We start from the raw sequence: 55,897 nt of genomic DNA, 5'->3' as shown, positions 1-55,897 counted from the left end.
GCGAGCATGGTTGCGCCAGCCAGCACGCCGACCGCCAAGGGACTCGTGAAGACCAGACCCAAGCCTGCCAGCGTTGCGCCGATACCGACGTTGACGCCGTCGAAGGCCAAGTCAATCTTTGCGTTAGCAAGTGCCGCCTCAGCCGCCTTGATGGAGGCCTGGAGCACCTTGCGTTCTGCCAGGACACGTTCCAACTGCTCCTGCCCGACGACTTTTGGGTCCGCCTTGGCTCGCTCAGCCTCACCAACAAAGCGCTTGATGATGGCTTCCAGCTCCGAGCACTTTGCAACCTGAGACACAGGTACGTTTTTTGTCGAGAGGGTCGCCACTAGGAATGATCCCGCCGGAAGTTGCGCTCGAGATGTGCTAGACAGCGAGAGACCGGCGGTGAGCAACCCGAGAAAGCGCCGGCGAGCAGCTATCGAAGCCGAGAGGGCGCTGGCAAAGTCGCAGCCGCTACGCACTTCACAAGCCCTGACGGATGACTTGTCGCAGACCACGAGCTTCCCTGGCGGACGCATGCCAGTTCCTTTAAGTTGTCCTCTGGATTAGAGCTGCACTTCGCAGCAACGTCAACGGATTGGCGCACTTCTGCCCCTGTCCCCGTTTCAGTACCGCCCAGGTGCGGCGCCGGGCTCGCAATGACCGGCATGCTGAACTGGTACAGCGCGCTGCGCCTGGCTCTCGACCTGGGCAAGCGGCCGATCCGCCCGCCAGTGCGGATGCTGTGGGGCGATCGCGACAGCGCGCTGAACCCGGGTTTGGCTGACCCCGCGCTGGCGCACTGCGCGCACGGCGAGCTGTTCAGGCTGCCCGAAGCGACGCATTGGCTGCACCACGAACAGCCGCAAGAAGTCAGCGCGCTGCTCATTGACTTCCTGCGCACGGGAGCTGCTGTTCCGCAGCCCCGTAGGCTGGGTGGAAGCTGGCTTGTACATGGCGCAAGCCGTGCGGCGTGTCGACGCCGATCCAGTAATGACCGCCGTTGTGGTGCGGGTCTATCGACAATATGCTGCAAATCTACTTTGAGCGAGGCACGGCCTTCCCGGGGAGTCCGAGCCTTGAACGGCGGCTTTAGGACGATGAACTTTGCTATGGGTATCTCCGCTTTGGGTCGGTGCCGCTACTACCGCGGACAAGGAAGCAGTCATCGGCTGCCGTCTCGGTCGTGCGCCGGCCTACGACCGATGTACCCCGCTTAGCTGACTTTCACCGGGCCCGCCGCCGCCAGGCTGGGCGTCTGCTTGGTGCCGGTCAGCGTGAGTTCGCTCGTCCGGGTCGACCTGCAGCAACCGCTGCACAGCCGTCATCACCAGCAGCGGAGCCGGATGGCAAAGCAGGGCGCCTGACTAGGCCGGTTGAACTGTCCTCGACGCCGTAGCAGACGCTGCCCGGCTTCGCCGGCCGCCCCATTTGCGAACCGTAGCGCCGCGTGCGCGGCCGCTAGGGCCTTTCGCGGCATAGCCCGGCCCCTTCCGCCTGCGGCGGGCCCCTTCCAGGTATTCCACGGTGCCCTTGCGGCCGCGCTTCTCCGCGGCGCTGTCGGCATCGCACGGCGACCGACGAATGCGGGGCAGCAGTCCGCTCTACCTCACGCCGAGGGATCAACAGCCGAATCCGGCTCCCTCGGAAAACAGGGCAGGCGGTTTTTGAGGTCTGGGATCGGGCGAGGTTCACATGCGAGATGACGGTGACTTGAGCGGTTGGCGAAGCGGCTTCGTTCCTTTGCCTAGCGTGCCGCCGTGAGGCCATGTTGATGGTCAGTCGCGAACCGCTTTCAACTTTTGGAGATCACGATCATGGAACACACGAAGGAGTTGCTGTCGGTGCCGCTGGCGAGCCTCGTGCCGTCGCGGTTCAACGTTCGGCGTCACAACGCCGATCAGGCCGCCGCGCATCGGACGATGGCGTTGCAGGCGATGCTGGCGCAGAACACGACGGTGGCCGTGGCTACAGTGGTGCATGTGTGCGCGTTGCGCACCTTCGGTGCCGACTACCTGAACCACGGCCGAAGGCACAGATCGTCGCGGCGCTGACGGAGGCCGGGCCTGAACTAGCCGGTGGTGGTGTCGAGGCCATGAAGAAGGATGCGCTGGTGGACGCAGCGGCATCGCGGCTGGCCGGTACCCGCTGGCTGCCCGAATCCCTGCAGCTATCGCCAGCTGGACCGAGCTGCGCGGGCGGTTGAACCCGCCCGCGCAATCGGGATCGGAGGAGTCATGTGGTTGTTCGTTGCTCGCGAACCCCGACCGGACGCGCCTGAATGGCCAGGCCGGCGGTTGCTCGCGGCCACCGACGCGGTCGCATGGCCACTGCTCTGGGTGCTGGTAATCCGGCAGGCACCCGAGCCGGTCGGCGTGGTGGGGCCGTTCATCACCGCACTGGCCGTGTTGCTCGGTCTGGGACGGTTGCGCCGAGCCTTGTGGGTGAACCACCGCTACTGGTTCACCACCTGGCGCTGGGGCAAGGTGGCAGCGGCCATGCTGCTGATCGGCCTGGTTCTGAAACTGTCGATCTCGCCGTAGCCGCACGGCTCCGACGGAGCGTTTGAATCTTCAATGCGAGGTGGAGGGACGGGCGGCGCTCCACTGTTCGAGGTCGATGCGACGCCACGCTACAGCGCGTTTGGCAAGGCGCACTGGCAAGGGAAACTTGTTCTCTGCCATCAAGCGGTAGATCGTGGACCGGCCGAGGCCGGTCATGCGCACCACGCCCGCCATGCGGACGAACATCGTGAGCGAGGCGTCAGGCGCGGGCGCTTTCAGCGCGGGCTGTGTCGAGTTCACTTGGCGGCTCCTGAGCTGCGTGTCAGCACAACTCTAGGCGCGGCGCCCGGAACTTGCGGCGATGACTTTTAGAGAAAAAGTGTCGCTCCGGCTCCTCCTATGGTCGCCGCCGTCAATTGCTGACTGACTTATGGTTTTGGTCGGCTGTGGTCTTCTTCGTGCGTTGACGGTGATCGATCCGGTGATGCGACGTGAGCGTGCAGCGACGATGAATCAGACTCATATCCGCGGATTGGTTACCAGCATTTCATCGATTCGTCGCGGGCCTGCCTCGCTCTAGGTTCAGGAGTCATCCTTGCGGTGTCCTTCAGGAGCCTCGAGGGTTGCCCCGTCGGTGCCCACCTCGCATCGCCGGATCGATCTCCGTCGGCTCGCCGTGCCGTGGTTCAGGCTCGCTCGGCCTGGGCCGTCCGGGCAATGGCCCAGATGAAGCCGGCCAGCTCGCGCGCCACGGCGATGCACACCTTGTTGATCTGCAGCCCTCGTTCCTTGAGCGCCGCAAACCGCTGCGTCAGCCTCAGCTGCGCCTTCCACGCCATGTCCCGGACGGCCTGTGACAGCCCCGCTTGCCGGGCGTTGATCTCTTGCCGATGCGCGGCTTGAAGCGGTAATTCCACGCCGCTTCGGTCAGCAGCCTGCGCGCATGCGCGTTGCCGGCCTTGGTGATGCTGCCGCGCCGGGTTCGGGCGCCGCTGGAGTGTTCACTGGGCACCAGCCCGAGGTAGCCCATGAGCTTGCGCGGGTGCTCGAAGCGGTCGAGGTCCCCGATCTCGCACACCAACCCAATGGCCGTGACCGCAGCCACGCCCCGAAGGGCCTGCAGCGCCTGCACCACCGGCTCGAACCGCCAGCCCTTGATCGATGCCGACAGCGCCTGGGTCAGCCGCTGCACTCGCTCGTCGGCCGACTTCACCGCCAAGCAGTATTCGGTGAAGGCAATCTGCGTGTTGGCATCGCCGAAGCTCAAGCGGGCCAGCCAGCGTTCATGCGCGCCGCACCAGGCGGTCTTGCCGGCATACCGCATGTCGTGCCGCAGCAAGAACGCCTTGAGCTGCAAGCGCGCCTGAGTGCGTGCGTTGACCGCGTCCTCGCGGGCGCGCGCCAGGTCGCGGATCGCTTCGTGGGCTGGATCGGGCACCCACACCGCACGCAGCAGGCCGGCCCGTGAGCACTCGGCCAACTGCACGCAGTCGCGTCCGTCGGTCTTGACCCGATCGCCCGGTCGTCGGGGCATCTGCGAAGGGGCGATCACTTCGCAGCTGTAGCCTCGAGCGGACAAGACGCGCTGCAGGCCGTAGCCGGTGGGCCCTGCCTCGTAGACCACATGCAGGTTTGCTGGCGAGCCCAGCCGCTGCAGCACCTTGGTCAGCTTGCTTACATCGTGGGCGATCTTGCTGACGAAACAGCCTGCCGCGCGCCCAGGCGTTGCAGCCGCAACGCTGATGCTGTCCTTGTGGACGTCCAGGCCGACGTGAACCTTGCTACGCTCTTCCATGGTCGGTCTCCTTGGAGTTGCTGACGACGCAAGTCGCAGCATGTAGCTCGGCACGCCTCGGCGTGCAACCTACGTAGCTGGAGACCGGCCGCCTGGGCTGGAGGCGGCGACCATGATGTCTAGGCAGTCACCCGCTGCGCACTCGATTCCTATCAAGAATGCGCGCGGTGTGCCATCCCCGCGGGACCGCAGCTCTGGCCGCCGGCTCAACTATCGGCGGGCATGCGCGAGCGGGACGCTTGCGCGGGTTGCCGGATCTGCCGAGCAGCTGGCGTGCCCTTCGGGATTTTTCCTTGTTCGATGTTCTCCAGCAGCTTCGCCCAGGCGCGAAGCGCGGCAGCACGCTCCTCGAAGTAGTCGTGCCGGTCGTAGATCCCTTCGACGTTGCCCAGCTTGTGGTTGAGCGAGCGCTCGGCGACGAATCGGTCGACGCCGAGGCCAGCGAGGTGCGTGCGCGCAGTCCGGCGCATGTCGTGGATGGTGAAGTGCTCGATGTCGGGGATGCTCAATCGCTTAAGCGCCACGTTCAGCGTATCGGGGCCGACATGGTCGAACCGGTTCTTGCAGTTCACGCCCAACCGGCACCGGACCAGCCGACGAGGCGGGAAGACATGGGGGTCGCCGAAGGAGAAGACCTTCGCTTCGTTGAGCCACGCCAGGACGGGTTCCGCCAAGGGGATGCGAATCGACGCCCGCGTCTTGGTGCTCTCCTTGGCGAGCGTCCAGATGCCGGCGTCGAGGTCGAACGCGTCCCACCGGGCCGACAACAGTTCCATCTTGCGGACGCACAGCGCCAGCAGCAGCCAGACCGCCAGCTCGTTCTGCCGCCCGAAGTTGGCTGTGGTCCGCATCGCCGATGCCAACCGCCGCAGTTCTTCGATGGTGAGCCAGCGGTCGCGGGATACTTCTTCGCCGCCCGCGTCGGCCAGCTCGAAATCGGCTGCCGGGTTGCGCTCGATCCAATGGTTCCGCACGGCCATCCTAAACATGCGGCTCATGTAGCGCAGCGCGTCGTTGGCCACGGTCGGCGCACCGCCTGCGACGATGCGGGTCAGCACCCGATCGATGTGCGCCGGCTTTACGTCGGGTGGCGCCATGGACCCGAGCACCGGATCGATGTGCCTGCGGAGCACCCGCGCGACCACTTCGGGGTACTTGTGGCGAGGGCGTATGTACTTCGCCAACCATGCCTCGCCGAGGCGCTGCACCGTGGGCACTTCCAGCAGGAGCGCCTTCTCCGCCTGCTTGGCCGCTGCCACGTCGACGCCCCGCTCGATCTGCGCCCGGTCTTGCCGAACCTGCTCACGTGCATCCTTCAGTGACAACTCGGGAAAGCGACCGAGCACCTTCTCTTTCGAGCGACCGTTCAGTCGGTAGCGAAGGATCCAGGATGCGTGCCCTTGTCTGGCCGCTGCGGCCGTGCCCACGAAGGTCAGTCCCTCGCCGACGCCACGGTCAACCGGGCCGGCGGCAAGCCACGCTCTGAGTTCCCGATCGGTGATCGGGCGTTGCTGTCTGTTCATGTCTCAGCTCCTAGGAAGCTGTGGGGTAAATCCGCCGGGTTGTTCACCTTGGACCGGCGCAAACCCGATTTACCCCACACCCCACAGGTTGCGCGCGCTACGCTGCAACGCCCTGGGACGGCCTGAGACAAAATATCCTTACGCGACAACAGGTTGCGTCGTTTCGCGGGATCCCTTGGGACCCCCCAAACCTCACTCGATGTTCTGCACCTGCTCCCGCATCTGCTCCACCGCCACCTTCATCTCCACCGAGATCCCGGTGAGCTCCAGCGCAGCGGACTTGGAGCCCATGGTGTTGGCTTCGCGGTGCAGCTCCTGGATCAGGAAGTCCAGCCGCTTGCCCAGCTCGCCGCCGGCCTTCAGCAGTCGCTCGATCTCGTCGAGGTGGGCCGTCAGGCGGGCCAGTTCCTCGGCCACGTCGATGCGGATGGCGAAGGAGGCTGCCTCGTTCAGCGCGCGGTCGCGCTGGGCGTCCTCGCTCACCGCCTGGCCGGCGCCGGCCACCTGAAGCGCCTCGTTCCAGCGCTCCAGGAAGCGCTGCTGCTGCCGCTGCACCACGGCGGGCACCAGCGGCTTGGCCTGCTCGGCCAGCTCGCGCAGCCGGCCGATGCGCTCCATCAGCACCTTCACCAGCCGGTCGCCTTCGCGGGCCCGGGCCTCCTGCAGCGCCTTGACCGCCTGGCGGGTGGCCTCCAGCGCCACCTCGTCCAGCCGCTCGGCCGGCGTGGCATTGCGGCACCAGTTCAGCGCCTCGTGCACCGACAGCGGCTGCGCCTTGGGCAGCCACGTCTGCACATTGCTTTCCAGCTGGGCCAGGCGCATCAGCTGCTCGGGCGCGGGATGCGGCCAGCCACTGTCGGCGTCGCGCTGGCCGGCCAGGCGCAGCTCGATCTTGCCGCGGCGGAAGGCGCTGCCCACGGCCTCGCGCAGCGCCGGCTCCAGGCCGCGCAACTCGTCGGGCAGGCGAAACGCCAGGTCGAGGAAACGGCTGTTCACCGAACGCAATTCCACCGTCACGCCAACGCCGGAATTGGCCGGGTTTTCGGGGTTTGCAGCAGCGCTCGCCGTGGCGCTGCCATAACCGGTCATGCTGTAGACTGCCATTGAACCCCTGTATCAAAAAATCGATTATGTCAAAGCCCAAACCTGCCCCGCTGCCTGCTGGCACCGTGGTGGGCGGCTACCAGATCGTCAAGAAGCTGGCAGCGGGCGGTTTCGGCGTGGTTTATCTCGCCGAAGACGACCAGGGCCATCTCGTCGCGCTGAAGGAATACCTGCCGTCATCGCTGGCCGAGCGTTCTCCCGGTGAACTCACCCCGCGGGTGAAGCCGGAAAAGCAGCCGCTGTACCGCCTGGGCCTGAAGAGTTTCTTCGAAGAAGGCCGCTCCCTCGCGCAGATCAGCCACCAGAGTGTGGTCTCGGTGCTGAATTTCTTTCGCGAGAACGAAACCGTCTACATGGTCATGAATTACCTGCAAGGAGATACCTTGCAGGATTTCATCGTGACCGCGCGCGAACTCAAGCGTGACAAGGTGTTTCGGGAATCGACGATACGTTCGCTGTTCGACGAGATCCTGCGAGGTTTGCGCATCGTGCACCAGCACAAGATGCTGCACCTGGACATCAAGCCGGCCAACATCTTCATCACCAACGACAACAAGGCGGTGTTGCTGGATTTCGGTGCCGCGCGCGAGGTGCTGAGCAAGGAAGGCAATTTCATCCGGCCGATGTACACGCCGGGTTTTGCCGCGCCCGAGATGTACCGCCGCGATGGCACGCTGGGCCCGTGGACCGACATCTACGCCATCGGCGCCTGCATCTACGCCTGCATGCAGGGCTATCCGCCGAACGACGCGCCGCAACGCATCGAGAAGGACCGGCTGGCGCTGAGCCTGTCGCGGCTGCGGAACGTGTACTCCGACAACCTGATCGAAGTCACCGAATGGTGCATGTCGCTCGATCCGCTGTCGCGCCCGCAGAGCGTGTTCGCGCTGCAGAAGGAACTGGCGCGTGAATCGGAGCGGCGCTACACCAAGCTCAGCTTCAGCGAGCGCCTGAAGCTGCAGCTCGAGAACCTGAAGAGCGGCGCCAAGTCATGAAGGGCCAGCGATGAGGTTCGGCGTGTACCAGGTCAGCCGCAAGGGCGGCCGCGAGAAGAACGAAGACCGCATGGGCTATTGCTACACGCGGGATTCGGGGCTGTTCGCGCTGGCCGACGGCATGGGCGGCCATCCGGAGGGCGAGGTGGCCGCGCAGCTGGCGTTGCAGACGCTGGCCGCGCGCTTCCAGCGCGATGCCAAGCCGCGGCTGGCTGATCCGCTGCGCTTCCTGCACGACGGGCTGATCGCCGGCCACCAGCAGCTGCTGCGCTATGCCACCGAGAAATCGCTGATCGACACGCCGCGCACCACGCTCGTGGCCTGCGTGCTGCAGGGCGACGCGGCCTACTGGGCGCACTGCGGCGATTCGCGGCTGTACCTGGTGCGCGGCGGCAAGCTGGTGGCGCGCACGCGCGACCACAGCTACTCCGAGCTGCAGGAGACGCTGAGCCAGGTGGTCCCCATGCGCGAGCGCTTCAACCGCAACGTGCTGTTCACCTGCCTGGGCAGCCCGGGCAAGCCGGTGGTCGACACCTCCGGCCCGCTGCTCTTGCAGCCGGGCGACCGGGTGCTGCTGTGCTCCGACGGCCTCTGGGGCCCGGTGAGCGATACCGAGATCACCGACCGGCTGGGCCAGCAACCCATCCACGAAGCCGTGCCCGAACTGGTGGAGACCGCGCTGCGCAACGGCGGCCCCAAGTGCGACAACGTGACCGCATTGGCCATGGAATGGGAGTCGTCGGAAGACCGGCGGCAGCAGGGGGCGGTGAGCACCCGCGCCCTGGGCGACGAGGTGTTTGCCTCTACCATCCAGGCCAGCGTGATCGGCGAGGCCCGCGACGATCTCGACGAAGCCGAGATCGAACGTTCGATCAAAGAGATCAACGAAGCGATCCGCCGCTCCTCCCAGAAAAAGACCTGAAGGTTCCCCGATGACCGATTACCTGCGCGCGGGTGCCCGCGCCGCGGACGCCATGCGCGGCGTCTCCATCACCCGTGGCTATACCAAGCATGCCGAAGGCTCGGTGCTGGTGGCCTTCGGCGACACCAAGGTGCTGTGCACCGCCTCGGTCGAGGAGCGCGTGCCGCCGCACAAGCGTGGCAGCGGCGAAGGCTGGGTCACCGCCGAATACGGCATGCTGCCCCGCGCCACCCACACCCGCGGCGACCGCGAGGCCGCCCGCGGCAAGCAGAGCGGCCGCACGCAGGAGATCCAGCGGCTGATCGGCCGCTCGCTGCGCTGTGTGTTCGACCTGCCCAAGCTGGGCGAGCGCACCATCAGCCTCGATTGCGACGTGTTGCAGGCCGACGGCGGCACCCGCACCGCGGCCATCACCGGCGCCTTCGTGGCGGCACACGATGCCGTCAGCTGGCTGATCGCGCGTGGCCTGCTGGTGGAAAGCCCGATCCGCGACTTCGTGGCCGCGGTGTCGGTGGGCATCGTCGACGGCACGCCGCTGCTCGACCTGGAATACACCGAGGACTCGGCCTGCGACACCGACATGAACGTGGTGATGACCGGCGCCGGCGGCTTCGTGGAAGTGCAGGGCACGGCCGAAGGCGCCAGCTTCTCGCGCGCCGAGATGGACGCGCTGCTGGCCCTGGCCGGCAAGGGCATCGGCGAGCTGGTGGCCGCGCAGAAGGCCGCCTTGGCGGCGCCGCTGGGCGGGGCGTGATGCTGCGGCTGGTGCTGGCCTCCAACAACGCCAAGAAGCTCAAGGAGCTGCAGGCGCTGTTCGCTGCGCTGCCCATCGAGCTGGTGACGCAGGGCTCGCTGGGTGTGACGGAGGCCGAGGAACCCTTCCACACCTTCGTGGAGAACGGCCTGGCCAAGGCGCGGCATGCCTCGGCGGCCACCGGCCTGCCGGCCATCGCCGACGATTCCGGCCTGTGCGTGGACGCGCTGGGCGGGCAGCCGGGCGTGGCCTCGGCGCACTTCGCGCCGCTGCCCGGAGGCGGCCGCCGGCCACTCGGACCGCGAAGCGCTGCGCCGGCTCCAGGACGAGGCCAACAACAGCTTGCTGCTGCAGCGCCTGGCTGGCGCGGCCGACCGGCGCGCGCGCTTCGTCAGTACGCTGGTGGCGGTGCGATCGGCCGCCGACCCCGAGCCGCTGATCGCCTTTGGCCGCTGGGAGGGCACGGTGCTGGCGCAGCCCGTGGGCAGTGGCGGCTTCGGCTACGACCCGCTGCTGCACATCCCGGCGTTGGGCCGGGCGGTGGCCGAGCTGCCGGCCGAGCTGAAGAACCAGCACAGCCACCGCGCGCTGGCCGCCCGCCAGATGGCGGCGCTGATGCGCGACGCCTGGCGGCTGGGCTGAACGGGCGCAAGCGGCATGGCTGAATCGGTGATCCGCCTGCATCGCCCGGGCAGCGTGAGCCTGGCGGCGCTGCCGCCGTTGTCGCTGTACGTGCACCTGCCGTGGTGCCTGAAGAAGTGCCCGTACTGCGACTTCAATTCTCATCAAGCCACGCTGTCCGCCGCTGGCAAAAGCGAGTTGCCCGAAGCCGCCTACCTCGACGCCGTCATCGCCGACCTGGAGCAATCGCTGCCGCTGGTGTGGGGCCGGCGGGTGCACAGCATCTTCATCGGCGGCGGCACGCCCAGCTTGTTTTCTCCCGCAGCCATCGACCGGCTGCTGGGCGACATCCGTGCGCGGTTGCCGCTGGAGCCGGGCTGCGAGATCACGCTGGAGGCCAACCCCGGCACCTTCGAGCGCGACCGCTTCCGTGCCTTCCATGCGGCTGGCGTCACCCGTTTGTCCATCGGCGTGCAGAGCTTCGATGACGAGGCGCTGAAGGCCATCGGCCGCGTGCACGACAGCGCCCAGGCGCGCGCCGCGGTGGAAGAGGCGCGCGAGGTGTTCGACACCTTCAACATCGACCTGATGTACGCGCTGCCCGGCCAGACGCTGGACGCGCTGCAGGCCGACCTGGATGCCGCGCTGGCCTACCAGCCGCCGCACCTGTCGATCTACCACCTGACGCTGGAGCCGAACACCTTCTTCGCCACGCATCCGCCGCCGCTGCCCGACGACGACCTGGCGTCCGACATGCTGGACCTGATCGTCGAACGCACCGCGGCCACCGGCCTGCAGCGGTACGAGGTGTCGGCATTCGCCCGCGGCGACCACCGCTGCTGGCACAACCTGAACTACTGGCAGTTCGGCGACTACCTGGGCATCGGCGCCGGCGCGCACGGCAAGCTGTCGTTCCCCCACCGCATCCTGCGGCAGGTGAAGTGGCGCGAGCCCGCGGCCTACATGGCCAAGGCGATGGGCGGCCAGGCGGTGTCCAACGAACACGAGGTGGCGCGCGACCAGCTGCCCTTCGAGTTCATGCTGAACGCACTGCGGCTGAAGGAAGGCTTCACGCTGCAGCAGTTCTCCGACCGCACCGGCCTGCCCGCCTCGGCCATCGCCGGGTCGCTGCAGCAGGCGCAGGCCCGGGGCCTGGTCACCGCCGATGCGGCCCGGGTGCAGCCCACCGCCCGCGGCTTCGATTTCCTCAGCGACCTGCAGGCCCTGTTCCTGCCCTGAGCTCCTCGCGCAGCCACTGCAGCAGCGCCTGGATAGGCGGCCATTCGGCCAGCGCGGGCGGGTAGGCCAGGTAGTAGCTGTCGCTGCCGTCGTGCTCGATGCCCAGCGGATGCAGCCGCATCAGGCGGCCATCGGCCAGCGCATCGACGGCCAGCACCTCGCGCACGATGGCCAGCCCCAGGTTCTGCTCCGCGGCCTGCAACATCAGCCCGGCATCGTTGAAGGTGGCCACCGGGTTGATGCGCTGGCGCGCCAGGCCGGCCTGCTCGAACCAGTGCTCCCACACGCCGGGATTGCCCAGCAGCGCCTCGTGGGCGATGGCCGCCGCGCCCTGGCCCAGCAGCCGCCGCGCCGCCGCCGGGCTGCCCACCACCACCAGCGGGCTGTCCACCAGCCGCTGCGCCACCAGCGGCGGCCAGTGGCCCGAGCCCTGCCGCAGCGCGGCGTGGTAGCCCTCGCGCTGCACATCCACCAGCTGCTGCGAAGCATCGATCTCCAGCGCGATGCGCGGATGCGCCGCGTGCCAGCGGCCCATGCGTGGCAGCAGCCAGCGCTGCGCGAAGGAGGGCAGCACCGTCAGCCGCACCCGCTGCTCGCTGCCGGCGGCGGCCGCAGCGGCGGCCTGCATGCCCTCGTCCAGCATCGCCAGCGCCGGCCCGGCACTGCGCAGCAGTGCACGGCCGGCGGCATTGAGGGCGATGCGGCGGCCGCGGCGGTCGAACACCTGGAAGCCCAGCTGCTCTTCCAGCAGCTTGATCTGCTGGCTGACGGCGGAATGCGTGAGGTGCAGTTCATCCGCCGCCGCGCGCAGGTTGGCCAGCCGCGCGACGGTGCAGAAGGTGGGCAGGACGTGCAGCGGCAAGCGGCTCATGCTGGTAAGCGTTGCTTTCCAAACTGGCCAGGATTCTTCGATTCCCAGCCGGCGGGTGGGCAGCTATGGTAACCACCATCGCGGCAACCGGCCGTGCCGTACCAGGAGCCGAAGATGATGTCCCCGAGTGTTTGCTGCCTGCCCCTCAGCCCCCGCCTGCGACGCGGCAGCCCTTGGCCGCTGCGTTGGTGGCATGCCTTGCACGCCGGCTGGCAGGCCGCGCGCTGCGTGCTGGCGCAGCAGGCGCCCGTGCTGGCGCCGCAGGCGCTGCAGTCGCTGGCCGGCATGGACGAACGCACTGCCGCCGACATCGGCCTGCCGCCCGACGCCCGTGCCTGGCTGGCGCATGAGCGCGTGCGCCAGGCTGACGGCCTGTGGGTGGCCAGCCGCGGTGCGGTGGCGCCCAGCGTGGAACGTTCGTTCTACTGAACCGCGGGCCGGGCGGCCCGCCGTCGGGTCAGACGCGGTTGGTCGACAGGCCGGCCGTGCTGCGCAGCCGCTCGACCAGGTGGCCGGCGATGCGGCCCAGTGGCAGCACCTCGTTGGCCGCGCCGTGGGCGATGGCCTCGCGCGGCATGCCGAACACCACGCAGCTGGCCTCGTCCTGGCACACGTTGTAGGCGCCGGCGTCACGCATCTGCTTCATCGCGCGGGCGCCGTCGCCCCCCATGCCGGTGAGCATCAGGCCCAGCGCATTCGGTCCCACCACGCGGGCGGCCGATTCGAACAGCACTTCCACCGAAGGCTTGTGGCGGTTCACCGGATCGCCGTCGCGCACCCGCGCGATGTAGTTGGCGCCCGAGCGTTCCACCGACAGGTGCATGCCGCCGGGGGCCAGGTAGGCATGGCCGGGCAGTACCCGCTCGCCGTCGGTGGCTTCCTTCACGCGGATGCGGGCCAGGCCGTCCAGCCGCTTGGCATAGCTGGTGGTGAAGCCGGGCGGCATGTGCTGCGTGATCATCACCGCCGGGAAGTCCGGCGGCAGGTTGGTGAGCACGTCCTTGGTGGCCTCGGTGCCGCCGGTGGAGGCGCCGATGAACAGGATCTTCTCGGTGGACAGCCGGCCCAGCGGCGACACGCCCGCGGCCGCCGGCCGCGCCGGCGCCGCACCGCTGGCGGCCTGGCCGGCCGCGGCCGCGCCGGCCGTGGCGGTGGCCGGCACCAGGCTGCGGCGGATGCGCGCCTTGGAAGCCATGCGGACCTTGTCGGTGATCTCCTCGGCCAGGTGCTTGATGCCGTCGGCCAGGCCGATCTTGGGCTTGGCGACGAAGTCGATGGCGCCGAGTTCCAGCGCGCGCAGCGTCACCTCGGCGCCGCGCTCGGTCAGCGTGGACACCATCACCACCGGCATCGGCCGCAGGCGCATCAGCTTGGACAGGAAGTCCAGCCCGTCCATGCGCGGCATCTCCACGTCCAGGGTGATGACGTCGGGATTGAGGTTGCGGATGGTCTCGCGGGCCACGAACGGATCGCTGGCCACGCCGACACATTCCATGTCCGGCTGTCGATTGATGATCTCGGAGAGCAGGCTGCGCACCAGCGCCGAGTCGTCCACCACCACCACGCGGGTCTTGGGCATGTTGTCCACTGCTTTCTTGTTGGAAGGCCGCCGTCGTCAGAACAGGTCGACCGAGCCCCCGCCGCTGTTGACCGGCAGGGTCTTCTGCGCGGCACCACGTTCCTGGGCGATCAGCGCATCGGGGTTGGTCAGGGCCATGCGCTTGACCATCGCCTTGCCGCTGGCCGGCAGCAGCACCACCTTGCGCGGAAACACGTCCATCACGTCCTTGCTGACGACGGGGATGCGCTCGGTCTTCAGGTAGTCCAGCACGAAGGCGGTGTTGCGCTCGCCCACGTTGATGCTGTTGATGCCGCTGACCACCGCGCCGCCGCCGAAGACCTTGGCCTCCATCGACATCCGGTTGGCGCCGCGCTTCATCATCTCGTTGATCAGCAGCTCCATCGCGAAGGAGCCGTAGCGGCCGCTGTCGTTGGCGCCGCCGCCGTCGGGCAGCATGAAGTGGTTCATGCCGCCGATGCGGCGCTCGCGGTCCCACAGGCAGGCGGCGATGCACGAGCCCAGCGTGGTCATGATGAGGATGTCCTCGTCGTACACGAAGTACTCGCCGGGCAGCACCTTCACCGCCACGTTCTTGAAGTGCGATTCGTAGAAGAAGAACGAGGCCTCGCCCGGCTTGCGCGGCTGGGCCTTGAGCTTGGCCAGCTGCGCGCCGGCCACGGTGGACACGCCGGGCGCCAGCCCCGCGTTGGGCTGGATGCCGGGTGTCACGGGCGGCTTGCGCAGCGCCAGGGATGGCGCGCCCGCGGTGGAGTGGGGCAATGACATGGGACGTCGTTCCTCAGAGCCGTTCGTAGATCGTCTTGCCACGCAGGCGGAACAGGTCGCGCGACTCGGAGAAGTTTTCCGAATGGCCCACGTACAGCAGGCTGCCGGGCTTCATCACCGCGTGGGTGCGTTCCAGCACGCGGCGCTGGGTGGGGGCATCGAAATAGATCATCACGTTGCGGCAGAAGACGAGGTCGAAAGGCTCGCCGAACTGCCATGAGATCGACATCAGGTTGAAAGTCTTGAACTCGATCATGCGGGCCAGCTCGGGCTTGACCCGCATCAGCCCGGCGTTCTGGCCGGTGCCGCGCATGAAGTGGCGCTTCAGCCGCTCGGGCGTCAGGCCGCGGGCATTGGCGTCGTAGACGCCGCGGCGCGCGGTGTCCAGCACCTTGGTGTCGATGTCGGTGGCGGTGATCTTCACGTTGGGGCTGCTGCCCAGCGTCTCGGCCACCGTCATGGCGATGGTGTAGGGCTCCTCGCCGGTGGAAGCCGCGTTGCACCAGATGCGCAGCGGCCGGCCGGCGCGCTCGCGCAGGTCCAGCGCCAGCGCATCGAAGTGATGCGACTCGCGGAAGAAAGAGGTCAGGTTGGTGGTCAGGCAGTTCACGAACTCCTGCCACTCGCTCTCGGCGGCCGCGCCGGTGTGCTGCTCCAGCCATTGCAGGTAGCCGCTGAAGGACGGATGGCCGGTCTCGCGCAGGCGGCGGCACAGCCGGCTGTACACCATGGCCTGCTTGCCCTCGTGCAGGCTGATGCCGGCGCGCTGGTAGATCAGCTGGCGCACGCGCTCGAAGTCGGCCTTCTCGAACGGGAATTCCTGGTCGGCGCGGCCGGTGGCGAAGGCCTCGGCCTGGCGTGAGGGGAGTGCGACGGTGTTCATGAGTGTGTAAGGCGCGAAAAGGCGCCCGCGGGCCCGGAGCAGCTGCGGTGCGCGCCAGTCTCGGAGGCTGCCGGGCGCTGCGGAGGCCGGAACAGGGGCGGGTTTGTAGTGCTTATCGGCAGGAAATCGACAAAGTGAGCACTAGACTTCGCCACCTGAAGATGACCGTGACCGCCTTGATACCGCGCCAGCCCCAGAGCCCGCCGTCCCTGCTCGATGCCGGACTGCAGCTGGACGCCGCCCTGTCGCTGCTGCGGCAGGCCGGGCGCGACGACCTGCCGGGTGAGCCGGGCAGCACCGAATGGCTGCAGTCGGTGATCGACGCGCTGTGCGACCTGTCGGTGCGCGACGCCCTCACCGGCCTGGCCAACCGCCGCCACTTCGAGATGGCGCTCGGCCGCGAGGTGGACCGCGTGGCCCGCTCCGGCGAGCCGGCGTTGCTGCTGGTGCTGGACATCGACCACTTCAAGCAGGTCAACGACACCTTCGGCCATGCCGCGGGCGACGTGGTGCTGAAGTGGGTGGCCGAGGTGCTGGGCGAATGCGTGCGCCCGATGGACACCGTGGCCCGCGTGGGCGGCGAGGAGTTCGCGATCATCCTGCCCAATTGCCCCCCGCCTTCGGCCCCACCGTGGCCGAGCGCGTGCGCCGCCGCATCGAGCGCGACCCCGTGGCCATCCGCGCCGAAGCCGGCTCGGTGCACCGGCTGCCCATCACCGTGAGCGTGGGCGGTGCCTTCGCGCCGCAATGGGTGCGCTCCACCGCGCTGCTGTGGATGGAACGGGCCGACGTACAGCTCTACCGTGCCAAGGCCGAGGGGCGCAACCGCTTCTGCCTCGAGCCCGTGGCGGTGTCCCTCGTCAGCGCCGAAGAAAAAGGGATGCTGTTCGGCGGCTCCCAGTTCCAGGACCTGTAAGCGCGCATGACCACACCCACTGCCAAGCAGGCGCGCATCACGGCCGTTACCAGCGGCAAGGGCGGCGTCGGCAAGACCTTCGTCTCGGCCAACCTGGCCGCCGCCTGCGCGCAGCGCGGCGAGAAGGTGCTGGTGCTCGATGCCGACCTCGGCCTGGCCAACCTGGACGTGGTGCTGAACCTCGTCCCCAAGATCACGCTGCACCACGTGTTCACCGGCGAACACACGCTGGCCGAGGCCACGCTGCCCGCGCCGGGCGGCTTCTCGGTGCTGCTGGCCGGCTCGGGCATGGTGGAGTATTCGCGGCTCACACCCGAGGTGCGCGACAAGCTCATCGAGGTGGTGGACACCGTCAAGCCGCTGTACGACCGGGTGATCCTGGACACCGGCGCCGGCATCTCCGACGTGGTGCTCTACACCGTCTCGCTGGCCGACGAGGTGCTGGTGGTGGCCACGCCCGAGCCCACTTCGCTGACCGACGCCTACGCCACCATCAAGGTGCTGGCCACCACGCAGGGCCGGCGCCACATCCGGCTGCTGGCCAACCAGGCCGGCCGGCCCGGCGAGGGCCGCGGCATCTGCAAGCAGCTGCAGCTGGTGGTGGACCGCTACGTGAGCCCGGGGCTGGATGCCGCGCTGCAGCTGGAGTTCATGGGCGAGGTGCCCAGCGATGCCAGCGTGCGCGATGCGGTGCTGCGGCGCGAGCTGCTGCTCGAAGCCTTCCCGGGTTCGGCCGCGGCCCAGGCCATCGTCGCGCTGGCGGCGAAAATGGCCTGATGGACATCGAAGAACCCGACGCACCCACGGCTTTCACCCTGCTCGGCGGCGAGCCCGGCGTGCGCGCGCTGGTCGACCGCTTCTACGACCTGATGGACCTGGAGCCGGCCTACGCCGGCCTGCGCAGCCTGCATCCCACCACGACGGAAGGCTCGCGCGACAAGCTCTTCTGGTTCCTGTGCGGCTGGCTGGGCGGCCCGAACCACTTCATCGACCGTTTCGGCCACCCGATGCTGCGCGCCCGGCACCTGCCGTTCGCCATCGGCATCAGGGAGCGCGACCAGTGGATGGCCTGCATGGTGCAGGCGATGGAAGAGCTGGCCATCGAGCCGGCGATGGCCGAGCGGCTGGGCAAGGCGCTGGCGGGTACGGCGGACTGGATGCGCAACAAAGGCGGGTGATGTCAGCACCCGGCGTCACGGGGACGTGACGCCACCCTCCGGAGAGGGTGCCGAGGCCGCTTGGGAGCGGCCCGGCGCGGCCTCGGCGGGGCAGCACCCGGCGTCACGGGGACGTGACGCCACCCTCCGGGAGGGTGCCGAGGCCGCTTGGGAGCGGCCCGGCGCGGCCTCGGCGGGGCTCTCAGGTCGACTTCGGCGCCAGCAGCACCACCAGCGCCCCATGCCCGCCTTCACTCGCGCGGGCCGAGACGAAGGCCTGCACCAGCTGGTTCTGCACCAGCCAGCCGCGCACCTTGCCCTTGAGCACCGGCGTGCGGCCCGGGCTGCCCAGGCCCTTGCCGTGCACCACGCGCACGCAGCGAAAGCCCGCGGCCTGCGCCTCGTGCAGGAAGTCGCCCAGCTGCTCCCGCGCCTCGTCGCGGCGCAGGCCGTGCAGGTCGATCTGCGCCTGGATGGCCCACTGGCCGCGGCGCAGCCGGCGCGGCACGTCGGCGCCCACGTGGTGGCGGCGGTAGCTCAGGCCCTCGTCGGTTTCCAGCAGCGACTCGACGTCGAACTCGTCCGACAGCGCCTGCCGCAGCGCGGCGGCCTCGTCCAGCTCGCGCTGGCGCGGGTGCGGCTGCGGCCGCGGCGGCAGCACGGTCACGCGGCCGCTGTCGCGCAGCGGCACCACGCCGGCCACGCTGCGCTGGAACAGGTTGCGCTCGCGCGCCAGCCGCGCTTCCTCGGCGCGGCGCTCGGCGGCCTCGCGCTCGGCCTGCTGCAGCGCGGCCTTCAGCGGACCCAGGGCCTTGAGGTCGGTGAGCTTCACAGCAGCCCCCGTTCGGCGAACGAGACCACGTGGTCACGCGCGACCACCAGGTGGTCGAGCACCCGCACGTCCACCAGCCGCAGCGCGCTGCTCAGGTTCTGCGTCAGCAGCTCGTCGGCGCGCGAGGGCTCGGCCAGACCGGAGGGATGGTTGTGCACCAGCACCACCGCCGCCGCATTCAGCGCCAGCGCACGCTTGACCACCTCGCGCGGGTACACGGTGGCCTGGCTCAGCGTGCCGCGGAACATCTCTTCCAGGCCGATCAGGTGGTGGCGGGCGTCAAGGAACATCAGCGCGAATACTTCATGGGGCAGGCCGCCCAGCTGCAGCCTGACATAGTCCTTCACCGCGGCCGGGCTCTCGAACACCGGCCGCTCGGCCAGCCGTTGCGCCATCGACCGGCGGGCGATCTCGAGCACCGCGGCCAGTTCCGCCCGCTTGGCGTCGCCGCCCAGGCCCTTGACCGTCTTCAGTTCGGCCAGCGTCGCCTGCATCAGCCCGGGCAGGCCGCCAAAGCGCTGCAGCAAGGCCTGCGCCATGGCCAGCACGCCCTGGCCGGCGGTGCCGGTGCGCAGCAGCAAGGCCAGCAGTTCGGCATCGGCCAGCGACGCCGGGCCACGGGCCAGCAGCTTCTCGCGCGGGCGCAATTCGGCGGGCAAGTCCTTGAGTGACATGGGCAAGAGGGCGCGGCCCGTAAAATCGCGGCCCAGTCTATCGCCCGTGAGTCGCCGTGACCGCCATCGCAGAAGGGTCGTTCCTGACCTTGCACTACCGCCTCGCCGGCCCCGACGGCGCGGACATCGTCAACACCTTCGCCGAGAAGCCCGCCACCCTGTCGCTGGGCACCGGCGAGCTGTCGCCCGCGATGGAAGCGCGCCTGATCGGCCTGGAAGAGGGCACCCGCCAGACCTTCGAGCTGGCCCCGGGCGAAGCCTTCGGCGAGCGCAACCCCGAGATGCTGCAGCGGGTCAAGCGCTCGCTGCTGCGCGAGCTGGGCGACCCCGACGCGGTGTACCGCCGCGGCGACGTGGTGCAGTTCCCCACGCCCGACGGCCAGGGCGCCTATGCCGGCGTCATCCGCGAGGAGGGCGACGACTGGCTGCTGTTCGACTTCAACCACCCGCTGGCCGGCCTGCCCGTCACCTTCGAGGTGTCGGTGATCGGGGTGCTGTGATGAGCGAGCCGCAACAGCATGACGTGCTGCTGGCCGAGCCGCGCGGCTTCTGCGCCGGCGTGGACCGCGCCATCGAGATCGTCGAGCGCGCGCTGCTGAAGTTCGGCGCGCCCATCTACGTTCGCCACGAGATCGTGCACAACACCTACGTGGTGAACGACCTCAAGGCCAAGGGCGCCATCTTCATCGAGGACCTGGCCGACGTGCCGCCCGGCGCCACGCTGGTGTTCAGCGCGCATGGTGTGTCGCAGGCGGTGCGCCAGGAGGCGCACGAGCGCGGCTTCAGCATCTTCGACGCCACCTGCCCGCTGGTGACCAAGGTGCACGTGGAGGTGGCCAAGCTGCACAAGGAGGGCTACCAGTTCATCATGATCGGCCACAAGGGGCACCCCGAGGTGGAAGGCACGATGGGCCAGCTCAGCGAAGGCATCTTCCTGGTGGAAGACGTGGAGGACGTGGACCGCGCGCCCGTCACCCGGCCGGACAAGCTGGCCGTGGTGACGCAGACCACCCTGAGCGTGGACGACGCCGCCGAGATCCTGGCCGCGGTGAAGCGCCGCTTCCCGCTGGTGAAGGAGCCCAAGCAGCAGGACATCTGCTACGCCACCCAGAACCGCCAGGACGCGGTCAAGGTGCTGAGCCCGCAGGTGGACGTGGTGATCGTGGTGGGCAGCCCCACCAGCAGCAACAGCAACCGCCTGCGCGAACTGGCCGAGCGCCTGGGCACGCCGGCCCACATGGTCGATGCCGCCAGCGACCTGCAGCCTGAATGGTTCGAAGGCCGCACCCGCGTGGGCCTGACTGCCGGCGCCTCGGCGCCCGACATCCTGGTGCAGCAGGTCATCGCCCGCCTGCGCGAGATGGGTGCGGTGGCCGTGCGCAAGATGGACGGCGTGCAGGAGACCATCCGCTTCCCGCTGCCGATGGGCCTGGGCGACAAGTCGATGGCCGAGGTGGCCGCCTCCCGATCTTGAGCGGCGCGGCCGCCTGTGCGCGGCCGGACCGCTCGCCGCCGCGGACCAGCCGCGGTGCCGGCCGCGCTGCAGCGGCCTGAAAGCCATCAGTCCCAAGGATTTCGTCATGCTCGACATCAACCAGCTTCGCCGCGACCTCGACGGCACCATCGCCCGGCTCGAGGCCCGCAAGAACCCGCAGCCCTTCCTCGACGTGGAGCGCTTCTCGTCGCTGGAAGGCGAACGCAAGCGCCTGCAGACGCGCACCGAGGAGCTGCAGGCCAAGCGCAACAGCTTCAGCAAGCAGATCGGCCAGGCCAAGGGCCGCGGCGAGGACACCGCGCCGCTGATGGCCGAGGTGGCCGCCATCGCCGACGAGCTGAAGGCCTCGGCCGACCGGCTGGAAGTGATCCAGGCCGAGCTGCAGTCGATGCTGATGGGCGTGCCCAACGTGCCGCACGAGAGCGTGCCCGTGGGCGCCGACGAGACCGGCAATGTGGAGGTGCGCCGCTGGGGCACGCCGCGCGAGTTCGGCTTCGCGGTGAAGGACCACGTCGACATCGGCGCGCCGCTGGGGCTGGACTTCGAGACTGGCAGCAGCCTGTCGGGCTCGCGCTTCAGCTTCCTGCGCGGGCCGATCGCGCGGCTGCACCGGGCGCTCGCGCAGTTCATGCTGGACCTGCAGACGACCGAGCACGGCTATACCGAGTGCTACACGCCCTACATCGTCAACCGCGAGATCCTGGAAGGCACCGGCCAGCTGCCGAAGTTCAAGGAAGACATGTTCTGGGTGCTGCGCGGCGGCGACGAGGAGCAGGCCGAGCAGTACCTGATCAGCACCTCGGAGATCTCGCTGACCAACACCGTGCGCGGCCAGATCCTGGACGCCGCGCAGCTGCCCATCAAGCTCACCGCGCACAGCCCGTGCTTCCGCAGCGAAGCCGGCAGCGCCGGCCGAGACACGCGCGGCATGATCCGCCAGCACCAGTTCGACAAGGTGGAGATGGTGCAGATCACCACGCCCGAGCAGAGCTACGCCGCGCTGGAGCAGATGGTCACGCATGCCGAGGCCGTGCTGCAGAAGCTGGGCCTGCCGTACCGGGTGCTCACGCTGTGCACCGGCGACATGGGCTTCAGCGCCGCCAAGACCTACGACCTGGAGGTGTGGGTGCCGGCGCAGGGCACTTACCGCGAGATCAGCTCGTGCTCGAACTGCGAGGCCTTCCAGTCGCGCCGCATGCAGGCCCGCTTCCGCAATGCCCAGGGCAAGCCCGAGCTGGTGCACACGCTCAACGGCTCGGGCCTGGCGGTGGGCCGCGCGCTGGTGGCGGTGCTCGAGAACTACCAGCAGGAAGATGGCTCGGTGGAGGTGCCCGAGGTGCTGCGGCCCTACATGAACGGCCTGGCGGTGTTGCGCGCCTGACGCCGTGCGGTATACTGCGCGGCTTCGCTGACCACAGCGAGACCACACAAGATACCCGGAAAGGTGGCAGAGTGGTCGAATGCGCCGGACTCGAAATCCGGTGTACGGTTATGCCGTACCGTGGGTTCGAATCCCACCCTTTCCGCCAAAACAAACGTTGAACGACGTTGATCTTCCAAGAGCCGCCCCTCATCGGGCGGCTTTTTTGCCCGCGCCGGCCGTGGCGGCCGCGGCCGGGTACTGCAGTTGCCGCGCAGGGCGCATGAACCTTGCCGATGCCCTGATCTGCCTCGTGGTGCTGGCCAGCGTCTTCGTGGGCTGGCGGCGCGGCTTCGTGCTGTCGGCGGTGGAGCTGCTGTGCCTGGTGGCCGCGGTGCTGGTGGCCTTCGTGGGTTACGCGCCGCTGGCGGTCTGGCTGGGTGCGCAGCAGGCCGCGCTGGGCGTGTGGGCGGCGCCGGCGAGCTTCCTCGGGCTGTACATCGTCGCGCGCATCCTGCTGGGCGCGGTGGCGCAGGCGGTGCTGCGGCGGGTGCCGGCGCCGGTGCATGGCCATGGCGCCAACCGGGCGCTGGGCATGCTGCCTGGCACGGCTAACGGGCTGATCAACGCCACCGTCGTGGCGATGCTGCTGCTGGTGATGCCGTTCTCCGACCGCGTGAGCACCGCGATGCGCGACAGCCTGCTGGCCGAGCGGCTGGCAGCCCCGGCGGAATGGGTGGAGGCCCGGCTCGGGCCGATCTTCGACCCGGCGGTGCAGCAGACGCTGAACAAGCTGACGGTGCGCCCGGGCTCGCGCGACACGGTCAAGCTGCCCTTCGCCGTGACCGATCCCCGCCCGCGGCCGGACCTGGAAGCGCAGATGCTGGTGCTGGTGAACCAGGCGCGCCAGCGGCAGGGCCTGAAGCCGCTGGCCGCCGATCCGGCCGCCACCGAGGTGGCCCGCGCCCATTCGCGCGACATGTTCGCCCGCAGCTACTTCTCGCACATCACGCCCGAGGGCCGCGATCCCTTCGACCGCATGCGCGCCGGCCAGCTGCGCTACCTGGCCGCGGGCGAGAACCTGGCGTTGGCGCGCACGCTGGGCATGGCCCACCAGGGCCTGATGGACTCGCCGGGCCACCGCGCCAACATCCTGCGGCCGGCCTTCGGCCGCGTGGGCATCGGCGTGCTGGACGGCGGCCGCCACGGGCTGATGGTGACGCAGAACTTCCGCAACTGAGCGCCGCGGCGGCACGGTGCGCCAAGCGGGGATGGCCCCTGCCCACTGGCCACTGGGGCTGTTAACCTGCACCGGCGCACCCAGCGCTGCTGTCAAGGAGTACGCATGCAGCGAGACCTGCCTGCAGGCCAGAGCTATGAGCGTCTGTGGCGAGAGGAATCGCCCGATGCGCTGGTGGTGCTCTCCGTCCAGGGCGAGGTGATGCTGTGGAACCGCATGGCCGAGGTGATCTTCGGCTACACGCCCGCGCAGGCCGAGGGCCGGCTGCTGACGGACCTCATCGTGCCGGCCGACCGCATCGACGAGGAACTGGCCGCCCGCCGGGACGCCGAGGCGCAGGACGTGCTGCTGCGCGCCGCCCTGCGCTGCCACCGGGACGGCCGCCTGCTGTACGTGGACATCGGCCTGCGCAGCCTGGCCTCCCAGGCCGGCCCCGGCGGCTTCGTGATGAGCTGCAAGGACGTCACCACCTTCAAGGTGGCGCGCGATGCGCGGCAGGTGGAGCAGCGCTACCGCGACCTGCTGGAGTCGGTGCCCGACGCCATCATCATCGTCAACCAGGGCGGGCGCATCGTGCTGTTCAACGGCCAGGCCGAGCGCATCTTCGGCTGGAGCCGCACCGAGATGGTGGGCGCCTCGATGGAGATGCTGCTGCCGCAGCGCTACCGCAGCGCGCATTTCGGCCACCGCATGCGCTACCACCGCGCGCCGCAGCTGCGCAACATGGGCGCCGGGCTGGAGCTGTACGGCCTGCGGCGCGACGGGCAGGAGTTTCCGGTGGAGATCAGCCTGAGCCCGCTCACCAGCGAGGACGACGACCTGGTGATGAGCGCCATCCGCGACATCAGCGAGCGCAAGCAGACCGAGACCGCGCTGCAGAAGATGAATGCCGAGCTGCGCGTGGCCAACCAGGCCAAGGACCGCTTCCTGGCCACCATGAGCCATGAGCTGCGCACGCCGCTGAACGCCATCCTCGGCTTCACCGGCATCCTGCTGATGCGGCTGCCGGGCGAGATCAATCCCGAGCAGGAGCACCAGCTCGGCATCGTCAAGAGCAGTGCCGAGCACCTGCTGTCGCTGATCAACGACCTGCTGGACCTGGCCAAGATCCAGGCCGGCATGTACCGCCTGTCGCCGGAGTTGGTGGACGTGGGCGCGCTGCTGCAGGAGGTGCATGCGCAGCTGCAGCCGCTGGCCCAGGCCAAGACGCTGGCGCTGGAGGTGAGCGTGCCGCGCGAGCCGCTGCTGCAGCAGGCCGACCGCCGCGCGCTGCGGCAGATCGTCATCAACTTCGTCAACAACGCCATCAAGTTCACCGACCGCGGCAGTGTGCGCATGGCCGCCGGCGCGGCGCAGCCCGCGGACGCCGCCGGCCCCGCCTGGCGGGTGGACGTGGTGGACGACGGCATCGGCATCAGTGCCGAGGACCAGGCCCGGCTGTTCGCCGCCTTCACCCAGGTGGGCGACCCGCGGCGGCGGCCCGACGGCACCGGCATGGGCCTGCATGTGTGCGCCACCCTGGCCACGCTGATGGGCGGGCGCATCGAGGTGGAGAGCCAGCCGGGGGCTGGCAGCCGCTTCTCGCTGGTGATGGAGCGCTGCTGATGGCACGCATCCTGGTCATCGAGGACCATGCGGTGAACCTGGCATTGATGACCTACCTGCTCAAGGCCTACCAGCACGAGGTGATCGGCGCCATCGACGGCGAGCAGGGGCTGGCGCTGGCGCGCGAGTCGGTGCCCGACCTGGTGCTGCTGGACGTGGAGCTGCCGGGCATGAGCGGCATCGACGTGGCGCGTGCGCTGCGGGCCGACGTGCGCACCGCGCATGTGCCGCTGCTGGCGGTGACGGCCAGCGCCATGCGCGGCGACCGCGAGCGGCTGATGTCGATGGGCTTCGACGGCTATGCCTCCAAGCCCATCGATCCCAAGACCTTCAATGGCTGGATCGAAGGCTTCCTGCGGCCTGCCGCCGCGCCCGGCGATGCCGGCCAGCCGCTGCTGCTGGTGGTGGACGACGTGCCGGCCAACCTGCTGCTCAAGCGCAGCTGCCTGGTGCCGCTGGGCTTCCGCGTGCTCACCGCCCACCGGCCCGACGAGGCCCTGGCGATGGCGCGCTACAACCCGCCGGACCTGATCCTGTCCGACGTGGGCATGCCGGAGGGCGGCGGCTTCGACTTCATCCAGCAGGTCAAGCAGGTGCCGGCGCTGCGCGACGTGCCCTTTATCTTCATCACCTCCACCCACCACGATTCGGTGATGGAGCAGCAGGCCCTGGCCCTGGGCGCCACCCGCTACCTGATGCGGCCGCTGTCACCGGAGCAGCTGGTGGCCGAGGTGCGTGCCTGCCTGCGCCGGCCGCCCGCGCCGGCCCAGAATGGCTGATGGACGATGAACCCAATCACCCGCCGGAAGCCGGCCCGCCGCAGCTGCGGATCGACAAGCCCTCGCACATTGCCACGCTGAGCCTGCGCCGGCCGGCACAGCGCAACAGCCTGACCGACGACGACCTGCATGCACTGCTGGACGCCATCGCGCAGGTGGATGCCGAGCCGGCGGTGCGCGTGCTGGTGCTGCGGGCGGACACCACCGGCCAGCCGCGGCCGGTGTTCAGCGCCGGCTACCACGTGGGCGGCTTCGACCAGGGCGACCACGGTCCGCAGCTGTTCGAGCGGGTGCCCGAGGCGCTGGAACGTGCCCGTCCGCTGACGCTGTGCGCGATGAACGGCAGCGTGTACGGCGGCGCCACCGACCTGGTGCTGGCCTGCGACCTGCGCCTGGCGCTGGCCGGTACCGAGCTGCGCATGCCCGCCTGCATGCTGGGCCTGCACTACTACCCCAGCGGCCTGCGCCGCTACGTCAACCGGCTGGGGCTCAACCTGGCCAAGCGCGCCTTCTTCACCGGCCAGGCGCTGCCGGTGCAGCTGCTGGCCGATGCCGCGCAGCTCTTCGAGCAGGTGGTCGATGCGGCGCATTTCGACGCCGCGGTGCAGCAGCTGGCCACGCGACTGGCCGGCCTGGCGCCGCTGGCCGCGCAGGCCACCAAGCAGTCGCTCAACGAGATCGCGGCCGGCCGCTACGACGAAGCGCTGCTGCGCCGGCGCGAGGCGGCCACCATGGCCAGCGCCGATTTCGCCGAGGGCCGCGCGGCCTTCGCGGCGCGGCGGCCGCCGCGGTTCAGCGGGCGTTGAAGCGTTCCAGCTTGGCGGCGTAGATCGCACGCTGCTGGCTGTTGCCGCTGGCGTCCCGCGCGGCCTGCAGCGCGCGCTGCGCCTGCGGCGGGTTGCCCAGGCCCAGCCAGGCGATGGCCAGCCCGTGGTGGCAGGGCGCGCCGCAGCCGCCGCGGTCGATCTCCCGCTGGAAGAGGCTGCGCGCGGCGCCGAAGTCCTGCTGGTGCAGCGCCGCCATCGCCCGGTCATAGGAGCGCAAGGGTGGCTCGGGCTCGATCGCGGCCAGCCGTGCGGCCACCGCGGCCGCCTCGTCGCTGCGGCCCTGGGCCAGCAGCGCCATGCGCAGGTTGTCCAGCGCGTCGCGGTGCTCGGGCGCGCGGGCCAGCACCGTGCGCAACAGCGCCTCGGCCTCGGCCGGCAGGCCGCCGCGCAGGTACACCACCGCCAGCGTGTTGCGCGCCGGCTCGAAGCCTGGCGAATGCCGCAGCGCCTCGCGTGCATGCGCATGCGCCTCGGGCAGGCGGCCCTGCGCCAGGGCCTCGGCGGCGCGGTTGTTCATGAACATGGCCAGCACCATGGCTTCGGAGATGGGCTGGCGCTTCTGGCCAAGCAGGTCTTCGCCCGGCAGGAAGTCCACCGTCAGGAAGGCCTGCAGGTCGTAGCGGCTGCCGGCGTCGCGCAGCGGCCGGCCCAGCGTCAGGTTGACATGGCCGCTGGTGAACAGCAGGCCGCCTTCGCGGGTGTAGGCGGGCTCCGCCTGCACCAGGTTGTAGGTGACGGCCAGGCCCTGCGCCCTGGCCAGCGCCGCCGTCATGATGACCAGAGACAGGCAGTTGCCGGCCCGTGCCTCGAAGGCCTGCGCCGCGGTGCGGGTGATGGTCGCGTCGTACTCCAGCCGCAGGTCGCCGCGGGTGTTCAGCGCCTGCACCAGCGCCGCGGGTTGCCGTTGCTGCGCCGGGCGCGGCAGGCTTCCGGCCAGGTACTGCCGCATTGCCGGGCTGAGGGCGAACACCTCCTCCGCGCTGATGGGCATGCTGGCCGGGGTGAAGCGGGCATCGGCAGGCGGCGCCGGGGGCAGGGCGCCGGGCGGCGTGCTGGCGCAGCCGGCCAGCGCGGCCACGCTGGCCGCCAGCCAGCACAGCGGCCGCAGCCGCCGCCAGGCCGGCAGCGGCAGCAGGTTCCACGGGGCAGGGCGCGCGGTGGCTGGCATGGCAGCTCCGGAGTGGCGGACGACCCGGCCACGCTACGCCTGCGCGGCAGGCGCGGCAAGCGTGCCACCCCTGAACCGGGCCGCCGCGGTGTGCCGCGGGGCCGTCAGCCCGCGCGCTTGGCCAGCAGCGCGCGCGCGACGCGGGACTGGCTGGCGCGGCCCAGCACCTCGCTGATCCACGCGCCGGCATCCACCAGCGCATCCAGGTCGATGCCGGTGTGCGCGCCCAGGCCGTGCAGCAGGTACACCACGTCCTCGGTGGCCACGTTGCCGGTGGCGCCCTTGGCATAGGGGCAGCCGCCCAGGCCGGCGATCGAGCTGTCGAAGCTGCGCAGCCCGAACTGATACGAGGCGAACACGTTGGCCACGCCCATGCCGTAGGTGTCGTGGTAGTGGCCGGCCAGCTGCGCCACCGGGATGTTTGCGGCCACCGCTTCCAGCATGCGCTGCACCGTGGCCGGCGTGCCGGTGCCGATGGTGTCGCCCAGCGAGACCTCGTAGCTGCCCAGCTCAAACAGCCGGCGCGCCACCTCGGCCACCTGCTGCGGCGCCACCGGCCCTTCATACGGGCAGGCGATCACGCAGGACAGGTAGCCGCGCACCCGCACGCCGTCGCGCCGCGCGGCTTCGAACACCGGCTCGAAGCGGGCGATGGATTCGGCGATGGAGCAGTTGATGTTCTTCTGCGAGAAGGCTTCCGACGCGGCGGCGAATACCGCCACCTCCTTCGCGCCCGCGGCCACCGCGGCCTCGTAGCCCTTCATGTTGGGCGCCAGCACCGGGTAGTTCACCGGCTGCGGCGTGGCCGGCAGGTCGTGCAGGCCGGCCATGATGGCGGCATGGTCGGCCATCTGCGGCACCCACTTCGGCGAGACGAAGGAGGTGGCCTCGATATTGCGCAGGCCGGCCAGGGCCAGCTTGCCGATGAGCTCGAGCTTGGTGGCCGTGGTCACCACCTGCTTCTCGTTCTGCAGGCCGTCGCGCGGGCCGACTTCCACGATGCGGACCTGGTTCGTCGTCATGGCGCCACCTCGAATTCCACCAGCTCCACGCCGTCGGCCACCTGCTCGCCGGGGGCGCAGCGGTAGGCCTTCACCGTGCCGTTGGCCGGTGCGGTCAGGGTGTGTTCCATCTTCATCGCCTCCATCACCAGCAGCGGCGTGCCCTTGTCGACGGTGCTGCCGGCCGGTGCCAGCAGCGCGATCACCTTGCCGGGCATCGGCGCGCGCAGGCCGCCGTGGGCGTCGTCGCCCTGGCCGCCGGTGTGCAGCGTGTCCACCCGCACCAGCGCATGGGTGTGCCCGTCTAGGAACACATGCCGGCGTTCACCGGCGATCACCACCGCCGCATGCAGCCGGCGCTCGCCGAGCTGCGCATGCAGCTTGCCGCTCTTGCCGCCGTCACGGCCCAGCTCGCCGCGGGCCAGCACCGGCGCGCCGCCGTCCAGCGTGAGCTGCCAGCCGCCCGGCACGCTCACCACGCCCACGCTGCGCTGCAGCTCGCCGCGGCGCAGCCGCAGCTCGCGCGCGCCCTGGCCGTTGAGGCGCCAGCCGTCCAGCGCGTCCCACGGCGATGCGGTGGCCGCCCGCCGCGCCTGGGCCGCGGCCTCGTGCAGCAGCTCAGCCAGCGCGGCCAGCAGCCAGGCCTCGTCGGGCGGGTCGGTGGCTTCGGGGAACAGGAAGGCGGCCTCGCGTTCGATCAGCCCGGTGTCGAGGTCGGCCTGGCTGAAGGCCGGGCAGGCGGCCAGCCGCGCCAGGAACTCGATGTTGTTGGCCACGCCCACCACGCGGTACTGGGCCAGCGCGGTGCGCAGGCGGGCCAGCGCCAGGTCACGGTCCTGGTCCCACACGATGAGCTTGGCGATCATCGGGTCGTAATGCGGCGTGATCTCGTCGCCCTGCTCCACGCCGGTGTCGATGCGCACATGCTCGCCCTCGGCCGGCGGCGCCAGGTGGATCAGGCGGCCGGTGGAAGGCAGGAAGCCCTTGTCCGGGTCTTCGGCATAGATGCGGGCCTCGATGGCATGGCCATCGATCTGCAGCTGCTCCTGCGTCAGCGGCAGCGGCTGGCCGGCGGCCACGCGCAGCTGCCACTCCACCAGGTCCAGCCCGGTGATCATCTCGGTGACCGGGTGCTCCACCTGCAGCCGGGTGTTCATCTCCATGAAGTAGAAGCTGCCGTCCTGGTTGGCGATGAACTCCACCGTGCCGGCGCCCACGTAGCCCACGGCCCTGGCGGCTTCCACCGCGGCGCGGCCCATGGCGGCGCGGCGCTCCGGCGTCATGCCGGGCGCGGGCGCTTCCTCCAGCACCTTCTGGTGGCGGCGCTGCACCGAGCAATCACGCTCGAACAGGTACACCACGTTGCCCTGGGTGTCGCCGAACACCTGGATCTCGATGTGCCGCGGCTTGAGCACGTACTTCTCCACCAGCACGTTGGCGTCGCCGAAGGCATTGGTGGCCTCGCGCTGGCAGCTGGCCAGCGCGGCGATGAAGTCCTCCGGCTTGTCGACCCGGCGCATGCCCTTGCCGCCGCCGCCGGCGCTGGCCTTGATCAGCACCGGGTAGCCGATGCGGCCGGCCTGCTCGGCCAGGAATTGCGGGTCCTGGTTGCTGCCGTGGTAGCCGGGCGTCAGCGGCACGCCGGCCTTTTCCATCAGCGCCTTGGCGGCCGACTTCAAGCCCATGGCGCGGATGGCCGAGGCCGGTGGGCCGATGAAGGTGATGCCGGCGGCGGCACAGGCTTCGGCGAATTCCTCGTTCTCCGACAGGAAGCCGTAGCCCGGGTGCACCGCCTGCGCGCCGGTGTCCTTGGCCACCTGCAGGATGCGGTCGGCCACCAGGTAGCTCTCGCGCGCGGCGGCCGGGCCGATCAGCACCGCCTCGTCGGCCAGGCGCACATGGCGGGCATTGGCATCGGCCTCGGAGTACACCGCCACGGTGGCGATGCCCATGCGGCGCGCGGTCTTGATGACGCGGCAGGCGATCTCCCCGCGGTTGGCGATCAGGATCTTGGTGAACATGGGCTTGAAGCTCCTGATGGCTTTATTCGGCTGCGGCCGGCTTCCAGGCCGGCGCGCGTTTGTCGAGGAAGGCACCCAGGCCCTCCTTCGCTTCGGGCGTGGCGCGCAACTCGGCGATGCGCCGGGCGGTGTCCTCGATCAGCGCCGCTTCCACCGGCCGGTGGGCCACCGCGCGGATCAGCGCCTTGGAAGCCGCCTGCGCCTTCGGGCCGCCGGCCAGCAGCGCATCCACCACGGCCTGCACCGCGGCGTCGAGCTGCTCGGGCTCGGCCACCTCGTGCACCAGCCCCAGCTCGCGGGCGCGGGAGGCGCTGATGCGCTCGGCGGTCTGGAAATAGCGGTAGGCCTGGCGCTCGCCGATGGCGCGCACCACGTACGGGCTGATCACGCCGGGCAGGATGCCCAGCCGCACTTCCGAGGTGGCGAACGATGCGGCGGTAGAGGCCACGCAGATGTCGCAGGCCGCGGCCAGGCCCATGCCGCCGCCCATGGCCGCGCCCTGCACCCGGGCGATCGTGGGCGTGCGGCATTCGGCCAGCACGCGGAACAGCTCGGCCAGCCGGCGGGCATCGGCCAGGTTGTCCTCGGTGCTGGCGGCGCCCTGGCGCTTCATCCAGTTCAGGTCGGCGCCGGCCGAGAAGCTCTTGCCGCGGCCGGCCAGCACGATCACGCGCACCGCCTCGTCGGCGTCCAGCGCCTGCAGCGCGCCGGTCAGTTCGGCGATCAGGCTTTCGTCGAAGGCGTTGTGCACTTCGGCGCGGCTCATCCACAGCCAGGCCACCGGGCCCTGGTGGGAGATGTCTATGCAAGTGGGCATCGTCGTCACTCCCGCCATCACATGCGGAACAGGCCGAAGCGCGTGGGCGCGATCGGCGCATTCAGCGCGGCGGCCAATGACAGGCCCAGCGTGCGCCGCGCCTGGGCGGGGTCGATCACGCCGTCGTCCCACAGCCGCGCGGTGGCGTAGTAGGGGTGGCCCTGGTCCTCGTACTGCTGGCGGATCGGGGCCTTGAAGCGCTCTTCCTCTTCCGCGGCCCACTGGCCGCCCTTGGCCTCGATGCCGTCGCGCTTGACGGTGGCCAGCACGCTGGCCGCCTGCTCGCCGCCCATCACGCTGATGCGTGCGTTGGGCCACATCCACAGGAAGCGCGGGCCGAAGGCGCGGCCGCACATGCCGTAGTTGCCGGCGCCAAAGCTGCCGCCGATCACCATCGTCAGCTTGGGCACCTGCGCGGTGGCCACGGCGGTGACCATCTTGGCGCCGTCCTTGGCGATGCCGGCGTTTTCATACTTGCGGCCCACCATGAAGCCGGTGATGTTCTGCAGGAACACCAGCGGCACGCCGCGCTGGGCGCACAGCTCGATGAAGTGCGCGCCCTTCTGCGCCGATTCACCGAACAGGATGCCGTTGTTGGCCACGATGCCCACCGGCATGCCATACAGGCGCGCAAAGCCGGTGACCAGCGTGGCGCCGTAGCGGGCCTTGAACTCGTCGAACCGCGAGCCGTCGACCAGCCGCGCGATCACCTCGCGCACGTCGTAGGGCTTGCGGGTGTCGGCGGGGATCACGCCGTACAGCTCGGCGGGGTCGTACAGCGGCTCTTCGCTCGGCTCCAGCGTCACCGTGTCGGGCTTGCGGCGGTTGAAGCTGGCCACGATGCGGCGCGCCAGGTACAGCGCATGGCCGTCGTTCTCGGCCAGGTGGTCGGCCACGCCGGACACGCGCGTGTGCACGTCGCCGCCGCCCAGGTCCTCGGCGCTCACCACTTCGCCGGTGGCGGCCTTCACCAGCGGCGGGCCGCCCAGGAAGATGGTGCCCTGGTTCTTCACGATGATGGCTTCGTCGCTCATCGCCGGCACGTAGGCGCCGCCCGCGGGTGCAGGAGCCCATCACGATGGCCAGCTGCGGAATGCCCTGGGCCGACATGTTGGCCTGGTTGAAGAAGATGCGGCCGAAGTGGTCGCGGTCGGGGAACACCTCGTCTTGATTGGGCAAGTTGGCACCGCCCGAGTCCACCAGGTAGATGCAGGGCAGGTGGTTGGCCTCGGCGATCTCTTGCGCCCGCAGGTGCTTCTTCACCGTCATCGGGTAGTAGGTGCCGCCCTTCACCGTGGCGTCGTTGGCCACGATCATGCATTCCTGCCCCTGCACGCGGCCGATGCCGGTGATGATGCCGGCCGCCGGCGCGGCACCGTCGTACATGCCGTGCGCGGCCATCTGGCCGATCTCCAAAAAGGGCGTGCCCGGGTCCAGCAGCTGCTGCACGCGGTCGCGTGGCAGCAGCTTGCCGCGGGCCAGGTGCTTCTGGCGCGCGGCCTCGTCGCCGCCCAGTGCGGTGCGGGCCACCTGCGCGCGCAGGTCTTCCACCACCTCGCGCATGCGCTGCGCGTTGGCCTTGAACTCGTCGCTGCGGGTGCTGATCTGCGATTGAAGGGCTTGCATGGCTTACATCGTCTCGGCAAACAGCTCGCGGCCGATCAGCATGCGGCGGATCTCGCTGGTGCCGGCGCCGATCTCGTACAGCTTGGCGTCGCGCCACAGGCGGCCGGTGGGGTACTCGTTGGTGTAGCCCACGCCGCCCAGCGTCTGGATGGCTTCGCCGGCCATCCAGGTGGCCTTCTCGGCGGTGTAGAGGATGACGCCGGCCGCGTCCTTGCGCAGCGTGCGGCTGTGATCCTCGCGGTCGCAGGCCTGGCCCACCGCATAGGCATAGGCGCGGCAGGCCTGCCAGGTGGTGTACATGTCGGCCAGCTTGCCCTGCATCAGCTGGAACTCGCCGATGCTCTGGCCGAACTGCTTGCGCTCGTGCACGTAGGGCGTCACCACGTCCATGCAGGCGGCCATGATGCCCAGCGGCCCGCCGCTGAGCACGGCGCGCTCGTAGTCCAGGCCGCTCATCAGCACCTTCACGCCGCCGCCTTCGGCGCCCAGCACGTTCTCGGCCGGCACCTCGCAGTTGTCGAAGAACACGGGCCAGGTGTTGCTGCCGCGCATGCCCAGCTTGTCCAGCTTCTGGCCGAAGCCCAGGCCCTTGAAGCCCTTCTCGATGATGAAGGCCGTCATGCCCTTGGCGCCGGCCTCGGGCTCGGTCTTGGCGTACACCACCAGGGTGTCGGCATCGCCGCCGTTGGTGATCCACATCTTGCTGCCGTTGAGCACGTAGCGGTCGCCGCGGCGCTCGGCGCGCAGCTTCATGCTCACCACGTCGGAGCCGGCGTTGGGCTCGCTCATCGCCAGCGCGCCCACGTGCTCGCCGCTCACCAGCTTGGGCAGGTACTTCTGCTTCTGCTGCGCGGTGCCGTTGCGGTGGATCTGGTTCACGCACAGGTTGCTGTGCGCGCCGTAGCTCAGGCCCACCGAGGCGGAGGCCCGCGACACCTCCTCCATCGCCACCATGTGCGCCAGGTAGCCCAGGCCGGTGCCGCCGTATTCCTCGCTCACCGTCATGCCGTGCAGGCCCAGGTCGCCCAGCTTCTTCCACAGGTCGGCGGGGAACTGGTTCTCGCGGTCGATGTCCGCGGCGCGCGGCGCGATCTCGCTGGCGGCGAAGGATTGCACCGTGTCGCGCAGCATGTCGATGGTTTCGCCGAGCGCGAAGTTGAGTCCGGGCAGCAGGTTCATGGGCAAGGTCTCCGAGGGTTCTGCCGGCAGGATAGGCCAGGCGCGGGCCGCCCATCGGCCACAATGGTTGCAAAAGCTGCCACCTGCACCCCCCGTGAAATCCCGCGCTGTCACGCCCATCGCCTTCGTGCACGCGCTGCTGCTGGCGTACCAGCGCCATGGCATCGATCCCAACGACGCACTGCGCAAGGCGCAAATCACGCCAGCGATGCTGCGCCGCAGCGACAGCCGCATCAGCGCCGAGCAGATGGAGCAGGTGAGCGAAGCCGCCATGCGCGAGCTGGACGACGAGGCGCTGGGCTGGTGGCAGCGCCGCCTGCCCTGGGGCAGCTACGGCCTGCTGGCCCGCGCCAGCCTGACCGCGCCCGACCTGCGGGTGGCGCTCAAGCGCTGGTGCCGCCACCACCGGCTGGTGTGTGACGACGTGGCGCTGGCCCTGGAGGCCGACCGCCAGCAGGCCACCATCATGCTGGCCGAGCACAGGCCGCCGTGGCCCGGCACCCGGGAGCTGTGCCTGGTGACCACGCTGCGCAACATCCACGGCTATGCCAGCTGGCTGGTGGACTCGCGCATACCGCTGCGCAGCGTGCAGTTCCCGTTCGCGCGGCCGGCGCATGCCGATGCCTATCCGTGGATGTTCGGCTGCGAGCCGGTGTTCGATGCGCCGGTGGCTGCCTTCACCTTCGATGCGCAATACCTGGCACTGCCGGTCAAGCGCGACGAACGCGCCGCGCGGCTGATGCTGCAACGCGCGCTGCCGCTGACGGTGCGCCTGTACCGGCGCGACCGGCTGCTGGTGCAGCGGGTGCGCGAGCTGCTGGCGCGCGAGCCGGCGGCGATGGTGAATGCCGACGCGCTGGCGGCGGCGCTGAACGTCTCGGTGCGCACGCTGCACCGGCAGCTGCAGGGCGAGGGCGCCTCGCTGCAAGCGCTGAAGGACGAGGCCCGGCGCGCGCATGCGCTGGAGCTGCTGGCGCGCACACAGCGGCCCATCAAGCAGGTGGCGCAGGCGGTGGGGTTCAACAGCGAAAAGAGCTTTGCGCGCGCTTTCCGCGGCTGGGTGGGGCAGTCGCCGAGCGAATGGCGGAGGGCGGGGCCCTCGGGGCGGGGGTGATGGAGGTCGGCGCTCGGGCGGTTGGCGTTCAGACTTGGCCGGCGAGGCTCATCCGCTGCTGGAGTATCCGCACCACGGCGACGGACGTGACCTGGTCGCGATAGACGATGACTTGCGAGCCGACGAGACAGAGCCTGTGCGTGTCGGGCAGGCCTGGCGCGCGATGGCCGAGGGCCGGCTGGCGCCCGATGAGCTGCAGGGCGCCGTTGATCTTGTCCCGGTACGCATGAAGCTGGCTTTCGCCCCAGGTCTCCCCCGTGTAGCGCAGGATGTCGATGAAGTCGCGCCGCGCGCGCGGCGACAGCACCAGCATCCGGCCACGGTCAGGGGAGGACATCCGGGTCCATCGGCTTCCCGCTGTGCATGTCGGCCACCGCCGCCCGGGTGATGTCCTCCAGCGACTTGGACGTGTACGGGATGCCTTCGCCGCGCTCGAGCTCGTCGTCGCCCTTCTTGATGGCGGCATGCCAGGCCTGCACGCGCAGCCCTTCAGCCTGCATGCGGCGCAACGCATCCCGAATGACTTCCGTCGCGTTGCCGTAGAAGCCCCCGGCGACCTAGCCCTTGATGAGGGTCTCCATTTCGGCCGACAAATTGATGTGCATGGTCACAGTAAAACCTCCTGTGCAGATGTACACACCATATCCATGGCATGGATACCTGGCTGGGCCTGTGGCCGACTCATCCCCCCGCCGCCAACATCTCCCTCAGCCGCGCACTCATCACCTCCATCGAGAACGGCTTGGTGATCATCTGCATGCCCGGCTCCAGGAAGCCGTTGGCCACGGCGGCGTTCTCGGCATAGCCGGTCATGAACAGCACCTTCAGGTCGGGCCGGTGCACCCGGGCCGCATCGGCCATCTGGCGGCCGTTGAGGCCGGGCAGGCCGATGTCGGTCACCAGCAGGTCGATGGGCTGCGGGCCCTGCAGCATCGCCAGGCCGGCCACGCCGTCGGCGGCTTCCAGCGCGCGGTAGCCCAGCTCCTGCAGCACGTCCACCACCAGCGCGCGCACCACGGCCTCGTCTTCCACCACCAGCACCACCTGGCCGCCGTCGCTCAGGTGGTCGATGTCGGCGGGGCGGCTGGGCTCGATGTCGTCGGCCTGGCCGAGGTGGCGGGGCAGGTAGAGCTTGACGGTGGTGCCGTGGCCAGGCTCGCTGTAGATCTTGACGTAGCCCTCCGACTGCCGCGCGAAACCGTAAATCATCGACAGCCCCAGCCCGGTACCCTGGCCGATGGGCTTGGTGGTGAAGAAGGGCTCGAAGGCACGGGCCAGCACATCGGGCGTCATGCCGGTGCCGGTGTCGCTGACGCCGATGCACACGTACTGCCCGGGCGCGATGTCGCGGATGCGCACCGCATAACTGGCGTCCAGGCTGGTGTTGGCGGTCTCGATGGTCAACCGGCCGCCGCCCGGCATGGCGTCGCGCGCGTTGATGCACAGGTTGAGGATGGCGCTTTCCAGCTGGTTGGCATCGCACATCGTCAGCCACAGCTCGGGCGCCAGCATCAGCTCCAGCGTCACCGCCTCGCCCAGCGTGCGGCGCAGTAGGTCTTCCATCGACGCCACCAGCGGATTGGCCGCCACCGGCCGCGGGTCCAGCGGCTGCCGGCGCGAGAAGGCCAGCAGCCGGTGCGTCAGCGCCGCCGCGCGCTGGGCCGAGGCCATCGCGCCGTTGATGAAGCGGTCCAGGTCGCTGCTGCGGCCCTGCAGCAGCCGGCGCTTGATGAGGTCGAGCGAGCCGGTGATGCCCTGCAGCAGGTTGTTGAAATCGTGCGCGATGCCACCGGTGAGCTGGCCCACGGCTTCCATCTTCTGCGACTGGCGCAGCGCCTCCTGCGCCTCCTCCAGCTGGGCCTGGCGCTGGCGTTCGGCGGTGACGTCGCGGCCGGTGGCCACGAAGCGGCCGGTGCCGGGCTCGGGCGACAGCGTCCAGGCCATCACCCGCCAATCGCCCTCGATGGTGGCCACGCGGTTCTCCAGCCGCACCGGCTGGCCGCTCTCGCGCATGCGGGCCAGGGCCTCGTGCAGGGCGGGCAGGTCGTCGCGGTGCACCAGCGCGCTCAGAGGCTGCAGCATCAGCTGCGCATGGGCATGGCCCAGCTGCCGCGTCCACGAGGCGGACACCCGCTGCAGCTGCCCCTGCGCATCGGCAATGGCCAGCAGGTCCTCGGTCAGCGCCCACACCTGGTCGCGCTCGCGGGTGCGCTCCTCCACGCGGGCTTCCAGCGTCTCGTTGTCGCGCTGGGTGGCGCGGAACAGGCGGGCGTTGTCGATGGCGATGGCCGCCTGCGCGGCCAGGCCGCAGGCCAGGCGCTCGGCACGTTCGGTGAACACGTCGGCGTCCGGGTGGCCGAACATCAGGCAGCCCAGCACGTCGCCGGAGCGGGCCACCACCGGCACCGCCAGGTAGCTGCGCACCGGCAGATGGCGCTCGGGCATGCCGGCATGCGGCCAGTTGCGGCCGTAGCGTGGGTCCTGGGTGATGTCGGCCGAGCGGATGACGCCATCGCCGCGGAAGGTGGGCGCGAACACCTCGGTGGGCCGCGGCATGCCGAACTGCTCGAAGTCGCTGCGCTTGGCGCCTGACAGCGCATACAGCATGAAGCGCTCGTTCTGCTCGTCGCGCATGGTGTAGAAGAAGGCGCCGTAGCGCGCGGCGGTGAGCGCGGTGCCGGCGTCCACCACGCGCTGCACCAGGGTGTCGATGTCGAAGTCCTGCGCCAGCAGCGCGGCGGTGCGGTTCAGCGTTTCCAGCGCATGGGTCTCGTCGCGCAGCGCCTGCTCGGCGCGGGCGCGTTCCACCGCGTCCCAGATGCGGGCGGCCACGTCCTCGATCAGCGCCACTTCCTCGGGCGTCCAGTGCCGCGCCTCGTGCTGGGCCACGTAGAAGATGGCGCGCAGCTCGCCGTCGCCGCGCAGCGGCACCGCCACCAGGCTGTCCACGCCGAAGCGTTCCAGCACCGGCTGCATGCCTTCGGCGGTGATGTCCTCGCACACGGTGGTGCGGCCCTCGCGCCAGTGCGCCACCGGCGCCTCGCCGAAGGTGTCCAGCGGCCAGGTGCGGTGGTCGGCGGTGCGGCCGTCGGTCTGCTCGGCATCCACCACGATGCACTCGGCCTGCAGCCGGCCCAGGCCGGCGCGGTGCGCACCGAGGAAGCCGCGCAGCATCTGCAGCGCATCGGCCAGCAGCGACTGCGGCTCGCCGGAGGGCCGCAGCCGGTCCGCCAGGTCCAGCAGCAGGGCCTGCCGCGCCTCGGCATGCTTGCGCGCGGTGATGTCGATGGCGGTGCCGATGGCGCGCACGCAGCGGCCGCCTTCGTCGAACAGGCCCTTGCCCTTGGCGGCCACCCAGCGCAGCACGCCGTCGTCGATGCCGACGGTGCGGTACTCCACGTCGTAGCTGCTGCGCTGGGCCGGGTCCATCGCGGCGGCAAAGGCGGCCATGGTGGCCGCGCGGTCGTCGGGATGCAGGCCGCTCTCGAACACCGCCAGCGAGGCCGGCTTGCCCGGCGCCAGCCCGAACATCGCCGCGGTGCGCGGCGACCACACCAGCTCGCGCGTCTCGGTGTCCAGGTCCCAGGTGCCGATCTCGGCGGCATCGGTGGCCAGCAGCAGCGATTGCCGGCTGGCCTCCAGCTGCTCGCTGGCCTGGCGCCGCTCGGTGATGTCGTAGCACACGCCCAGGTAGCGCAACTGGCCGGTGGGCGGATCGGCCACCACCTCGCCGCGACGCGCCAGCCAGCGCATGCGGCCGTCGTCGGCGCGGCGGATGCGGTATTCCACATAGGCCAGCCGCTGCGGCGTGGGGTCCGGGTCCACCGCCAGCAGCGGCACGTCGTCGGGATGCACCAGCGCCACCAGCTGCGCCACCGTCACCCGCGGCGTCTCGGGCAGGCCCCACAGCGCGCAGAAGGAGGCCGACACCGCCACCTCGCCGCGATGGGGGTACAGCTCGAAGCTGCCGATGCTGCCGGCGCGCTGGGCGATGTGCAGCCGCTCCTCGCTGATGCGCAGCGCATCCCGCGCGCGGGCGCGCTCGGCGGCCAGCCGCAGGCGCTCGCTCACCTCGCGCAGCAGCACCACGTCGTCGCTGGTCCACTGGCGCGGGCTGCTGTCGGTGACGAACACCACCGTGCCTTCGGCGCCCTGCGGCATCGGCGAGACGGGCGACACCGGCACCAGCATCAGCGCGCCCACCTGCCAGTGCGCATGGCGGGCCGCGCCGCCGGCGGTGCGCGGGTCGGCCCGCACGTCGTTCACCACCACCGGCGTGCCGGCGCGCACCGCGGCATCCAGGCCTTCGCCGTAGTCGGCCAGCGCATGCAGGCCCACGGCGGAGGCCACGCTGCCGTCGGTCCAGTCGTGGTCGATGTGCAGCTGCCAGTGTTCGTCCAGGTGGCCGAAGCCCACGCGGCTCACGTCCAGCAGCTCGCCCAGCCGGGCCGCGACGGTGCGCGACACCGCGGCCACGGCGCCCGCCTCGTGCAGGCTCTCGCTCAGCTCGAACAAGAAGTTCTGCCGCAACTCGGCCGCGCGTTGCTGCGTGCGGTTGCGCAGCACCTTCACGAAGCCCAGCGCCTGCCCGCCGTCGCCGCGCAGCAGCGTCATCTGGCCCGAAGCCCAGATGCGGCTGCCGTCGCTGCGCACGCGCCAGCCTTCCTCCACCGACGGGTGGCCGGCCAGTGCCGAGGCCATCTCGCGCTCGATGCGGCCCACCGCCAGGTCCTTGGGCGTGAAGCAGCGGTGCAGGGTGTGGCCCAGCATGTCTTCCTCGCGCCAGCCCAGCATGCGGCGCGCGCCTTCGTTCCAGCGGGTGACGCGGCCCTGCGCGTCCAGCGCGACGATGGCGTAGTCGGTGGCGCTGTCCACGATCTGGCGGTGCCGGGCCTCGGCCTCGCGCAGCTGCTGCTCGGAGGCATGGCGCTCCAGCACCATGGCGGCCGTCTGCGCGGCCAGGGCGAAGGCATCCAGCTCGTCGGGCTGCGGGTCGTGCGCCTGGCGGAAGAAGCCGACCAGCATGCCCAGGGGCCGGCCGTCCGCCGCGAGGATGGGCTGGGCGCACCAATGCAGCAGGCCGTAGCGCCGGGCGGCATGCTGGGCATCGGGCCACAGCGGCTGTTGCTGGCTGTCGCCGCGGGCCAGGCGCGGCGCCTCGGCCAGCAGGCCGGCCAGGGTGCTGCCCGGGGCCAGCGCGGCAGGGGCCGACAGTGCCTCGCGCACCGCCGGCGGCAGGCTGGGCGCGGCCCCGACCCGCAGCTGCCCGGCCGCAACCACCAGCACGCAGGCCTTGGTGGGCACCGGCGCGCCGGCCTCCAGCTCGCAGGCCAGGGCTTCCAGCACCTGGGGCAGCGGCACGCCGGCGGCAATCTGCGCCAGCACCCGGCGTTCTCCGTCCAGCAGCGCCAGGGTGGTGCTGCGGGGTCCGGTGGGTACGACTTCAGGCGAGGCGGACATGGCCGGCGCATTCTGACCGACGGCCGGCGCTCGGTGCATGCCACGGCACAATCAGCCGATGCTCGCTTTCCGCCTTGCTGCCGCCGGCGCCGGCTTCCTGATGCTGCTGGCCGGTTGTGCCACCCGGTCGGGCGACGTCAAGCCCCTGCCCTCCGACCCCGCCGCCTTCGCCAACCTGTCGTGCCAGGCGCTGTACACCGAGGCCGAGCAGGTGCAGCGCCGGGCCGCCGACGTGGCCTACACCATGGACGAGCGCGTGGGCAACAACGTCATCGCGCTGGGCGTGGGCGCCACCGTGTTCTGGCCGGCGCTGCTGGCCATGCGGCCCGACGGCCCCGATGCCGCCGAGCTGGGCCGCCTGCGTGGCCGGTATGACGCGCTGCAGCTGGCGCTGGCGCAGCGCCCCTGCCCGCCGCAGCCCGACACCCTGAGCGCCGAGCAGATGGCCACCATGCCGCTGCAGCCCGGCGAGCGCCTGGTGTACGAGGAACGCCAGGGCCGCGGCCCGGCGCGTGAGCTGAGCCTGCGCCTGAAGACGGTGCGGCGCGAGCAGCTGGAATTCCAAGCCCAGCTGCCGGGCGAGCGCGCGCCGGTGCGCTGGCTGCAGGACGCCGCCGGCAACATCGCGCCGCCGCCGGGCGGCGAGGCGGTGCTGTACTGGACGCGCCTGCTGCGCCCCGGCATGCAGCTGGGCGACGTGCTGGCAGGGGAGCTTCGCAGCACCACCGGCGACCAGGGCCGGCTGCGCGGCCAGGTGATCGCTACCGGCGTGCAGACCGGCTTCGGCCGCCCCTTCGACGCCGCCGTGATCGAGCTCTACGGCGACGTGCCGTTCCGTCGCCACACCGCGCGGCTGGACGGCGTGATGGTCGTGGACCGCAAGAGCGGCGTGCTGCTGCGGCTGGAGCTGCGCAGCGGCAATGCCGACTTCGAGCTGCGCCGGCGCCTGCTGCGCGTGGAAGCAGCGGACTGAAGACCCTGCGCCGCACGCGCAAGCCGCTTCACACTTCTTCACCGCGGGCGCGGCGGCCGGTTTACCGCCCGCGGTGATGCTGTGCGCTTCCAGGATTCCCGAAAGAACCGCTTGAAGACCAGCGCTTCCCATGCCCCCGCACGCTGGCTGGCCGCCAGCCTGCTGCTGGCCGGCGCCGCCCTGGCTGCCGTGCCCACCGCCTCCCGTGCCGACAACCGCGCCGAAGGCCCGCCGCGCCCGCAGGCCGGCCACGCCATGCCCGGCGCTCCCGGCCTGCCCGGTCTGCCGATGCAGGGCCCCGGCATGCAGCGCATGCTGCAGGAGGTGCAGGCCACGCCCGAGCAGCGGGAGCAGATCCGCCGCATCACCGACGCCGCCGCAGCCGACATGCGCAGCCAGCACGAGGCCGCGCGCGGCCTGCAGCAGCGGGTGGGCAGCCTGCTCACCGGCCCCACGGTGGATGCCGCGGCCGCCGAAAGCCTGCGCCAGCAGATGATGGCCCAGCACGACCAGGCCTCGCGCCGCATGATGCAGGTGATGCTGGACATCGCCAACGTGCTCACCCCCGAGCAGCGCCAGCAGCTGGCCGAGCGCATGGCGCGCCGCGCCGAGGCCGGCCCGCGCGGCGAGCCCGGTGGCCGGCCGCAGCACGGCGGCCCGCGTGGTGAACGCACCCCGGCGAGCTGAGCATGCGCGTCGCCCACATGTTCGGCCGTTCCAAGGCCGCCGGCGCAGCGCCGGTGGCCGCCGCCCCCAGCCCCGCCGCCCCGGCCGCGGCGCAGCCTGCTGCTGCACGCGCGCCGTCGCAGCCCTACCATCCGGCCATGACAGCGCAACGTTTGCTTTTGATCGACGACGATGCCCGGCTGACGACCATGGTGGGCGACTACCTGCGCAACGCCGGCTACGAGATCGACGTGGCCGGCTCGCTGGCCGCCGGGCGCGACCGCCTGCGCCTGGGCCAGTACGACGCGCTGGTGCTCGACCTGATGCTGCCCGACGGCGACGGCCTGGACCTCACCCGCGAGCTGCGCGGCGATGCCCGCACCCGCCGGCTGCCGCTGCTGATGCTCACCGCCCGGGGCGAGCCGATGGACCGCATCGTCGGCCTGGAGATCGGCGCCGACGACTACCTGCCCAAGCCCTTCGAGCCGCGTGAGCTGCTGGCGCGCATCAAGGCGCTGCTGCGCCGTGCATCGCCCGAGCCGGCCGCCGACGAGGTGCTGCGCTTCGGCCGGCTGGAGATCGACCTCGGCGCCCGCCAGGCCTACCTGGGCGGCCAGGCCTGCGACCTCACCAGCCACCAGTTCGACCTGCTGGTGGTGCTGGCGCAAAGCCCGGGCCGTGTCCTGTCGCGCGACCAGATCATGGATGCGCTCAAGGGCCATCCGCTGGAGGCCTTCGACCGCTCGATCGACGTGCACATCTCGCGCATCCGCGCGTTGATCGAGGACGACCCGAAGAACCCGAAGCGCGTGCTCACCGTGCGCGGCGTGGGCTATCTCTTCGCGCGCAAGCAGGACGGCGAATCCTGATGCGCCCGGGCCGCCCGCCGGTGGCCCGCCGGCGGGTCGGTGGAGTCCAGGCATGAAATCGCTCTACCTGCGGGTGTGGCTCACGGTGGTAGCGGTGCTCGCGCTGTTCGCGCTGGGCTCCGGCTGGCTGGTGCAGCGCCACATGGAACGCGAGCGCGGCCGCGCCGATGCGCTGGCCGCCGAACGCGTGGCCGCCTGGGCCGACCTCATCCAGCGCAGCCTGCCGGGTGCCGAGGCGCCGCCGGAGGAGCAGGCCGAGGCCGTGCTCGACTGGTCGCAGCGCCTGCGCATGCCGCTGGCGCTGGACGACGCGCGTGGCCGGCGCATCGTGGCCACCGTCACCTTCGAGCGGCGGCTGAACAACCCCGATTCGCCCCCGCCGCGCATCTTTCCCATCCGCTTTGCCGACGGCCGTACCCTGTGGGTGATGCGGCCGGTGCTGCTGCGCCTGCCGCACGGCGGCGAAGGCCTGCGCGTGGAAGGCCCGCGGCCCGACGGCCTGCATCCGGGCCGGCTGCAGCTGGAGGCGCTGCGCTTCCGCGGCCTGGGGCTGGAGGACGAATTCCCGCTGCCGCCGTGGTTCCCGTTCGCGCCCCCGGCTGGGGCCGCGGCGTGGGCATGGTGGCGGTGCTGGCGCTGCTGTTCGCGGCCATCGCCATCGGCGCGTTCCCGGTGGTGCGCCGGCTGACACGCCGGCTGGAAGCGCTCAAGCAGGGCGTGGAGCGCTTTGGCGCCGGCGCGCTGCACCACCGCGTGGACGAAGGCGGCCGCGACGAAGTGGCCGCCGTGGCCGCCAGCTTCAACCGCGCCGCCGAGCGGGTGGAGGGCCTGGTGCGGGCCAACCAGAGCCTTTTGGCCAATGCCAGCCACGAGCTGCGCTCGCCGCTGGCGCGGTTGAAGATGGCCGTGGCCATGATGGACGACGACAGCGGCTGCCAGCCCAGCCGCCGCGATCAGCTGCGCCGCGAGATCCACACCAACATCGGCGAGCTGGACGCGCTGGTGGAAGAAGTGCTGATGGCCAGCCGTCTGGAATCGCAGTCCGCCGCGCCCGAACGCGAGCCGGTGGAGCTGGTGGCCGTGGGTGCCGAGGAAGCCGCCCGCCTGGAGGCGGACCTGCATGCGCCCGATGGCCCGCTCACCGTGCTGGGCGACGAGCGCCTGCTGCGCCGCGCGCTGCGCAACCTGCTGGAAAACGCCCGCCGCTACGGTGGCGACCAGGTGGAGCTGGTGCTGCAGCGTGGCGCCAGCGGCCGCGTGCAGCTGCGCGTGTGCGACCGCGGCCCCGGCGTGCCGCCGGACATGCGCGAGCGCATCTTCGAGCCGTTCTTCCGCCTGCCCGGCCATGCCGAACATGCCGGCGGCGTCGGCCTGGGCTTGAGCCTCGTGCGGCAGATCGCCGAGCGCCACGGCGGCGGCGTGCGCTGCGAAGCCCGCGAGGGCGGCGGCAGCTGCTTCGTCATCGACCTGCCGGCGGCCTGAGGCGGCGCAGGCCCGCTAGTGCAGCCGCTTGCGCTGCACCCAGGCCAGCAGCAGGCACAGGCCGGTGGCCGCGGTGACCAGCCCTACCGTGGCCGCGGCCCAGAAGCCGCGCGCGCCGTACAGCGCCTCCGGCGCCCAGGCTGGCCGGCCGAAGGCCAGCCAGTAGCCGCCGCCCAGGCCCACGCCCCAGATGGCGCTGGCATAGATCACCAGCGGCACCGTGGCGATGCGGTAGGCCCGCAGGATGAAGGACGCCAGGCACTGCGCCGCATCGCCGATGTGGAACACGGCCAGCCAGCTCAGCAGCGGCAGGGCGGCGGCGATGATGGCGGCGTCCCCCGTGTAGATGCGCACCACCGTGCCGCGCGTGGCCAGCACCAGCAGGCCGATGGCCACCGCCAGCCCCAGGCCGATGCCCAGCCCGTGCCAGCCCAGGCGGCGCGCCTGCCGCATCGCACCCGCGCCGATGGACTGCGCCACCAGGGTGCTGGTGGCATTGGCCAGCGCCAGCGGCAGCATGTACATCAGCGCCACCAGGTTGGCCGCGATCTGGTGCCCGGCCACCGCGGTGGGCGACAGCCGCGAGATGAAGAACGCCATGAAGGTGAAGCCCGTCACCTCGATGCCGATGGACAGCCCCATCGGCACGCCGAGCTTGAGCTGCGCCAGCAGCGCCGGCCGGCTGGGCGGCAGCAGACCGCGGCCCAGGATGCGGAAGGGTGCGTAGAACGGATCGCGCCGCAGCAGCACGAAGGCCGCGATGAGCTGCGCCCACATCGCGATGCAGGTGGCCAGGCCGCAGCCGGCCACGCCCATCGGCGCCAGCGGCCCGGCGCCGAAGACGAAGGCGAACGACAGCGGCACCTTCAGCGCCAGCCCGCCGATCTGCAGCGCGGTGACGGCCTTGGGCCGCGAGACCGCGGTGTTGAAGCCGCGGTAGGCGGTGAACAGCAGCGCCGCCGGCAGCGAGGCGGCCAGCGCCAGCGTGTAGCTGCGCACCTTGTCGGCCACCTCGGGCTCGGCCCGCGACAGCCACAGGAAGGGCTGCGGAAACGCCAGCAGCGTGCTGCCCAGCACCGACAGGCCCAGCGCCAGCCACACCGCCTGGTGCAGCTGCGCGCCCGCCGCTTCCAGCTTGCGGGCGCCGTAGAGCTGGCCGACGATGGGCCCCAGCGCCAGCACCACGCCCATCAGCCCGATGAACACGGTGATGTAGGCCGCGCCGCCCACCGCCAGCGCAGCCAGGTCGGCTGCCGCGTAGCGGGCCACCAGCATGGTGTCCACGGTGCCGAAGGCCAGCACCGCCAGCTGCCCGATCAGCAGCGGCCAGGCGAGCCGGGCGATGTGCCTTGCATTGGCGGCCAGGCCTTGCGGCGCCGGGCCGTTGACGGCGTCAACGATCGGCAAGGGCGTCGGGCGGCGGATGGTCGGCACCGGTGGCATGGCGCGCCCGCTCCGCATACTTGTTGAAGCGCCAAGCCGTGCCTTCGCGCGTGATGCGGCGCCAGACGATGCGCTTCTCGGCCGGCGTCATGCGCGGCCAGTGCTGCACTTCACCCTCGGTGCGGCCGCAGCCCTTGCACACCGGGTCGCCCTGCGCGGTGGAGCAGATGGCGATGCACGGCGCGTCCGGCGTGCTGTCATACCAGCCCAGCCAGGCGTCGCGCGCCTTGGCCGGCATGGTGGCCTCGTCGCATTCGGTCTCGTGGTAGTACACCAGCAGCGCATACACCTCGGCCAGCGCACGCACTTCCGGGCAGGCGGTGATGCCGTCGGGCGAGGGCGACTTCTCGCGCCACCAGTTGATGGCGGCTTCGATGTCGAGGATGTGGATGCCGGCCATGCGCAGCGTGCCTTCAGTCCTGCGCCGCGGCCAGCGCCGCCAGCGCGGCTTCGGCCGCCGCGCGCTCGCCGCTGGCGGCCCAGTCGATCGGCGCGTCGGCCAGCGCGGCCGCCGCCTCGGTCTTCAGGCGCTTGACCCAGCCGCCGGCCTCGCGGCCATCGGCCAGGCCCACGCTCTGCAGCAGCGTGTGGCCGTGCGTGTCCACCAGCTTGAAGAAGAAGCGGCCATCGGCCTCGCGGTACTGCTTGAACAGCGGCAGCGCGGCCTTGTCGGCCTGCGCGGCAGCAGCGGGCGCGGCCCGGGCCACCGCCAGCATGGGGCGCAGGCCCACCGCCGCGCGCAGCTCGGCCAGGAAGGGCGTGGCCACGCGGCGGGCCTTGGCGGCGCCGTGCTGCAGCACCTCCTCGATGCGCTCGGGGTGCGCCATCAGCTCCACGTAGCGCTCGCGCATCGGCGCGATCTGGCCTTCCAGCAGGTTCACCAGCCGCTGCTTGGCCTCGCCCCAGCCCAGGCCGGCCTGCAGGTCGGCATGGAAGGCGGCGCGCTCGGCCGGGCTGGCGAAGGCGTCGTGCACCGTCACCAGCGCGGCGTCGGTGGTGTCCTTCGGCTCGCCGGGCAGGCGCGAATCAGTCACGATGCGAGCCACCGCGTCCTTCAGGCCCTTGGCGCCGCCCTCGAACAGCGGGATCGTGTTGTCGTAGCTCTTGGACATCTTGCGGCCGTCCAGGCCGGGCAGCGTCGCCACTTCTTCCTCGATCTCGGCGCGCGGCAGCACGAACAGCTCGCGGCCCTGGCCGAACAGATGGTTGAAGCGCTGGCCCATGTCGCGCGCCATCTCGATGTGCTGCACCTGGTCGCGGCCCACCGGCACCCGGTGCGCGTTGAACAGCAGGATGTCGGCCGCCATCAGGATGGGGTAGCTGAACAGGCCCATCGTCACGCCGGCGTCCACGTCCTCGCCAGCGGCGGTGTTCGCGTCGGTCGCGGCCTTGTAGGCATGGGCGCGGTTCATCAGGCCCTTAGGGCAGACGCAGGTCAGCAGCCAGGTGAGCTCGGGCGTCTCGGGGATGTCGCTCTGGCGGTAGAAGGTGACGCGCTCGGTATCCAGGCCCGCGGCCAGCCAGGTGGCGGCGATCTCCAGCCGGCTGCGCTCGATGCGCGCCGGGTCGTCGCACTTGATCAGCGCGTGGTAGTCGGCCAGGAAGAAGAAGCTTTCCACGCCGGGCTCGCGGCTGGCGGCGATGGCCGGGCGGATGGCGCCCACGTAGTTGCCCAGGTGGGGCGTGCCCGTGGTGGTGATGCCGGTGAGAACGCGTTCGGTCATGGCTGGGGGCTGCGGCGGGGGAGGGGGATTCTAGGGTCGGGCCTGAAGCCCCGTCGTTACACTGCCGCGCCTCATGAAACGCATCGTGATCCTGATTTCCGGCCGCGGCTCCAACATGGAAGCCATCGTCGAGGCCTGCGCCGCCGAAGCCTGGCCGGCCCAGGTGGCCGCCGTCATCAGCAATCGGCCGGAGGCGGCCGGGCTGGTGTTCGCGCAGTCGCGCGGCATTGCCACCGCCGCGGTGGACCACAAGGCCTTCGCCAGCCGGGATGACTTCGATGCCGCGCTGGCCGAGGCCATCGACCGCTTCGAGCCGCACCTGCTGGTGCTGGCGGGCTTCATGCGCATCCTGGGCGCGGCCTTCGTGCAGCGCTACGAGGGTCGCATGCTCAACATCCATCCTTCGCTGCTGCCGGCCTTTCCCGGGCTGCACACCCACCGCCGCGCCATCGAGGCCGGCTGCACCGAGGCCGGCTGCACGGTGCACTACGTCACCGCCGAGCTGGACCACGGCCCTGTCGTGGCCCAGGCGGCGGTGCCCATCCTTCCCGGTGACGACGAGCACAGCCTGGCCGCCCGCGTGCTGGTGGAAGAGCACCGTCTGTATCCGCAGGCCGTTCGCGCGGTGATCGACAGCCTGGGCTAGAACAGCCCCGCCGCGGTGTTGATGGCCAGCGCCAGCAGCACCGTGTTGAACATGAAGGCCAGCACGCCCTGCGCCAGCACCCAGCGGCGGATCTCCCGGTCCACCACCGTCACGTCCGAGGTCTGCGACGTGGCGGCGATGGTGAACGAGAAATAGAGGAAGTCGCCATAGTGCGGCGGGTCGTCGTCCGCCTCCCCCGGAAAGCCCAGGCCCTGCCCTGGCTGGTGCCGTTCGCGGTAGAACAGGCTGGCGTAGGCGAGCGCGAACAGCGTGCCCAGCAGCAGCCAGGAACCGAACAAGGTGGCCAGCGTCAGCGCCACCCGCGGTGCGGCCGAGCCGCCCGCCGCATGGAAACCGGCCAGTTCCAGCGCGATGGCCGCCAGCGTCACCACCACGGCCACCACCGCGGTGCACATCACCGCCATGGCGCCCTCGGCATGGGCGGCGGCGATGTCGCGCATGCGTTCATGCGAGGCGCGCCGCATCATCTGCCAGGTGCTGAACAGGTAGAGCCAGACGCCGGTGTTCCAGCCGATGAGCAGCGGGGTGGTCCAGGTCCAGCGGGCGGGTGCGGCGGCTTCGGCCAGCAGGCCGGCCGCGGTGCCCACGGCCATGCCCAGCAGCAGGCGGGGGCGGGTGCGGAAGTGGCGCAGCACGTGGGTGGCGGGGTGCGGCAGGGATAATCCGGGGATGCATCCTAATGCCCTCGTGGAAATGACGACCGAGCTGCTCGGTGACGTCCTGAAGTTTGAAATCCCGGCCGACGCGGTGGTGTCGTCCTTTTTCCGCCGCCACCGCACGCTGGGCCCGCGCGAGCGGCACACCCTTGCGGAGACGGTGTACGCCGTGGTGCGCCAGCGCCTGCTGTTCCAGCACCTGGCGCAAAGCGGCAGCGGCCCGCTGGAGCGACGGCTGGTGCTGCTGGCCTGGCAGGGCAACGAGGGCTTCCTGCGCGGCGCGCTCAATCCGCAGGAGCAGGGCTGGCTGGCCGAAGTGCAGAAGATCGACCGCGGCAGCCTGCCGCGCAAGCTGCGCCACAGCACGCCGGACTGGATCTCGCAGCCGCTGGAGCAGTCGCTCGGCGCCGACGAGTTCCTGGCACTGGCCGAAAGCCTGAACCAGCCCGCGCCGCTGGACCTGCGTGTCAACACGCTCAAGGCCAAGCGCCCGGAGGTCAAGCAGATCCTGGCCGACGCCGGCATCGACAGCACCGAGACGCCGTTTTCGCCCTGGGGCCTGCGCATTCCCGGCAAGCCCGCGCTGAACAAGCTGGATGTGTTCACCGGCGGCGGCGTGGAAGTGCAGGACGAAGGCAGCCAGCTGCTGGCGCTCATCACCGACGCCAAGCGCGGCGAAATGGTGGTGGATTTCTGCGCCGGCGCGGGCGGCAAGACGCTGGCCCTGGGCGCGGCGATGCGCAACACCGGCCGCCTCTACGCCTTCGACGTGTCGGGCCACCGGCTGGAATCGCTGAAGCCGCGGCTGGCGCGCAGCGGGCTGTCCAACGTGTACCCGGCGCAGATCGCGCATGAGCGCGACGACCGCATCAAGCGGCTGGCCGGCAAGATCGACCGCGTGCTGGTGGACGCGCCGTGCTCGGGCCTGGGTACGCTGCGCCGCAACCCGGACCTGAAATGGCGCCAGTCGCCCGCCACGCTGGCCGCCTTGCGCACCCAGCAGGCCGCCATCCTGCGCGGCGCCGCCCGACTGGTGAAGTCCGGCGGCCGGCTGGTCTACGCCACCTGCAGCCTGATGGCCTCGGAAAACGAGGACATCGCCGCGGCCTTCAGCCAGGAGTTCGAGCGCGAATGGGCGCCGCTCGACATGCTGGAGCTGCTGACGGCCGCGAAGGTCGAGGGCGCCGAGAGCCTGGTGAACGGCTCCTACCTGCGCCTGTGGCCGCACCGCCATGCCACCGACGGCTTTTTCGCAGCGGCATGGGAACGACGCTGAGGAAAACGGGTCTTACCTGGGTCGTGCGTTGATCTGCAGCAATCCTGCGTCGATCTGACGCGAAGATGGTGTGGCGTGCGCGCCTAATGGGCTGTGGAACCTATGTAGTTTCACGGTGCTCCAGGCAGGTGCACCACCTACAATCTGCAGGTTCTCCGAAAGGCTTTCAATGAATGGTTTGATGACGGTGTGGAGCGCAGTCGTCGACTGGCTCGCACATGGCGCTTTGCACGCCACCTGGTGGCAAGTGCTGGTCTACGCGCTGGTTGTTACGCATATCACGATCGCAGCTGTCACGATCTTCCTGCATCGCAGCCAGGCGCACCGCTCGCTGGACCTGGGCCCGATCCCCCAGCATTTCTTCCGCATGTGGCTGTGGCTGACGACCGGCATGGTCACCAAAGAGGGGTGGCGATCCACCGCAAGCACCACGCCAAGTGCGAGACCGAGGACGATCCGCACAGCCCGCAGACCCGCGGCATCAAGAAGGTGCTTCTGGAAGGCGCCGAGCTGTACCGCGCTGAGGCGAAGAACGACGAGACCATCGACAAGTACGGCCGCGGCACGCCGGACGACTGGATCGAGCGCAACCTCTACACCCGCTATTCGTGGCAGGGTGTGGGCCTGATGCTGCTGATCAACCTGTTCCTGTTCGGTGCGCTGGGCCTGACGGTCTGGGCCGTGCAGATGCTGTGGATCCCCATCAACGCCGCCGGCATCATCAACGGGATCGGCCACTACTGGGGCTACCGCAACTTCGAGGCGGTGGACGCGTCGACCAACGTGTCGCCCTGGGGCATCATCATCGGCGGCGAAGAGCTGCACAACAACCACCACACCTACCCCACCTCGGCCAAGTTCTCGGTCAAGAAGTACGAGTTCGACATCGGCTGGGGCTACATCCGCGCGATGGAGATGATTGGCTGGGCCAAGGTGCGGAAGACGGCGCCGCAGCTCAAGCTGGGCCAGGTCAAGCCGGTGGCCGACGACAAGACGCTGGAGGCGGTGATCAACAACCGATACGAAGTCATGGCGTCGTATGCCAAGGAGCTGCGCCGCGCCTGTGCCCTGGAGCTGGAGCACCTCAAGCAGCAGGGCGCCAAGAATTCCGCCCGCTGGACGGAAATGCGCCTGGCCAAGCGCTGGCTGCACCGGGACGACGACAAGATCCCGCACGGTGTGAAGGCGCATGTGGCCGGCGCCATGGCGCAAAGCGCCTCGCTCACCAAGCTGGTGACGATGCGCGAAGAGCTGCGCCAGATCTGGACGCGCACCAACGTATCGGCCGAGCAACTGGTCGCCGACCTGCAGGCGTGGTGCAAGCGTGCGGAAGAGAGCGGCATCACCGCGCTGCACGACTTCTCGACCAAGCTGCGCGCCGCACGGGCCTGACGACCGAACCAGCCGACCGCGGCACCTGCTCACGCAGCGGCCGCCCGGCAGATCAGACCAAGGGAGCTTCGGCTCCCTTTTTCATGCCCGGTTCATCCCTGTCTGGCCATTGGAAGGTGGTGTGTCGCCCATGCAAAAGGGCCGCTTGCGCGGCCCTTCAGACGATTCAGGCAAAACAAAAGGCCGCCTGCGCGGCCTTTGGCAACTCAGCGGAAGTGGATCACTTCAGCTTGGTTTCCTTGTACAGCACGTGCTTGCGTGCCTTCGGGTCGAACTTCAGGAATTCCAGCTTTTCAGGCGTGGTCTTCTTGTTCTTGTTCGTGGTGTAGAAGTGACCGGTGCCGGCAGTCGACTCCAGCTTGATCTTTTCGCGTCCGCCTTTGGTGGCCATGAGCTGCTCCTAGCGTGCGGGGTTACAGCGCGCCCTTGGCGCGCAGATCGGCGACGACCTGGTCGATGCCGACCTTGTCGATCAACCGCAGGGCAGCGTTGGAAATGCGCAGGCGCACCCAACGGTTCTCGGTCTCGAGCCAGAAGCGGCGGTACTGCAGGTTCGGCAGCCAGCGGCGCTTGGTTTTGTTGTTGGCGTGGGAAACATTGTTTCCCGTCATCGGGCCCTTGCCCGTTACTTGACAGACGCGTGCCATGACGACGCTTCTCCGTTAAATGTTCGGTTCAGCCGAGGATCCGGCAAAGACCGCGAGTATAGCATGTCACGCGGACTGCTCCAAGAACCGCTGAGCGTCAAGCGCTGCCATGCAGCCGGTGCCCGCGCTGGTGATCGCCTGGCGGTAGATGTGGTCCTGCACGTCGCCCGCGGCAAACACGCCCGGAACGGTGGTCATCGTGGCAAAACCTTCCAGGCCGGACTTGGTGACGATGTACCCGTCCTTCATCTCGATCTGCCCCTTGAAGATGTCGGTGTTGGGCTGGTGGCCGATGGCGATGAAGCAGCCCTTGACCGTCAGGTCGCGGGTGCTGCCATCCTGCGTGCTGCGCAGCCGCACGCCGGTCACGCCGGTGGCATCGCCCAGCACTTCGTCGAGTTGCTGGAACGTGTGCAGTTCCATCTTGCCGGCCGCCACCTTGTCCATCAGCTTGTCGACCAGGATGGCTTCGGCGCGGAACTTGTCCCGGCGGTGAATCAGGTGCACCTTGGTGGCGATGTTGGACAGGTAGAGCGCTTCCTCCACCGCGGTGTTGCCGCCGCCCACCACGCACACTTCCTGGCCACGGTAGAAGAAGCCGTCACACGTCGCGCAGCCGCTGACGCCGCGGCCCATGAAGGCCTGCTCGCTGGGCAGGCCCAGGTACTTCGCGCTGGCGCCGGTGGCGATGATGAGCGCGTCGCAGGTGTAGGTGCCGCTGTCGCCCTTGAGGGTGAACGGGCGCTTGGACAGGTCGACCTCGTTGATGTGGTCGAACACCATCTGTGTGTTGAACCGCTCCGCATGCTGCTGGAAGCGCTGCATCAGGTCCGGCCCCATCACGCCCGCGACGTCGGCCGGCCAGTTGTCCACCTCGGTGGTGGTCATCAGCTGGCCGCCCTGGGCCATGCCGGTGACCAGCATCGGCTTGAGGTTGGCGCGTGCGGCGTAGATGGCCGCGGTGTAGCCGGCGGGGCCGGAGCCGAGGATCAGCACCTGGGCGTGTTGGGAGCTTGCAGCAGTCATTGAAGAGTTTCCGTGTGACGCAGAGGCCGCAATGCGGCGCGCCGAGAAGTGTGTCATGGGGGTGCCCGGCCATCGCGCAAGGATGTCAATGGGCACAATAGTGAAATTGTAGGCAGCCCCTCAACCCAATAGCGTTGGACGCCGATATCGAAGGCTACTGATGCAGGAGTGACCCATGTCGATGCTCTCCAATCTCGACCTGATCCGCCGCGTTCCGCTGTTCTCGCTGCTGACCAATGAACAAGCCCAGGCGATCGCGGACAGCGTCGTGAAGCGTCGCTTCCGCCGCGGGGAACTGGTGGTGGAGCAGGGCCGCAAGAGCAACGCGCTGTTCATCCTGCTCAACGGCCGTGCGCGCGTGCTCACCGCCGACCAGCGCGGCCGCGAGGTGATCCTGGCGGTGCTGGAATCCGGCGACTACGTGGGCGAGATGAGCCTGATCGACAACGAGCCGCATTCGGCCACCGTGCGCGCCGAGATCCAGACCGACATGCTGATCCTCGGCCGCACCGAATTCGCGCGCTGCCTGCCCGAGAACTCCAGCCTGGCCTACGCCATCATGCGAGGGCTGGTGCAGCGCCTGCGCAGTGCCGACCGGCAGATCGAATCCCTGGCGCTGCTGGACGTGTACGGCCGGGTGGCCCGCACGCTGCTGGAGATGGCCGAGGACGTGAACGGCGTGCAGCTGATCCGCAACAAGGTTTCGCGCCAGGACATGGCCAAGGTGGTGGGCGCCTCGCGCGAGATGGTCAGCCGGGTCATGAAGGACCTGGAGGAACGCGGCGTGATCGAGACCCAGGACAACGGCTCGGTCATCATCAAGGAAGCCGCCAAGCAGGAGTAACGCCGGCCGGCTGTCCCGCAGGCGCGATGCGCCACAATCCCGGCCCATGACGTTTCCGTTAGGGTCCTTGCGCGCCGAACCCGGTTCGGCCCCCACCCGCCCGGCCCGTGGTGCCGCGGCCGCTTCCTCTCAGGCTGCGCCTGCGGCCGATGCCGCGGGCAACCGCGAGGTGAGCCTTCGCCTGCGGCTGCAACTCATGCTGATCATCGGCGGCGTGCTGTGGCTGCTGGGCGTGCTGGCGCTGCTGACGCACCATCCGGCCGATCCGGGCTTCTCCACCTCCGGCAGCGGCGGGCCGCTGCACAACAAGGCGGGCCTGCTGGGCGCCTGGGGGTCCGATTGCGCGATGTACCTGTTCGGCCATTCGGTGTGGTGGCTGCCGGTGGTGGCCGCGCGTGCCTGGCTGGCGGCGCTGCTGCGCGGCCTGCGGGGCGACGTGGATCCGCCGCAGGGTGTCGGTCGCTTCTGGATCGGCCTGGTGCTGCTGATGGCCGCCAGCACCGCGCTGGAGTGGACGCGCCTGTACCGCTTCGAGGATTCGCTGCCCGGCCCGGCCGGCGGCGTGATCGGCTTCCTGCTGGGGCCGGTGTCGATGAAGTGGCTGGGCTTCGCCGGCTCGGGCGTGCTGTGGATCGCCGCGCTGGTGGGCGGCATGTCGCTGGCGCTGCGCTTTTCGTGGCTGCGCGTGGCCGACCGGCTGGGCGAGGCCATCGACAGCCTGCGCACCCGGCGCCAGGAGCGCCGCGAGCGCGCCGAGGACCAGCGCATCGGCGAGCAGGCCCAGCGCGAGCGCGACGAGACGGTGGAGGTGGAACGCCAGGTGGTTGAAGACCACGCGCCCATCGTCATCGAGCCCACGATGGTGGAAGTGCCCAAGAGCACCCGCGTGGCCAAGGAACGCCAGAAGCCCCTGTTCCGCGAGCTGAGCGACACCCGGCTGCCCCAGGTCGATCTGCTGGACGCCGCGCCCGCCGGCCGCACCGAGACGGTGACGCCCGAGACGCTGGAGATGACCAGCCGCATGATCGAGAAGAAGTTGAAGGACTTCGGCGTCGAGGTGCGGGTGGTGGCGGCGTCGCCCGGCCCGGTGGTCACGCGGTACGAGATCGAGCCGGCCACGGGCGTCAAGGGCTCGCAGGTGGTGAACCTGGCCAAGGACCTGGCGCGCTCGCTCAGCCTGGTGAGCATCCGCGTGGTGGAAACCATCCCGGGCAAGAACTACATGGCGCTGGAGCTGCCCAACGCCAAGCGGCAGACCATCCGGCTGGCCGAAATCCTCGGCTCGCAGGTGTATGCCGACGCCGCTTCGCAGCTGACGATGGGCCTGGGCAAGGACATCATCGGCGCGCCGGTGGTGGCCGACCTGGCCAAGATGCCGCACTGCCTGGTGGCCGGCACCACCGGCTCGGGCAAGTCGGTGG

Annotated in this window: 50 protein-coding genes, 1 tRNA gene and 6 pseudogenes (2 of these 57 only partly in view); 30 read left to right on the top strand and 27 right to left on the bottom strand. The window is 70.1% G+C overall.

What is annotated here, in order from left to right; genetic code table 11:
* Positions 1–329: the start of a hypothetical protein gene (locus LRS14_RS25600; RefSeq protein WP_257801606.1), read on the bottom strand. 430 nt of this gene lie to the left of the window's left edge; only the first 329 of its 759 coding nucleotides appear in the window; the start codon lies at positions 327–329; its stop codon lies beyond the left edge, outside the window.
* A 1,455-nt stretch (positions 330–1,784) separates the two neighbouring features.
* On the opposite strand from LRS14_RS25600, the gene LRS14_RS25595 reads away from it, so the two are divergent.
* Together LRS14_RS25595 and LRS14_RS25590 are read left to right on the top strand one after the other, a co-directional pair.
* A complete protein-coding gene (locus LRS14_RS25595; RefSeq protein ID WP_257801605.1) occupies positions 1,785–2,036 on the top strand; it encodes a hypothetical protein in 252 nt (83 codons plus the stop codon).
* Positions 2,037–2,219: 183 nt separating this feature from the next.
* Positions 2,220–2,525, top strand: a complete 306-nt coding sequence (locus tag LRS14_RS25590) for a hypothetical protein (protein ID WP_257801604.1) — start codon at positions 2,220–2,222, stop codon at positions 2,523–2,525.
* A 30-nt stretch (positions 2,526–2,555) separates the two neighbouring features.
* Here LRS14_RS25590 and LRS14_RS25585 read toward each other — a convergent pair whose 3' ends face one another.
* The 4 genes and pseudogenes from LRS14_RS25585 to LRS14_RS25570 form a co-directional block, all read right to left on the bottom strand.
* On the bottom strand, positions 2,556–2,786 hold the full coding sequence (locus LRS14_RS25585) for an AlpA family phage regulatory protein (RefSeq protein ID WP_310740875.1): 231 nt from the start codon (positions 2,784–2,786) through the stop codon (positions 2,556–2,558).
* A 386-nt stretch (positions 2,787–3,172) separates the two neighbouring features.
* A pseudogene (locus LRS14_RS25580) lies at positions 3,173–4,281 on the bottom strand (IS110 family transposase).
* 206 nt (positions 4,282–4,487) lie between these two features.
* Positions 4,488–5,804 (bottom strand): site-specific integrase, encoded by a 1,317-nt coding sequence (locus LRS14_RS25575; RefSeq protein WP_257801603.1) that lies wholly within the window; start codon positions 5,802–5,804, stop codon positions 4,488–4,490.
* Between the two features lie 192 nt (positions 5,805–5,996).
* Positions 5,997–6,908 (bottom strand): YicC/YloC family endoribonuclease, encoded by a 912-nt coding sequence (locus LRS14_RS25570; RefSeq protein WP_257801602.1) that lies wholly within the window; start codon positions 6,906–6,908, stop codon positions 5,997–5,999.
* A gap of 26 nt (positions 6,909–6,934) precedes the next feature.
* Here LRS14_RS25570 and LRS14_RS25565 point away from each other — a divergent pair, with 26 nt between their 5' ends.
* The 5 genes and pseudogenes from LRS14_RS25565 (at position 6,935) to hemW (ending at position 11,439) form a co-directional block, all read left to right on the top strand.
* On the top strand, positions 6,935–7,903 hold the full coding sequence (locus LRS14_RS25565) for a serine/threonine-protein kinase (protein ID WP_046113707.1): 969 nt from the start codon (positions 6,935–6,937) through the stop codon (positions 7,901–7,903).
* 10 nt (positions 7,904–7,913) lie between these two features.
* Positions 7,914–8,825, top strand: a complete 912-nt coding sequence (locus LRS14_RS25560) for a PP2C family serine/threonine-protein phosphatase (protein ID WP_257801601.1) — start codon at positions 7,914–7,916, stop codon at positions 8,823–8,825.
* A 10-nt stretch (positions 8,826–8,835) separates the two neighbouring features.
* Positions 8,836–9,579, top strand: coding sequence for a ribonuclease PH (gene rph, locus LRS14_RS25555; protein WP_310740874.1), 744 nt, complete (start codon positions 8,836–8,838; stop codon positions 9,577–9,579).
* 2 nt (positions 9,580–9,581) lie between these two features.
* Positions 9,582–10,221 (top strand): annotated as a pseudogene (locus LRS14_RS25550) (non-canonical purine NTP pyrophosphatase).
* A 15-nt stretch (positions 10,222–10,236) separates the two neighbouring features.
* Positions 10,237–11,439, top strand: a complete 1,203-nt coding sequence (hemW, locus tag LRS14_RS25545) for a radical SAM family heme chaperone HemW (protein ID WP_257801600.1) — start codon at positions 10,237–10,239, stop codon at positions 11,437–11,439.
* Here the strand turns inward: hemW and LRS14_RS25540 are convergent.
* Positions 11,408–12,310, bottom strand: a complete 903-nt coding sequence (locus LRS14_RS25540; RefSeq protein WP_046113711.1) for a LysR substrate-binding domain-containing protein — start codon at positions 12,308–12,310, stop codon at positions 11,408–11,410. The genes hemW and LRS14_RS25540 overlap by 32 nt on opposite strands.
* Before the next feature lie 198 nt (positions 12,311–12,508).
* Between LRS14_RS25540 and LRS14_RS25535 the strand changes: the two genes are divergently transcribed.
* Entirely contained in the window at positions 12,509–12,739 is a 231-nt protein-coding gene (locus tag LRS14_RS25535; protein WP_257801599.1) for a hypothetical protein, read from the top strand.
* Positions 12,740–12,767: 28 nt separating this feature from the next.
* Here the strand turns inward: LRS14_RS25535 and LRS14_RS25530 are convergent, their stop codons facing one another.
* Genes LRS14_RS25530 through LRS14_RS25520 form a run of 3 tightly spaced genes read right to left on the bottom strand, consistent with a single transcriptional unit; the run spans position 12,768 to position 15,540 of the window.
* Positions 12,768–13,889 carry a chemotaxis response regulator protein-glutamate methylesterase gene (locus LRS14_RS25530; RefSeq protein WP_046113814.1) on the bottom strand — a complete coding sequence of 374 codons (1,122 nt, stop codon included), beginning with the start codon at positions 13,887–13,889 and terminating at the stop codon, positions 12,768–12,770.
* A 36-nt stretch (positions 13,890–13,925) separates the two neighbouring features.
* The gene (cheD, locus tag LRS14_RS25525; RefSeq protein WP_083440621.1) at positions 13,926–14,657 is read right to left on the bottom strand and encodes a chemoreceptor glutamine deamidase CheD; all 732 of its coding nucleotides are present in this window, start codon (positions 14,655–14,657) and stop codon (positions 13,926–13,928) included.
* A gap of 13 nt (positions 14,658–14,670) precedes the next feature.
* Positions 14,671–15,540: a CheR family methyltransferase gene (locus LRS14_RS25520; protein ID WP_257801598.1), complete on the bottom strand. Its 870-nt coding sequence runs from the start codon at positions 15,538–15,540 to the stop codon at positions 14,671–14,673.
* Between the two features lie 161 nt (positions 15,541–15,701).
* On the opposite strand from LRS14_RS25520, the pseudogene LRS14_RS30450 reads away from it, so the two are divergent.
* From LRS14_RS30450 to LRS14_RS25505, 3 genes and pseudogenes are all read left to right on the top strand, one after another.
* Positions 15,702–16,456 (top strand): annotated as a pseudogene (locus tag LRS14_RS30450) (GGDEF domain-containing protein).
* Between the two features lie 6 nt (positions 16,457–16,462).
* Entirely contained in the window at positions 16,463–17,233 is a 771-nt protein-coding gene (locus LRS14_RS25510) for a MinD/ParA family protein (RefSeq protein ID WP_046113715.1), read from the top strand.
* Positions 17,233–17,634: a group II truncated hemoglobin gene (locus LRS14_RS25505; RefSeq protein ID WP_257801597.1), complete on the top strand. Its 402-nt coding sequence runs from the start codon at positions 17,233–17,235 to the stop codon at positions 17,632–17,634. Before LRS14_RS25510 ends, LRS14_RS25505 begins: the two co-directional genes overlap by 1 nt.
* 181 nt (positions 17,635–17,815) lie before the next feature.
* Here the strand turns inward: LRS14_RS25505 and LRS14_RS25500 are convergent, their stop codons facing one another.
* Together LRS14_RS25500 and radC are read right to left on the bottom strand one after the other, a co-directional pair.
* Positions 17,816–18,445 (bottom strand): Smr/MutS family protein, encoded by a 630-nt coding sequence (locus LRS14_RS25500; protein WP_046113716.1) that lies wholly within the window; start codon positions 18,443–18,445, stop codon positions 17,816–17,818.
* Positions 18,442–19,119 carry a DNA repair protein RadC gene (radC, locus tag LRS14_RS25495; protein ID WP_257801596.1) on the bottom strand — a complete coding sequence of 226 codons (678 nt, stop codon included), beginning with the start codon at positions 19,117–19,119 and terminating at the stop codon, positions 18,442–18,444. The genes LRS14_RS25500 and radC overlap by 4 nt, the downstream gene beginning before the upstream one ends.
* Positions 19,120–19,175: 56 nt before the next feature.
* Here radC and LRS14_RS25490 point away from each other — a divergent pair, with 56 nt between their 5' ends.
* From LRS14_RS25490 to LRS14_RS25455, 8 genes are all read left to right on the top strand, one after another.
* Positions 19,176–19,619, top strand: a complete 444-nt coding sequence (locus LRS14_RS25490) for a peptidylprolyl isomerase (RefSeq protein ID WP_046113718.1) — start codon at positions 19,176–19,178, stop codon at positions 19,617–19,619.
* Positions 19,619–20,593, top strand: coding sequence for a 4-hydroxy-3-methylbut-2-enyl diphosphate reductase (ispH, locus tag LRS14_RS25485; RefSeq protein ID WP_257801595.1), 975 nt, complete (start codon positions 19,619–19,621; stop codon positions 20,591–20,593). The genes LRS14_RS25490 and ispH overlap by 1 nt, the downstream gene beginning before the upstream one ends.
* A 106-nt stretch (positions 20,594–20,699) precedes the next feature.
* A complete protein-coding gene (gene serS / locus LRS14_RS25480; RefSeq protein ID WP_046113720.1) occupies positions 20,700–21,995 on the top strand; it encodes a serine--tRNA ligase in 1,296 nt (431 codons plus the stop codon).
* A gap of 57 nt (positions 21,996–22,052) precedes the next feature.
* Positions 22,053–22,143 (top strand) — tRNA-Ser (locus LRS14_RS25475).
* A gap of 114 nt (positions 22,144–22,257) precedes the next feature.
* Positions 22,258–23,214, top strand: a complete 957-nt coding sequence (locus tag LRS14_RS25470; protein ID WP_257801594.1) for a CvpA family protein — start codon at positions 22,258–22,260, stop codon at positions 23,212–23,214.
* 105 nt (positions 23,215–23,319) lie between these two features.
* Positions 23,320–24,819: a PAS domain-containing sensor histidine kinase gene (locus LRS14_RS25465; protein ID WP_257801593.1), complete on the top strand. Its 1,500-nt coding sequence runs from the start codon at positions 23,320–23,322 to the stop codon at positions 24,817–24,819.
* Positions 24,819–25,598 (top strand): response regulator, encoded by a 780-nt coding sequence (locus LRS14_RS25460; RefSeq protein ID WP_198156956.1) that lies wholly within the window; start codon positions 24,819–24,821, stop codon positions 25,596–25,598. The genes LRS14_RS25465 and LRS14_RS25460 overlap by 1 nt, the downstream gene beginning before the upstream one ends.
* On the top strand, positions 25,598–26,404 hold the full coding sequence (locus LRS14_RS25455; protein WP_257801592.1) for an enoyl-CoA hydratase/isomerase family protein: 807 nt from the start codon (positions 25,598–25,600) through the stop codon (positions 26,402–26,404). Before LRS14_RS25460 ends, LRS14_RS25455 begins: the two co-directional genes overlap by 1 nt.
* Here LRS14_RS25455 and LRS14_RS25450 read toward each other — a convergent pair.
* The 6 genes and pseudogenes from LRS14_RS25450 to LRS14_RS25425 form a co-directional block, all read right to left on the bottom strand.
* Positions 26,391–27,593 carry a tetratricopeptide repeat protein gene (locus LRS14_RS25450; RefSeq protein ID WP_257801591.1) on the bottom strand — a complete coding sequence of 401 codons (1,203 nt, stop codon included), beginning with the start codon at positions 27,591–27,593 and terminating at the stop codon, positions 26,391–26,393. The genes LRS14_RS25455 and LRS14_RS25450 overlap by 14 nt on opposite strands.
* Before the next feature lie 104 nt (positions 27,594–27,697).
* The gene (locus LRS14_RS25445; RefSeq protein WP_257801590.1) at positions 27,698–28,615 is read right to left on the bottom strand and encodes a hydroxymethylglutaryl-CoA lyase; all 918 of its coding nucleotides are present in this window, start codon (positions 28,613–28,615) and stop codon (positions 27,698–27,700) included.
* Positions 28,612–30,615, bottom strand: coding sequence for an acetyl/propionyl/methylcrotonyl-CoA carboxylase subunit alpha (locus LRS14_RS25440; protein ID WP_257801589.1), 2,004 nt, complete (start codon positions 30,613–30,615; stop codon positions 28,612–28,614). Before LRS14_RS25440 ends, LRS14_RS25445 begins: the two co-directional genes overlap by 4 nt.
* Positions 30,616–30,637: 22 nt before the next feature.
* The gene (locus LRS14_RS25435) at positions 30,638–31,432 is read right to left on the bottom strand and encodes an enoyl-CoA hydratase/isomerase family protein (protein WP_257801588.1); all 795 of its coding nucleotides are present in this window, start codon (positions 31,430–31,432) and stop codon (positions 30,638–30,640) included.
* Positions 31,433–31,449: 17 nt separating this feature from the next.
* Positions 31,450–33,058, bottom strand: a pseudogene (locus tag LRS14_RS25430) (carboxyl transferase domain-containing protein).
* Between the two features lie 3 nt (positions 33,059–33,061).
* Positions 33,062–34,237 (bottom strand): isovaleryl-CoA dehydrogenase, encoded by a 1,176-nt coding sequence (locus tag LRS14_RS25425; RefSeq protein WP_046113728.1) that lies wholly within the window; start codon positions 34,235–34,237, stop codon positions 33,062–33,064.
* Positions 34,238–34,331: 94 nt separating this feature from the next.
* On the opposite strand from LRS14_RS25425, the gene LRS14_RS25420 reads away from it, so the two are divergent.
* Positions 34,332–35,351: an AraC family transcriptional regulator gene (locus LRS14_RS25420; protein ID WP_257801587.1), complete on the top strand. Its 1,020-nt coding sequence runs from the start codon at positions 34,332–34,334 to the stop codon at positions 35,349–35,351.
* 28 nt (positions 35,352–35,379) lie between these two features.
* On the opposite strand, the gene LRS14_RS25415 is transcribed toward LRS14_RS25420, so the two are convergent.
* From LRS14_RS25415 to LRS14_RS25405, 3 genes and pseudogenes are all read right to left on the bottom strand, one after another.
* The gene (locus tag LRS14_RS25415; protein WP_257801586.1) at positions 35,380–35,664 is read right to left on the bottom strand and encodes a type II toxin-antitoxin system RelE/ParE family toxin; all 285 of its coding nucleotides are present in this window, start codon (positions 35,662–35,664) and stop codon (positions 35,380–35,382) included.
* Positions 35,665–35,674: 10 nt separating this feature from the next.
* Positions 35,675–35,896: pseudogene (locus tag LRS14_RS25410) on the bottom strand (type II toxin-antitoxin system ParD family antitoxin); the annotation flags it as partial.
* A gap of 136 nt (positions 35,897–36,032) precedes the next feature.
* The gene (locus tag LRS14_RS25405; protein ID WP_310740873.1) at positions 36,033–40,811 is read right to left on the bottom strand and encodes a PAS domain S-box protein; all 4,779 of its coding nucleotides are present in this window, start codon (positions 40,809–40,811) and stop codon (positions 36,033–36,035) included.
* A 58-nt stretch (positions 40,812–40,869) separates the two neighbouring features.
* On the opposite strand from LRS14_RS25405, the gene LRS14_RS25395 reads away from it, so the two are divergent.
* The 5 genes from LRS14_RS25395 to LRS14_RS25375 all read left to right on the top strand — a co-directional run bounded on the left by LRS14_RS25395 (position 40,870) and on the right by LRS14_RS25375 (position 44,801).
* A complete protein-coding gene (locus LRS14_RS25395; RefSeq protein WP_257801585.1) occupies positions 40,870–41,784 on the top strand; it encodes a hypothetical protein in 915 nt (304 codons plus the stop codon).
* A gap of 111 nt (positions 41,785–41,895) precedes the next feature.
* Positions 41,896–42,471, top strand: coding sequence for a Spy/CpxP family protein refolding chaperone (locus LRS14_RS25390; RefSeq protein WP_257801584.1), 576 nt, complete (start codon positions 41,896–41,898; stop codon positions 42,469–42,471).
* Between the two features lie 137 nt (positions 42,472–42,608).
* Complete coding sequence (locus LRS14_RS25385; RefSeq protein ID WP_046113821.1) at positions 42,609–43,319, top strand: winged helix-turn-helix domain-containing protein; 711 nt, start codon at positions 42,609–42,611, stop codon at positions 43,317–43,319.
* A gap of 52 nt (positions 43,320–43,371) precedes the next feature.
* Positions 43,372–44,007: a hypothetical protein gene (locus LRS14_RS25380; RefSeq protein ID WP_257801583.1), complete on the top strand. Its 636-nt coding sequence runs from the start codon at positions 43,372–43,374 to the stop codon at positions 44,005–44,007.
* Positions 43,896–44,801, top strand: coding sequence for a HAMP domain-containing sensor histidine kinase (locus LRS14_RS25375; RefSeq protein WP_257801582.1), 906 nt, complete (start codon positions 43,896–43,898; stop codon positions 44,799–44,801). The genes LRS14_RS25380 and LRS14_RS25375 overlap by 112 nt, the downstream gene beginning before the upstream one ends.
* A gap of 15 nt (positions 44,802–44,816) precedes the next feature.
* Here the strand turns inward: LRS14_RS25375 and LRS14_RS25370 are convergent, their stop codons facing one another.
* The 3 genes from LRS14_RS25370 to LRS14_RS25360 are packed head-to-tail and all read right to left on the bottom strand — an operon-like array spanning position 44,817 to position 47,968.
* Positions 44,817–46,208, bottom strand: coding sequence for an MATE family efflux transporter (locus tag LRS14_RS25370; protein WP_257801581.1), 1,392 nt, complete (start codon positions 46,206–46,208; stop codon positions 44,817–44,819).
* A complete protein-coding gene (locus LRS14_RS25365; protein WP_257801579.1) occupies positions 46,195–46,644 on the bottom strand; it encodes a DUF3717 domain-containing protein in 450 nt (149 codons plus the stop codon). The genes LRS14_RS25370 and LRS14_RS25365 overlap by 14 nt, the downstream gene beginning before the upstream one ends.
* 13 nt (positions 46,645–46,657) lie before the next feature.
* Entirely contained in the window at positions 46,658–47,968 is a 1,311-nt protein-coding gene (locus tag LRS14_RS25360; protein WP_257801578.1) for a tryptophan--tRNA ligase, read from the bottom strand.
* Positions 47,969–48,041: 73 nt separating this feature from the next.
* Here LRS14_RS25360 and purN point away from each other — a divergent pair, with 73 nt between their 5' ends.
* A complete protein-coding gene (gene purN, locus LRS14_RS25355; protein ID WP_046113734.1) occupies positions 48,042–48,614 on the top strand; it encodes a phosphoribosylglycinamide formyltransferase in 573 nt (190 codons plus the stop codon).
* On the opposite strand, the gene LRS14_RS25350 is transcribed toward purN, so the two are convergent.
* Positions 48,611–49,270 (bottom strand): DUF1345 domain-containing protein, encoded by a 660-nt coding sequence (locus tag LRS14_RS25350; RefSeq protein WP_257801577.1) that lies wholly within the window; start codon positions 49,268–49,270, stop codon positions 48,611–48,613. The two genes, purN and LRS14_RS25350, sit on opposite strands and share 4 nt — an antisense overlap.
* A gap of 34 nt (positions 49,271–49,304) precedes the next feature.
* Between LRS14_RS25350 and LRS14_RS25345 the strand changes: the two genes are divergently transcribed.
* A complete protein-coding gene (locus LRS14_RS25345; RefSeq protein ID WP_046113736.1) occupies positions 49,305–50,567 on the top strand; it encodes an RsmB/NOP family class I SAM-dependent RNA methyltransferase in 1,263 nt (420 codons plus the stop codon).
* Between the two features lie 181 nt (positions 50,568–50,748).
* Positions 50,749–51,959 (top strand): annotated as a pseudogene (locus LRS14_RS25340) (acyl-CoA desaturase).
* Positions 51,960–52,179: 220 nt separating this feature from the next.
* Here LRS14_RS25340 and rpmG read toward each other — a convergent pair.
* The 3 genes from rpmG to trxB all read right to left on the bottom strand — a co-directional run bounded on the left by rpmG (position 52,180) and on the right by trxB (position 53,632).
* On the bottom strand, positions 52,180–52,350 hold the full coding sequence (gene rpmG / locus LRS14_RS25335; RefSeq protein ID WP_046113738.1) for a 50S ribosomal protein L33: 171 nt from the start codon (positions 52,348–52,350) through the stop codon (positions 52,180–52,182).
* A 22-nt stretch (positions 52,351–52,372) separates the two neighbouring features.
* Entirely contained in the window at positions 52,373–52,606 is a 234-nt protein-coding gene (gene rpmB, locus LRS14_RS25330; protein WP_046113739.1) for a 50S ribosomal protein L28, read from the bottom strand.
* Between the two features lie 66 nt (positions 52,607–52,672).
* Complete coding sequence (trxB, locus tag LRS14_RS25325; RefSeq protein WP_257801576.1) at positions 52,673–53,632, bottom strand: thioredoxin-disulfide reductase; 960 nt, start codon at positions 53,630–53,632, stop codon at positions 52,673–52,675.
* Between the two features lie 175 nt (positions 53,633–53,807).
* Between trxB and LRS14_RS25320 the strand changes: the two genes are divergently transcribed.
* A complete protein-coding gene (locus tag LRS14_RS25320; protein WP_046113741.1) occupies positions 53,808–54,476 on the top strand; it encodes a Crp/Fnr family transcriptional regulator in 669 nt (222 codons plus the stop codon).
* A 46-nt stretch (positions 54,477–54,522) separates the two neighbouring features.
* A protein-coding gene (locus LRS14_RS25315; RefSeq protein WP_404977614.1) for a DNA translocase FtsK crosses the window boundary here: on the top strand, positions 54,523–55,897 show its 5' portion. It continues 995 nt past the right edge of the window; the window shows 1,375 of its 2,370 coding nt (coding positions 1–1,375); its start codon is at positions 54,523–54,525; its stop codon lies off the right edge, out of view.

Origin of the sequence: Aquincola sp. J276 (genome assembly GCF_024700035.1) — a bacterium.
In the GTDB taxonomy this organism is placed as follows: Bacteria; Pseudomonadota; Gammaproteobacteria; order Burkholderiales; family Burkholderiaceae_C; genus Aquincola; species Aquincola tertiaricarbonis.
The sequence above is the reverse complement of the archived record's forward strand: the minus strand, read 5'-3'. Positions and strand labels throughout refer to the sequence as shown.

Coding starts and splice junctions, on each gene's coding strand:
- LRS14_RS25465 (WP_257801593.1), top strand. CDS start 23,320: ATGCAGCGAGACCTGCCTGCAGGCCAGAGCTATGAGCGTCTGTGGCGA.
- LRS14_RS25570 (WP_257801602.1), bottom strand. CDS start 6,908: ATGGCAGTCTACAGCATGACCGGTTATGGCAGCGCCACGGCGAGCGCT.
- LRS14_RS25560 (WP_257801601.1), top strand. CDS start 7,914: ATGAGGTTCGGCGTGTACCAGGTCAGCCGCAAGGGCGGCCGCGAGAAG.
- LRS14_RS25385 (WP_046113821.1), top strand. CDS start 42,609: ATGACAGCGCAACGTTTGCTTTTGATCGACGACGATGCCCGGCTGACG.
- LRS14_RS25565 (WP_046113707.1), top strand. CDS start 6,935: ATGTCAAAGCCCAAACCTGCCCCGCTGCCTGCTGGCACCGTGGTGGGC.
- serS (WP_046113720.1), top strand. CDS start 20,700: ATGCTCGACATCAACCAGCTTCGCCGCGACCTCGACGGCACCATCGCC.
- LRS14_RS25415 (WP_257801586.1), bottom strand. CDS start 35,664: ATGCTGGTGCTGTCGCCGCGCGCGCGGCGCGACTTCATCGACATCCTG.
- LRS14_RS25575 (WP_257801603.1), bottom strand. CDS start 5,804: ATGAACAGACAGCAACGCCCGATCACCGATCGGGAACTCAGAGCGTGG.
- rpmG (WP_046113738.1), bottom strand. CDS start 52,350: ATGGCCACCAAAGGCGGACGCGAAAAGATCAAGCTGGAGTCGACTGCC.
- LRS14_RS25360 (WP_257801578.1), bottom strand. CDS start 47,968: ATGACCGAACGCGTTCTCACCGGCATCACCACCACGGGCACGCCCCAC.
- LRS14_RS25590 (WP_257801604.1), top strand. CDS start 2,220: ATGTGGTTGTTCGTTGCTCGCGAACCCCGACCGGACGCGCCTGAATGG.
- LRS14_RS25455 (WP_257801592.1), top strand. CDS start 25,598: ATGGACGATGAACCCAATCACCCGCCGGAAGCCGGCCCGCCGCAGCTG.
- LRS14_RS25320 (WP_046113741.1), top strand. CDS start 53,808: ATGTCGATGCTCTCCAATCTCGACCTGATCCGCCGCGTTCCGCTGTTC.
- LRS14_RS25510 (WP_046113715.1), top strand. CDS start 16,463: ATGACCACACCCACTGCCAAGCAGGCGCGCATCACGGCCGTTACCAGC.
- LRS14_RS25425 (WP_046113728.1), bottom strand. CDS start 34,237: ATGAACCTGCTGCCCGGACTCAACTTCGCGCTCGGCGAAACCATCGAC.
- LRS14_RS25435 (WP_257801588.1), bottom strand. CDS start 31,432: ATGCCCACTTGCATAGACATCTCCCACCAGGGCCCGGTGGCCTGGCTG.
- rph (WP_310740874.1), top strand. CDS start 8,836: ATGACCGATTACCTGCGCGCGGGTGCCCGCGCCGCGGACGCCATGCGC.
- LRS14_RS25445 (WP_257801590.1), bottom strand. CDS start 28,615: ATGACGACGAACCAGGTCCGCATCGTGGAAGTCGGCCCGCGCGACGGC.
- LRS14_RS25505 (WP_257801597.1), top strand. CDS start 17,233: ATGGACATCGAAGAACCCGACGCACCCACGGCTTTCACCCTGCTCGGC.
- ispH (WP_257801595.1), top strand. CDS start 19,619: ATGAGCGAGCCGCAACAGCATGACGTGCTGCTGGCCGAGCCGCGCGGC.
- LRS14_RS25520 (WP_257801598.1), bottom strand. CDS start 15,540: ATGAACACCGTCGCACTCCCCTCACGCCAGGCCGAGGCCTTCGCCACC.
- radC (WP_257801596.1), bottom strand. CDS start 19,119: ATGTCACTCAAGGACTTGCCCGCCGAATTGCGCCCGCGCGAGAAGCTG.
- LRS14_RS25405 (WP_310740873.1), bottom strand. CDS start 40,811: ATGTCCGCCTCGCCTGAAGTCGTACCCACCGGACCCCGCAGCACCACC.
- hemW (WP_257801600.1), top strand. CDS start 10,237: ATGGCTGAATCGGTGATCCGCCTGCATCGCCCGGGCAGCGTGAGCCTG.
- LRS14_RS25530 (WP_046113814.1), bottom strand. CDS start 13,889: ATGCCCAAGACCCGCGTGGTGGTGGTGGACGACTCGGCGCTGGTGCGC.
- LRS14_RS25460 (WP_198156956.1), top strand. CDS start 24,819: ATGGCACGCATCCTGGTCATCGAGGACCATGCGGTGAACCTGGCATTG.
- LRS14_RS25540 (WP_046113711.1), bottom strand. CDS start 12,310: ATGAGCCGCTTGCCGCTGCACGTCCTGCCCACCTTCTGCACCGTCGCG.
- LRS14_RS25440 (WP_257801589.1), bottom strand. CDS start 30,615: ATGTTCACCAAGATCCTGATCGCCAACCGCGGGGAGATCGCCTGCCGC.
- LRS14_RS25380 (WP_257801583.1), top strand. CDS start 43,372: ATGAAATCGCTCTACCTGCGGGTGTGGCTCACGGTGGTAGCGGTGCTC.
- purN (WP_046113734.1), top strand. CDS start 48,042: ATGAAACGCATCGTGATCCTGATTTCCGGCCGCGGCTCCAACATGGAA.
- cheD (WP_083440621.1), bottom strand. CDS start 14,657: ATGTCATTGCCCCACTCCACCGCGGGCGCGCCATCCCTGGCGCTGCGC.
- LRS14_RS25470 (WP_257801594.1), top strand. CDS start 22,258: ATGAACCTTGCCGATGCCCTGATCTGCCTCGTGGTGCTGGCCAGCGTC.
- LRS14_RS25450 (WP_257801591.1), bottom strand. CDS start 27,593: ATGCCAGCCACCGCGCGCCCTGCCCCGTGGAACCTGCTGCCGCTGCCG.
- LRS14_RS25345 (WP_046113736.1), top strand. CDS start 49,305: ATGCATCCTAATGCCCTCGTGGAAATGACGACCGAGCTGCTCGGTGAC.
- LRS14_RS25365 (WP_257801579.1), bottom strand. CDS start 46,644: ATGGCCGGCATCCACATCCTCGACATCGAAGCCGCCATCAACTGGTGG.
- rpmB (WP_046113739.1), bottom strand. CDS start 52,606: ATGGCACGCGTCTGTCAAGTAACGGGCAAGGGCCCGATGACGGGAAAC.
- trxB (WP_257801576.1), bottom strand. CDS start 53,632: ATGACTGCTGCAAGCTCCCAACACGCCCAGGTGCTGATCCTCGGCTCC.
- LRS14_RS25395 (WP_257801585.1), top strand. CDS start 40,870: ATGCTCGCTTTCCGCCTTGCTGCCGCCGGCGCCGGCTTCCTGATGCTG.